The organism is Glaciihabitans tibetensis, from assembly GCF_003003265.1.
Classification (GTDB): domain Bacteria; phylum Actinomycetota; class Actinomycetes; order Actinomycetales; family Microbacteriaceae; genus Glaciihabitans; species Glaciihabitans tibetensis.
This window is the reverse complement of sequence record NZ_PVTL01000006.1, coordinates 1-55,143: the sequence shown is the minus strand read 5'-3', so window position 1 is coordinate 55,143 and position 55,143 is coordinate 1. Positions and strand designations below refer to the sequence as shown.

58 protein-coding genes and 4 tRNA genes are annotated in these 55,143 nt (G+C 66.4%); 27 read left to right on the top strand and 35 right to left on the bottom strand.

Going from position 1 to position 55,143, the window contains the following annotated elements:
- The first annotated feature begins 24 nt into the window (after positions 1–24).
- Both B0I08_RS11740 and B0I08_RS11735 read left to right on the top strand, forming a co-directional pair.
- The gene (locus tag B0I08_RS11740; RefSeq protein ID WP_106213070.1) at positions 25–762 is read left to right on the top strand and encodes an SDR family NAD(P)-dependent oxidoreductase; all 738 of its coding nucleotides are present in this window, start codon (positions 25–27) and stop codon (positions 760–762) included.
- Positions 763–868: 106 nt separating this feature from the next.
- A complete protein-coding gene (locus B0I08_RS11735; protein WP_106213068.1) occupies positions 869–1,618 on the top strand; it encodes an MBL fold metallo-hydrolase in 750 nt (249 codons plus the stop codon).
- A 69-nt stretch (positions 1,619–1,687) separates the two neighbouring features.
- Here B0I08_RS11735 and B0I08_RS11730 read toward each other — a convergent pair whose 3' ends face one another.
- From B0I08_RS11730 to B0I08_RS11715, 4 genes are all read right to left on the bottom strand, one after another.
- Entirely contained in the window at positions 1,688–2,230 is a 543-nt protein-coding gene (locus B0I08_RS11730; RefSeq protein WP_106213066.1) for a YbhB/YbcL family Raf kinase inhibitor-like protein, read from the bottom strand.
- A gap of 135 nt (positions 2,231–2,365) precedes the next feature.
- Positions 2,366–3,562 carry a glycosyltransferase gene (locus B0I08_RS11725; RefSeq protein ID WP_106213064.1) on the bottom strand — a complete coding sequence of 399 codons (1,197 nt, stop codon included), beginning with the start codon at positions 3,560–3,562 and terminating at the stop codon, positions 2,366–2,368.
- Between the two features lie 152 nt (positions 3,563–3,714).
- Positions 3,715–4,176 (bottom strand): SRPBCC domain-containing protein, encoded by a 462-nt coding sequence (locus tag B0I08_RS11720; protein ID WP_106213062.1) that lies wholly within the window; start codon positions 4,174–4,176, stop codon positions 3,715–3,717.
- Between the two features lie 80 nt (positions 4,177–4,256).
- Positions 4,257–4,347: transfer RNA gene (locus tag B0I08_RS11715), tRNA-Ser, on the bottom strand.
- A gap of 79 nt (positions 4,348–4,426) precedes the next feature.
- Between B0I08_RS11715 and B0I08_RS11710 the strand changes: the two genes are divergently transcribed.
- From B0I08_RS11710 to B0I08_RS11700, 3 genes are all read left to right on the top strand, one after another.
- On the top strand, positions 4,427–5,302 hold the full coding sequence (locus B0I08_RS11710) for an SGNH/GDSL hydrolase family protein (RefSeq protein WP_106213060.1): 876 nt from the start codon (positions 4,427–4,429) through the stop codon (positions 5,300–5,302).
- A 75-nt stretch (positions 5,303–5,377) separates the two neighbouring features.
- On the top strand, positions 5,378–6,742 hold the full coding sequence (radA, locus tag B0I08_RS11705) for a DNA repair protein RadA (RefSeq protein ID WP_106213058.1): 1,365 nt from the start codon (positions 5,378–5,380) through the stop codon (positions 6,740–6,742).
- 161 nt (positions 6,743–6,903) lie between these two features.
- The gene (locus tag B0I08_RS11700) at positions 6,904–8,382 is read left to right on the top strand and encodes an MFS transporter (RefSeq protein ID WP_106213056.1); all 1,479 of its coding nucleotides are present in this window, start codon (positions 6,904–6,906) and stop codon (positions 8,380–8,382) included.
- A gap of 339 nt (positions 8,383–8,721) precedes the next feature.
- On the opposite strand, the gene B0I08_RS11695 is transcribed toward B0I08_RS11700, so the two are convergent.
- From B0I08_RS11695 to B0I08_RS11680, 4 genes are all read right to left on the bottom strand, one after another.
- Positions 8,722–9,129: an SseB family protein gene (locus B0I08_RS11695; protein WP_106213054.1), complete on the bottom strand. Its 408-nt coding sequence runs from the start codon at positions 9,127–9,129 to the stop codon at positions 8,722–8,724.
- 184 nt (positions 9,130–9,313) lie between these two features.
- Entirely contained in the window at positions 9,314–9,973 is a 660-nt protein-coding gene (locus B0I08_RS11690; protein WP_106213052.1) for a hypothetical protein, read from the bottom strand.
- A 13-nt stretch (positions 9,974–9,986) separates the two neighbouring features.
- Positions 9,987–10,514, bottom strand: a complete 528-nt coding sequence (locus tag B0I08_RS11685; protein WP_106213050.1) for an amino-acid N-acetyltransferase — start codon at positions 10,512–10,514, stop codon at positions 9,987–9,989.
- 500 nt (positions 10,515–11,014) lie between these two features.
- Positions 11,015–13,501, bottom strand: a complete 2,487-nt coding sequence (locus B0I08_RS11680; protein ID WP_106213048.1) for an ATP-dependent Clp protease ATP-binding subunit — start codon at positions 13,499–13,501, stop codon at positions 11,015–11,017.
- 380 nt (positions 13,502–13,881) lie between these two features.
- Here B0I08_RS11680 and B0I08_RS11675 point away from each other — a divergent pair, with 380 nt between their 5' ends.
- Positions 13,882–14,211, top strand: coding sequence for a hypothetical protein (locus tag B0I08_RS11675; protein WP_146134398.1), 330 nt, complete (start codon positions 13,882–13,884; stop codon positions 14,209–14,211).
- Positions 14,212–14,249: 38 nt separating this feature from the next.
- Positions 14,250–15,302: a pirin family protein gene (locus tag B0I08_RS11670; protein ID WP_106213044.1), complete on the top strand. Its 1,053-nt coding sequence runs from the start codon at positions 14,250–14,252 to the stop codon at positions 15,300–15,302.
- 427 nt (positions 15,303–15,729) lie between these two features.
- Here the strand turns inward: B0I08_RS11670 and B0I08_RS17815 are convergent, their stop codons facing one another.
- The 15 genes from B0I08_RS17815 to tilS all read right to left on the bottom strand — a co-directional run bounded on the left by B0I08_RS17815 (position 15,730) and on the right by tilS (position 28,575).
- Positions 15,730–16,032, bottom strand: coding sequence for a hypothetical protein (locus tag B0I08_RS17815; RefSeq protein WP_181243410.1), 303 nt, complete (start codon positions 16,030–16,032; stop codon positions 15,730–15,732).
- Positions 16,033–16,146: 114 nt separating this feature from the next.
- A complete protein-coding gene (locus B0I08_RS17810) occupies positions 16,147–16,287 on the bottom strand; it encodes a hypothetical protein (RefSeq protein ID WP_181243396.1) in 141 nt (46 codons plus the stop codon).
- Positions 16,288–16,314: 27 nt separating this feature from the next.
- On the bottom strand, positions 16,315–17,817 hold the full coding sequence (lysS, locus tag B0I08_RS11660; protein WP_106213042.1) for a lysine--tRNA ligase: 1,503 nt from the start codon (positions 17,815–17,817) through the stop codon (positions 16,315–16,317).
- A 57-nt stretch (positions 17,818–17,874) separates the two neighbouring features.
- Positions 17,875–18,726 (bottom strand): pantoate--beta-alanine ligase, encoded by an 852-nt coding sequence (gene panC, locus B0I08_RS11655; protein WP_106213507.1) that lies wholly within the window; start codon positions 18,724–18,726, stop codon positions 17,875–17,877.
- A gap of 5 nt (positions 18,727–18,731) precedes the next feature.
- A complete protein-coding gene (locus B0I08_RS11650) occupies positions 18,732–19,481 on the bottom strand; it encodes a Rossmann-like and DUF2520 domain-containing protein (protein ID WP_106213040.1) in 750 nt (249 codons plus the stop codon).
- Entirely contained in the window at positions 19,481–21,313 is a 1,833-nt protein-coding gene (locus B0I08_RS11645; RefSeq protein ID WP_106213038.1) for a PH domain-containing protein, read from the bottom strand. The genes B0I08_RS11650 and B0I08_RS11645 overlap by 1 nt, the downstream gene beginning before the upstream one ends.
- Entirely contained in the window at positions 21,310–21,795 is a 486-nt protein-coding gene (locus B0I08_RS11640) for a PH domain-containing protein (protein WP_106213036.1), read from the bottom strand. The genes B0I08_RS11645 and B0I08_RS11640 overlap by 4 nt, the downstream gene beginning before the upstream one ends.
- A gap of 36 nt (positions 21,796–21,831) precedes the next feature.
- Complete coding sequence (locus B0I08_RS11635; protein ID WP_106213034.1) at positions 21,832–22,311, bottom strand: DUF3180 domain-containing protein; 480 nt, start codon at positions 22,309–22,311, stop codon at positions 21,832–21,834.
- The gene (gene folK, locus B0I08_RS11630; protein ID WP_245884770.1) at positions 22,308–22,919 is read right to left on the bottom strand and encodes a 2-amino-4-hydroxy-6-hydroxymethyldihydropteridine diphosphokinase; all 612 of its coding nucleotides are present in this window, start codon (positions 22,917–22,919) and stop codon (positions 22,308–22,310) included. The genes B0I08_RS11635 and folK overlap by 4 nt, the downstream gene beginning before the upstream one ends.
- Positions 22,916–23,323 carry a dihydroneopterin aldolase gene (gene folB, locus B0I08_RS11625; protein ID WP_106213032.1) on the bottom strand — a complete coding sequence of 136 codons (408 nt, stop codon included), beginning with the start codon at positions 23,321–23,323 and terminating at the stop codon, positions 22,916–22,918. Before folB ends, folK begins: the two co-directional genes overlap by 4 nt.
- The gene (folP, locus tag B0I08_RS11620; RefSeq protein WP_106213031.1) at positions 23,320–24,126 is read right to left on the bottom strand and encodes a dihydropteroate synthase; all 807 of its coding nucleotides are present in this window, start codon (positions 24,124–24,126) and stop codon (positions 23,320–23,322) included. Before folP ends, folB begins: the two co-directional genes overlap by 4 nt.
- Positions 24,123–24,704, bottom strand: coding sequence for a GTP cyclohydrolase I FolE (gene folE, locus B0I08_RS11615; RefSeq protein ID WP_106213029.1), 582 nt, complete (start codon positions 24,702–24,704; stop codon positions 24,123–24,125). The genes folP and folE overlap by 4 nt, the downstream gene beginning before the upstream one ends.
- Positions 24,705–24,711: 7 nt before the next feature.
- Complete coding sequence (ftsH, locus tag B0I08_RS11610) at positions 24,712–26,715, bottom strand: ATP-dependent zinc metalloprotease FtsH (protein WP_106213027.1); 2,004 nt, start codon at positions 26,713–26,715, stop codon at positions 24,712–24,714.
- Between the two features lie 188 nt (positions 26,716–26,903).
- A complete protein-coding gene (gene hpt, locus B0I08_RS11605) occupies positions 26,904–27,455 on the bottom strand; it encodes a hypoxanthine phosphoribosyltransferase (RefSeq protein ID WP_106213025.1) in 552 nt (183 codons plus the stop codon).
- 13 nt (positions 27,456–27,468) lie between these two features.
- Positions 27,469–28,575 carry a tRNA lysidine(34) synthetase TilS gene (gene tilS / locus B0I08_RS11600; protein WP_106213023.1) on the bottom strand — a complete coding sequence of 369 codons (1,107 nt, stop codon included), beginning with the start codon at positions 28,573–28,575 and terminating at the stop codon, positions 27,469–27,471.
- A 46-nt stretch (positions 28,576–28,621) separates the two neighbouring features.
- Here tilS and B0I08_RS11595 point away from each other — a divergent pair, with 46 nt between their 5' ends.
- A complete protein-coding gene (locus B0I08_RS11595) occupies positions 28,622–29,116 on the top strand; it encodes an inorganic diphosphatase (protein ID WP_106213021.1) in 495 nt (164 codons plus the stop codon).
- A gap of 86 nt (positions 29,117–29,202) precedes the next feature.
- Positions 29,203–29,337: a hypothetical protein gene (locus B0I08_RS18170; RefSeq protein WP_281260212.1), complete on the top strand. Its 135-nt coding sequence runs from the start codon at positions 29,203–29,205 to the stop codon at positions 29,335–29,337.
- Between the two features lie 209 nt (positions 29,338–29,546).
- Here the strand turns inward: B0I08_RS18170 and B0I08_RS11590 are convergent, their stop codons facing one another.
- Positions 29,547–30,893, bottom strand: coding sequence for a peptidoglycan DD-metalloendopeptidase family protein (locus tag B0I08_RS11590; protein ID WP_146134397.1), 1,347 nt, complete (start codon positions 30,891–30,893; stop codon positions 29,547–29,549).
- Positions 30,894–31,165: 272 nt separating this feature from the next.
- On the opposite strand from B0I08_RS11590, the gene B0I08_RS11585 reads away from it, so the two are divergent.
- From B0I08_RS11585 to B0I08_RS11575, 3 genes are all read left to right on the top strand, one after another.
- A tRNA-Glu gene (locus tag B0I08_RS11585) sits at positions 31,166–31,238 on the top strand.
- Between the two features lie 25 nt (positions 31,239–31,263).
- Positions 31,264–31,337 (top strand) — tRNA-Asp (locus B0I08_RS11580).
- A 95-nt stretch (positions 31,338–31,432) separates the two neighbouring features.
- A tRNA-Phe gene (locus B0I08_RS11575) sits at positions 31,433–31,505 on the top strand.
- Positions 31,506–31,593: 88 nt separating this feature from the next.
- Here B0I08_RS11575 and B0I08_RS11570 read toward each other — a convergent pair.
- On the bottom strand, positions 31,594–32,226 hold the full coding sequence (locus tag B0I08_RS11570; protein WP_106213016.1) for a TetR/AcrR family transcriptional regulator: 633 nt from the start codon (positions 32,224–32,226) through the stop codon (positions 31,594–31,596).
- A gap of 83 nt (positions 32,227–32,309) precedes the next feature.
- On the opposite strand from B0I08_RS11570, the gene B0I08_RS11565 reads away from it, so the two are divergent.
- The 3 genes from B0I08_RS11565 (at position 32,310) to B0I08_RS11555 (ending at position 34,261) form a co-directional block, all read left to right on the top strand.
- Complete coding sequence (locus B0I08_RS11565) at positions 32,310–32,720, top strand: nuclear transport factor 2 family protein (RefSeq protein WP_106213014.1); 411 nt, start codon at positions 32,310–32,312, stop codon at positions 32,718–32,720.
- Positions 32,721–32,793: 73 nt separating this feature from the next.
- Complete coding sequence (locus B0I08_RS11560; protein ID WP_106213012.1) at positions 32,794–33,726, top strand: NADP-dependent oxidoreductase; 933 nt, start codon at positions 32,794–32,796, stop codon at positions 33,724–33,726.
- Positions 33,727–33,892: 166 nt separating this feature from the next.
- Positions 33,893–34,261 (top strand): DoxX family protein, encoded by a 369-nt coding sequence (locus B0I08_RS11555; RefSeq protein WP_106213010.1) that lies wholly within the window; start codon positions 33,893–33,895, stop codon positions 34,259–34,261.
- Positions 34,262–34,348: 87 nt separating this feature from the next.
- On the opposite strand, the gene B0I08_RS11550 is transcribed toward B0I08_RS11555, so the two are convergent.
- A complete protein-coding gene (locus B0I08_RS11550; RefSeq protein WP_106213008.1) occupies positions 34,349–34,960 on the bottom strand; it encodes a TetR/AcrR family transcriptional regulator in 612 nt (203 codons plus the stop codon).
- Between the two features lie 54 nt (positions 34,961–35,014).
- Between B0I08_RS11550 and B0I08_RS11545 the strand changes: the two genes are divergently transcribed.
- From B0I08_RS11545 to B0I08_RS11530, 4 genes are all read left to right on the top strand, one after another.
- The gene (locus B0I08_RS11545) at positions 35,015–35,812 is read left to right on the top strand and encodes an SDR family NAD(P)-dependent oxidoreductase (RefSeq protein ID WP_106213006.1); all 798 of its coding nucleotides are present in this window, start codon (positions 35,015–35,017) and stop codon (positions 35,810–35,812) included.
- Entirely contained in the window at positions 35,812–36,759 is a 948-nt protein-coding gene (locus tag B0I08_RS11540) for an SDR family NAD(P)-dependent oxidoreductase (RefSeq protein WP_106213004.1), read from the top strand. The genes B0I08_RS11545 and B0I08_RS11540 overlap by 1 nt, the downstream gene beginning before the upstream one ends.
- Before the next feature lie 106 nt (positions 36,760–36,865).
- Positions 36,866–37,570, top strand: a complete 705-nt coding sequence (locus B0I08_RS11535) for an Ig-like domain-containing protein (protein WP_106213001.1) — start codon at positions 36,866–36,868, stop codon at positions 37,568–37,570.
- A 67-nt stretch (positions 37,571–37,637) separates the two neighbouring features.
- Positions 37,638–39,029: a protein kinase domain-containing protein gene (locus B0I08_RS11530; protein ID WP_245884769.1), complete on the top strand. Its 1,392-nt coding sequence runs from the start codon at positions 37,638–37,640 to the stop codon at positions 39,027–39,029.
- 114 nt (positions 39,030–39,143) lie between these two features.
- On the opposite strand, the gene B0I08_RS11525 is transcribed toward B0I08_RS11530, so the two are convergent.
- The 3 genes from B0I08_RS11525 to B0I08_RS11515 form a co-directional block, all read right to left on the bottom strand.
- Entirely contained in the window at positions 39,144–39,404 is a 261-nt protein-coding gene (locus B0I08_RS11525) for a GlsB/YeaQ/YmgE family stress response membrane protein (RefSeq protein WP_106212999.1), read from the bottom strand.
- Between the two features lie 240 nt (positions 39,405–39,644).
- Positions 39,645–40,538 carry a KPN_02809 family neutral zinc metallopeptidase gene (gene ypfJ / locus B0I08_RS11520; RefSeq protein WP_106212997.1) on the bottom strand — a complete coding sequence of 298 codons (894 nt, stop codon included), beginning with the start codon at positions 40,536–40,538 and terminating at the stop codon, positions 39,645–39,647.
- Positions 40,535–41,110 (bottom strand): MarR family winged helix-turn-helix transcriptional regulator, encoded by a 576-nt coding sequence (locus B0I08_RS11515; protein ID WP_281260211.1) that lies wholly within the window; start codon positions 41,108–41,110, stop codon positions 40,535–40,537. The genes ypfJ and B0I08_RS11515 overlap by 4 nt, the downstream gene beginning before the upstream one ends.
- 66 nt (positions 41,111–41,176) lie before the next feature.
- Between B0I08_RS11515 and B0I08_RS11510 the strand changes: the two genes are divergently transcribed.
- From B0I08_RS11510 to B0I08_RS11500, 3 genes are read left to right on the top strand one after another with little or no spacing between them, the layout of a single operon-like run.
- On the top strand, positions 41,177–42,001 hold the full coding sequence (locus tag B0I08_RS11510) for a tryptophan-rich sensory protein (protein ID WP_106212993.1): 825 nt from the start codon (positions 41,177–41,179) through the stop codon (positions 41,999–42,001).
- Positions 42,002–42,047: 46 nt separating this feature from the next.
- Positions 42,048–42,437, top strand: a complete 390-nt coding sequence (trxA, locus tag B0I08_RS11505) for a thioredoxin (RefSeq protein WP_106212991.1) — start codon at positions 42,048–42,050, stop codon at positions 42,435–42,437.
- Positions 42,438–42,477: 40 nt separating this feature from the next.
- Positions 42,478–43,425, top strand: a complete 948-nt coding sequence (locus tag B0I08_RS11500) for a siderophore-interacting protein (RefSeq protein ID WP_245884768.1) — start codon at positions 42,478–42,480, stop codon at positions 43,423–43,425.
- 56 nt (positions 43,426–43,481) lie between these two features.
- On the opposite strand, the gene B0I08_RS11495 is transcribed toward B0I08_RS11500, so the two are convergent.
- The gene (locus B0I08_RS11495; RefSeq protein WP_106212987.1) at positions 43,482–43,913 is read right to left on the bottom strand and encodes an Ohr family peroxiredoxin; all 432 of its coding nucleotides are present in this window, start codon (positions 43,911–43,913) and stop codon (positions 43,482–43,484) included.
- 180 nt (positions 43,914–44,093) lie between these two features.
- Positions 44,094–45,899: a DNA helicase RecQ gene (gene recQ / locus B0I08_RS11490; RefSeq protein WP_106212985.1), complete on the bottom strand. Its 1,806-nt coding sequence runs from the start codon at positions 45,897–45,899 to the stop codon at positions 44,094–44,096.
- A 155-nt stretch (positions 45,900–46,054) separates the two neighbouring features.
- Between recQ and B0I08_RS11485 the strand changes: the two genes are divergently transcribed.
- The 3 genes from B0I08_RS11485 to B0I08_RS11475 all read left to right on the top strand — a co-directional run bounded on the left by B0I08_RS11485 (position 46,055) and on the right by B0I08_RS11475 (position 48,579).
- Positions 46,055–46,837 (top strand): hypothetical protein, encoded by a 783-nt coding sequence (locus B0I08_RS11485; RefSeq protein ID WP_146134396.1) that lies wholly within the window; start codon positions 46,055–46,057, stop codon positions 46,835–46,837.
- A 75-nt stretch (positions 46,838–46,912) separates the two neighbouring features.
- Complete coding sequence (locus tag B0I08_RS11480; RefSeq protein WP_106212981.1) at positions 46,913–47,632, top strand: hypothetical protein; 720 nt, start codon at positions 46,913–46,915, stop codon at positions 47,630–47,632.
- 47 nt (positions 47,633–47,679) lie between these two features.
- Positions 47,680–48,579 carry an EamA family transporter gene (locus B0I08_RS11475; RefSeq protein ID WP_106212979.1) on the top strand — a complete coding sequence of 300 codons (900 nt, stop codon included), beginning with the start codon at positions 47,680–47,682 and terminating at the stop codon, positions 48,577–48,579.
- A 23-nt stretch (positions 48,580–48,602) separates the two neighbouring features.
- On the opposite strand, the gene epsC is transcribed toward B0I08_RS11475, so the two are convergent.
- The 4 genes from epsC to B0I08_RS11455 form a co-directional block, all read right to left on the bottom strand.
- Complete coding sequence (gene epsC / locus B0I08_RS11470) at positions 48,603–49,181, bottom strand: serine O-acetyltransferase EpsC (RefSeq protein WP_106212977.1); 579 nt, start codon at positions 49,179–49,181, stop codon at positions 48,603–48,605.
- 39 nt (positions 49,182–49,220) lie between these two features.
- Complete coding sequence (gene cysK, locus B0I08_RS11465) at positions 49,221–50,156, bottom strand: cysteine synthase A (protein ID WP_106212975.1); 936 nt, start codon at positions 50,154–50,156, stop codon at positions 49,221–49,223.
- A gap of 145 nt (positions 50,157–50,301) precedes the next feature.
- Positions 50,302–50,727 (bottom strand): GNAT family acetyltransferase, encoded by a 426-nt coding sequence (locus B0I08_RS11460; RefSeq protein WP_106212973.1) that lies wholly within the window; start codon positions 50,725–50,727, stop codon positions 50,302–50,304.
- Between the two features lie 132 nt (positions 50,728–50,859).
- The gene (locus tag B0I08_RS11455; protein WP_106212971.1) at positions 50,860–53,079 is read right to left on the bottom strand and encodes a DEAD/DEAH box helicase; all 2,220 of its coding nucleotides are present in this window, start codon (positions 53,077–53,079) and stop codon (positions 50,860–50,862) included.
- 247 nt (positions 53,080–53,326) lie between these two features.
- Between B0I08_RS11455 and B0I08_RS11450 the strand changes: the two genes are divergently transcribed.
- The gene (locus B0I08_RS11450) at positions 53,327–54,367 is read left to right on the top strand and encodes an alpha/beta hydrolase (protein ID WP_106212969.1); all 1,041 of its coding nucleotides are present in this window, start codon (positions 53,327–53,329) and stop codon (positions 54,365–54,367) included.
- Entirely contained in the window at positions 54,367–54,831 is a 465-nt protein-coding gene (locus tag B0I08_RS11445; RefSeq protein WP_106212968.1) for a GNAT family N-acetyltransferase, read from the top strand. The genes B0I08_RS11450 and B0I08_RS11445 overlap by 1 nt, the downstream gene beginning before the upstream one ends.
- Positions 54,832–55,143: the final 312 nt, after the last annotated feature.

Below are 55,143 nucleotides of genomic sequence, written 5' to 3'. Positions count from 1 at the left end.
CGAATCCGCGGGAAGACTCGAACCATGACAACAACTGCTGCAACAACGACTGCCGTAACAACAACTGCCGTCACAACGACACTGATCACCGGCGCCAACAAAGGCCTCGGATATGAAACCGCCCGCCGCCTCATCGCGGCCGGGCACACCGTCTGGATGGGATCCCGCGACCAGGAGCGGGGACAGCGCGCCGCTGACGAGCTCGGCGGTCGCTACGTTGCACTGGACGTTACCAACGACGCATCGGTCGCGAGCGCGGCAGAGACCATTGCCGCTGAGGGTGGGCTTGACGTGCTCATCAACAACGCCGGGATCACCGGTCCGCACAGCGCCCCCGCCGACCTGACCGGCGACGATGCGCTGCAGGTCTTCAACACCAACGTCATAGGTGTGGTGCGAACGACCAACGCATTCCTTCCCGCACTGCGCCAGTCGACGGCGCCCACAATCGTCAACGTGACCAGCGGACTCGGATCGTTCGCCACCGTGCTGGATCCCGAACGCCTCGAGTCGCAGATCGTTGCACCCCTGTACACGTCGTCGAAGTCCGCCGTCACGATGCTCACCGTGCAGTACGCCAAAGCGTTCCCGGAAATCCGCATCAACGCCGCAGACCCGGGCTACACGGCGACGGACCTCAACGGCAAGAACGGCACCCAGACGGTGACCGAGGGAACCGACGCGATTGTTGAGCTCGCCACCCGCCAAGGACAGGGCGCGACCGGAACATTCATCGATCGCGCGGGAGTCGTCCTGTTCTAATCGCCACGTCTTAGTGGAACCGCTGGGCGACGCGATCGCTGCGCTGCTCGTTGGGCGCCCGACGCAGGGGTGACAATGGCGAGAGTGGCTGGGTACCGTAGCCACCATGAGACTTGGGCCCTCCCTCCACCGCATCGGCAGCGACATCATCGCCGTCTACCTCATCGACACCGCCGACGGAGTGACCGTCATCGACGCCGGTCTTGCGGGCCACTGGCCTGAGCTGGTGGCCGAGCTCGAATCCATGGGCCGCACCCTGAGCGATGTGAAGGGTGTGGTCCTCACGCACGGCGACTCCGACCATGTCGGTTTTGCGGAACGCCTGAGGCGCGATCACGGGGTGCCTGTCTACGTGCATCCGGCGGACGCAGCGCGCGCGAAAGGCGGCGATAAGCCCTCGATCGCGCGTCAGCAGATGAAGCTGGGCGCCGCGCTATCGTTCGTGGTGTACTCGTTGCGCAAGAACGGCCTGCGCACAACCCACCTCACCGAAGTTCACGAAGCTTACGAGGGTGACACACTCGCCCTACCCGGTTCACCCCAGATCATCGGGCTACCCGGGCACTCCGCTGGCAGCATCGCGATCTATGTGCCGCTGGTCGACGCCGTATTCGTCGGCGACGGTCTCACGACGCGCCACGTGCTCACCGGCCAGGTCGGTCCTCAACCCGCCCCCTTTACGGATGATCCGGATCAGGCCATCGCGTCGCTGCGCGTGCTCCTGCCCACGGGCGCACAGTGGGTACTGCCCGGCCACGGCGCTCCCTGGAGCGGCGGCGTCGCGGCGGCAGTGGCTGCGGTAGAGGCCGCTGCAACGGCGGCAGCAGCACGAGCCGCGCGAGCAGCGCGACGCTGAGACCTCCCGGCATCCGCCTGGCCCGCCCGTGAATTTATGATTGCGGGCCAGGCGATAGTGGCCGTCACGTTATTCGGCGGGGATCTCTCCGGTCGCGACGAGGGTGGCGCGGCCGAGGATGTGGGACGCGACGTTGAATCCGAGGTTCGCGGGCGTGGCCTCGGCGGGTACGCCGATGTCCTCGACGTCCAGGGCGTGGACGGTCACGAAGTAGCGATGCGCGCCGTGACCCGCGGGCGGCGCTGCTCCGATGAAGCGCGCGGCGCTCGCGTCGCCGGCGAGCTGGAACGCGCCTTCGGGGAGGCCCGAGCCGGTGTCATCGCCCGCACCCTCGGCGAGTTCGGTGACGGTGGCCGGGATGTTGGCGACGGCCCAGTGCCAGAAACCTGACATCGTCGGAGCGTCGGGGTCGTACATGGTGACCGCGTAGCTTTTGGTGCCCTCAGGCGCACCAGTCCAGGACAGCTGAGGCGAAACATCCTGTCCGCCGGGAATGCCGAAGGCTCCAGAGAACTGCGCTGCGGAGAACGGCTGACCGTCGGCGATCGTGCTGCTGGTGACGGCGAAGCTGGGCACCTCAGGAAGGCGCGCGAACGGGTTGTTGGCAGTCATAGGAATTCCTTTCACATGCAAGGCCGTTCGGCCTCACAGATCGATCACACTAGCAACACCCCCCTGCTCGTCACCTTCGAACGCCTCTGGGACACCGCCGGCGCGCTGGCCAACCTCGACCAGTAGCAGTCCTCGTTAGGCTGCGGCCTCGTTGATCCCGATCAAGCCGCTCACGACCCCGGCGTACTCGGAAATCATGCGCTGCCGCCCGAAGCGATCGCGAGCAGCGAGACTGAGGTCGCGAAGCTCCTGTCGCCGGTCGAGCGCGCTGCCCCAGGCCGCAGCGATGTCGGCCGGGTCGTGTGAGGTGACGAATCCAATGCCATGCACCGTCCGGGCAGAGTCGCCGACATCGGTGGTGACGGGCGTCGCACCTGACGCAGCGCCTTCGAGCAGGCAGAGAGGCGAGGCCTCGCCAAATGCGCTCGTCAGCGCGACGACGTCCGCGACCTGGTAGATCGCCGGCATGTCATCGCGGATGCCGAGCGCGTGCAGGTTCATCGAACTGGTGACGCCCGACTCGTTGAGAAGGGCACGGAATGCGTCGTTCTCCAGCGTCATTCCCGCGCCGCACATCACGAAGTGCGTCTCGGGGCGGTGCTGCGACATCACAACTGCCGAACGCAGGAAAAGCCCGGGATCCTTCATCGCGTCGAACCGGGCAGCGAAGACCACGACGGGCGCCGCTGCGGGTATCCCCAGCCGCTGGCGTGTCGATGCCTGCTCGCTCTTCGTCCCGGGCCGGAAACGGTCGGTGTCGATGCCATTACTGATGACGTATCGCGCGGTCCCCGGCGAAAGATAGGGGTCGTAGGCGTCGCTGGTGGACTGGGCGCACGAAATCTCCGCGGTCAGCAGCCCCTTCATCGACGCCTCGGTGAGCCAGGACAACGCTGGCCCCGAGTGGGTCGGGTCGGAGCGATGCAGGCTCACTGCAACTGGAATGTTGGGCATCAACCCGCGCTCGTGCAGAGCCAGCAGCAGCCCGAGCGGCTGTTCCTTCAACGACAGAATCACGTCCGCCTGCCGAACGGCTTCCGCGGCGATGCGCAACTGCCGTTCGGTGAACGCGGAAGGATCAGGCGCGTGCGCCCCGGCAACCCGCCCCAGCGTCGCCACGTCGATGCCCGCCTCGGTCAAACGCACATAACGCGGGTCTTTGTGCAGGTACTGAATGGACGAATCGCGGCGCGCAGCCGACGCGATCGACAACACGGTGTGCTGCTGATCACCCCCGCTGTGCAATCCGGCCACAACATCGGTATGGAGGATGCGGGCCCCACCAGCAAAAAAACCTTCGTAAAGCGACAGGACTCGGATGGGTCGGTTCATCGCACGGCCTTTCGAACGGGAAGCATGGACATGCCCGCGGCGAGGCCGTGAACGCCTCAGAGCGCGTCCGCCGCTCGGCGACGTTGCCGTTCGGACAATGCTGAAGGCTGTTCAGGCGGATGTCGATTAACCAGCGATGTGCATCAGATGAACTACTGGGCAACACCCTCAAGAAGCATCGCGAGCTCGTCGAGTTCGACGTCCCAGCCCTCTCGGTTCTGCTCGAGACGGTCGCGACGGTAGCGCGTGCCGCCAGGGATAGTGTCGAAGCCGGACTCGACCACCGTGACATCGGTCCCGGCATCCGCATCGACGATCGTAAAACGCACGTGGGTTGAGTACTCGTCGAGCTGTTCGGCGGGGATTCCCGACCAACGGAAGCCGAACGAGTCGCCGGGCACCACCTCGGTGATTTCGATCGGGAAGCTACCGTAGTCGTCCCAGTCGATGCTGCCGGTCGCCCCGGCCTCGAGCGCGGCGAAGCCGACACCGTCTCCGAACCACTTGACCATGACGTCGGGGTCGGTCAGCGCCTCCCAGACGCGCGCGCGGGAGGCCTCGATGTGCACGGTGCGGGTCACGGTGTGGCCCTGGATTCTTGCGCGATCTGACACGGTGTTTCCTTCACGTTCGAGTGGTCGGGGAGCCGGCGAAATAACAAAAGCTCCTCCCGGAGGAAGAGCTCTTGTTGATATGGCGGAACCGGTGGGATTTGAACCCACGGTGGGCTCAACACCCACACAACTTTTCGAGAGTTGCACCTTCGGCCGCTCGGACACGGTTCCGTAGGCGAGTTTAGTACACGCGGGGAGCCGATTTTGTCAGTTCCAGCCGTTCTGAGGTTCGGTAGGTAGAGTTTGCGGGGTGAAGTGGATCTATTCCGGGCTCGCCGCCGCTACCCTCGCATTGGGTGGCGCGAGCTACGCCCGCTACCTGCATCGTCGCCGGGAGGTCTGGAACGAGCGCCTCGCCAACGCAATCCCCGTCAACTCCAAGTGGTGGAAGGACTACCACCTGCGCGATGGCGACATCCTGTACGCCGCAATCGGCGACTCGACCGCGCAGGGCATTGGCGCGAGCAAGCCGGGCCGCAGCTACGTGGGCGAGCTTGCCAAACACATGCGGAAGGTGACGGGCAAAACGGTGAAGGTCGCGAACTTCGCCGTGAGCGGCTCGACCGTGCGCGGCGCGCTGCTTCAGCAACTCCCCAAGCTCCGCAAGATCCAGCCCGACATCGTGACCGTGTCGATCGGCGCGAACAACATGGCGGACTTCAACGCTGAGGTGTTCGAGAACGACCTGCAGCGCCTGTTCGACGGACTCCCCGAGCACGCGATCATCGCCGACCTACCCTCTTTCTACTTCCTGCCCGCCGAGAAAAACGTCATCATCGCCAACGAGATCGTGCACCGCCTCGCCTCGCGATTCCACTTCCCCGTCGTGCCGCTGTATGCGCGCACCAAGCGTCAGGGGCTGTGGGGCGTCAGCACGCAGTTCGCCGGCGACCTGTTCCACCCAAACGACCGAGGGTACGCCGTCTGGGCTGCCGCTTTTATTCCGACGCTGGATGTCGCGTTGCAGAGTCTCGCCAGGGAAGTTATGGCGCACGATGCCGAGCCCGTCGCCGGCAGTGGCGCGGTCGCCGAAGGTAACGCCGTCGCCGAAGGTAGCGCCATCGCCGAAGGCAGTGCCGAGGGTAGCGCGGACGGCCGCACCGACGACAACCCGCCTGCGCACTAGGAGCGGTTCCTGGGCCTGTCCACCGGACATGCTGAGTCGTCGTCCGGTGTCGGCGGTCGCACCTAGGCTGACGGTATGGCCCGTTCTACGTCCAACTTCCGCTGCACCGAGTGCGGGTGGACCTCTCTCAAGTGGGTGGGCCGCTGCGGCGAGTGCCAATCATGGGGCACCGTGCTGGATGACGCCGAGAACGCGACTCCCACACGTACCGTCGCCGCCGTCAAGATCAGCGATGCTCGCGCGGCGAAACCGATCACCGCGATCGGCGTAGACGAGGTCACCCACTGGCCGAGCGGCATCTCCGAGTTCGACCGGGTACTCGGGGGCGGAATCGTTCCGGGCGCCGCGATCCTGCTCAGCGGCGAACCCGGCGTCGGCAAGTCGACGCTGCTGCTGGAGGTCGCTTCCCGTGCCGCGGCAACCGGCATGCGCGTGCTCTACGTGAGCGCCGAGGAGTCCGTCAACCAGGTGCGCATGCGCGCGCAGCGCACCGGCGCCCTGCACAGCTCGCTCTACCTCGCGGCAGAGGTCGACCTCGGGGTCATTCTCGGCCAGATCAACCAGGTGCAGCCGCAGCTGGTCATCATCGACTCGGTTCAGACCGTGGCATCCTCCTCGATCGACGGTCTGGCTGGCGGTCCCGCACAGGTGCGGGAGGTGGCATCCACCCTCATCCGCGTCGCGAAAGACAAAAACCTGCCCATCGTGCTGGTGGGGCATGTGACAAAAGACGGCTCGATCGCTGGCCCCCGACTGCTTGAACATCTGGTGGATGTCGTGTGCCAGTTCGAAGGCGACCGGCAAACGTCACTGCGCTTCGTACGGGCGCTGAAAAACCGGTTCGGTCCGACGGACGAGGTCGGCTGCTTCGAGATGACCGGCGACGGCATCGCCGAGGTCACCGACCCGAGCGGGCTGTTCCTGTCCCACGCCCGGCTGCCCGTCAGCGGCACCTGCGTCACGATCGCGCTCGATGGACGGCGCGCGCTGCCGGTGGAGGTGCAGGCGCTGGTGGTGAAGTCCACCGCGCCGCAGCCCCGGCGGGTCGTGAACGGCGTGGACGGGTCGCGGGTGGCGATGCTGCTCGCCGTGCTCGAAAAACGCGCGGGTTATGGCTCGCTGGCCAGTTCGGATATCTATGTCTCCACCGTGGGCGGCATCCGGTTGACCGAGCCGGGCGCCGACCTCGCGATCGCGATCGCCATCGCGAGCTCGGTGAACGAGCGGGCCATGCCGGTCACGTTCGCCGCCGTCGGCGAAATCAGCCTCGCGGGAGAGATCCGCAAGGCCTCTTCGGCGAAGCAACGCCTCGCCGAAGCGAGACGGCTCGGCTTCACCACGGTGGTCGACGCCGAGGCGCTGCATATCCGCGAAGCTATGCGCATCGCATTTACCGCCGCCGTCGCCGAGGTTGACCGCGTGAAGGTGCCGGAGTTCTAGGGAGTGAGCTTTGCGGGCGGGCCCTGTGCGGGCGTCGACTTCTTGGGCGCGAAGTTCTCGGGCGCGTCCTTCGCGGGTGTCGACTTCGCGGGCGGGCACGTCTCGGCCGTGGCCGTCTTTGGGCATCGACCGAGACCGCGATCGAGTCCTAGGCTGGCGCAATGAGCGAAATCGGATCCGCCGCCATCGCGCGTGTCCAAACCCGCACGGTCTGGACGCTCGTCGCGGGTCAGATCCTCGGTGGCCTGGGCATCGGCGCGACCGTGTCGTTCGGCGCCCTGCTCGCCGCCCACGTCAGTGGCAACGACGCCTTGTCCGGCACCGCCGCCACCCTCACCACTCTCGGGGCTGCGGCCGCCGCGATTCCGCTCGCCCGCCTTGCGCAGGCGCGGGGTCGGCGCATCGCCCTCAGCGTCGGCATCGTGATCTCCGCCCTCGGCGCGGGGGTCATCGTCCTCGCCGCGGGGCTCACGGCCTTCGCGCTGCTGCTGCTCGGATTCGCCCTCCTCGGCGTGGGCACCGCGGTCAACCTGCAGTCTCGGTTCGCCGCCACCGACCTGGCGGTCCCGAACACCCGCGGACGCCAGCTGTCACTCGTGGTGTGGTCGACCACCATCGGCGCCGTGATCGGTCCAAACCTGTCGGGGCCCGGCGAATACATGGCGAAGCTCCTCGGCATGCCGCACCTCACCGGATCCTTCTCGTTCGCCATCGCCGCCCAGTTGCTCGCCGCCGCGGTGTTTCTGGTCGCGCTCCGGCCGGATCCGTATCTGTTGAGCCAGAAGGTGGCGGCGGGGCTGGCTTCAGGGGCAGCGCCGGCATCAGAGGCGGCGAAGTCGGATGCCACGGCGCCCGCTTCCACGCCCGGTACAACGGCCGCGACAGAAGTCGAGACCGCCACACCCGGTACGACGGCCGCGACAGCAGTCCAGCCCGCCACTCCCGGCGCTACGGCGAAGCGCGTCCAGACCGCGACGGAAGTCGAGACCGCGGTGGCGAGGGATTCCGCGGTGGTGGCGGCCGCGGCATCCACCCGCCGTCTCACGATTTTTGCCATCGGGGCGATTGCGTCCGCGCAGGCCGTGATGGTCGCGGTGATGGCGATGACGCCCGTGCACCTCGTTCACCACGGGGCATCGGGCGGCGAGGTTGGGTTCACGATCAGCCTGCATATCGCCGGGATGTTTGCGCTATCGCCGGTGTTTGGGTGGCTGAGTGACCAGCTCGGGAGGTTCCCGACGATCCTGATCGGGCAGGCGCTGCTGGCCATTGGCCTGAGCACCGTTGCCCTGGGTGCGGGCAGCGCCAGCGCTGTCACGGTCGGCCTCACGTTCATCGGGCTCGGCTGGAGCGCAACCACCGTGTCAGGATCGGCGCTCATCGCGGGCCTCGCGACCGATGCCTCCCGCACGCGACTGCAGGGTCGCAGCGACCTCGTCATGAACATCGCGGGAGCGGCCGGCGGAGCGCTGGCGGGCCCGGTGCTCGCGCTGGTCGGCTACGCCGGGCTCGCGTTGGCGGCGGGGGTCATCGTTGTGGCGGTGGCGGCCGCGACCGTCGTTGTGTCGGCACGAACTCCTAGGACAGCGAACGAATTGAGCTCGACCACTCGAAGCAAAAAGTCCGCGACTGCTCGGTGACGGTTCTGGACGGCTCCGCGACCGCACGGGTGACCGCTTTGCGACCGCTCCGGGACCACTCCGGTGACGCAGCTGCGTGTTTGCGAGGCCGCAGCTAGACCGCTGGCACCAATCTCCGTCGAGGGGACAGTTGGCTACGCGTCAGGACCCGAGCCCTCATCGAGCGGGCTGTCGCGTCGCTTTTTCTCCCGAGAACGCTCGATTGCTGACCGGTGGGCACGCCGATTTCGAAGATCGCGTCGACAACTGGCCACTCGGCGCGCCAAACAGAGGGACGCGAGTTCGGCGGCCGAGCGAACGTAGCCCAGCGTCCCTACCGAGACCGGCTAATCGGCGCAGCTACTCCGCGCGCGGCAGCTCGAGGGCGGCGATGACGTCTTCCGGGGCAGCCTGCATGGCGTGCGGCCCGGCGACGTCGAACCACACGGCCTCGAGCACCCCCACGTTCTGCTGCAGGAACTCCAGCAGGGTGGCCGCGTCATACTTCAGCACCCGGTGGTCGCTCTCCTCGGGCACCATCGTGACGTAGGTCGCGGCGGACGAGAACAGCAGCAGCATGTACTTGTCGGCGTCGCCGCGGCGGAACACGCGCACCTGCACCGGGCCCTCGACGTCGAGCAGCGGCACGATGACCCCGTCGTTGCGCAGCGCCAGGGCGACCGCGACGGTGTCCTGGGCTTCGAGCGCGGACGCGAGACTGTCGGATCGGAATGCTGCGTCGTCGGCGGCGATTTCGGTGCCCTCCACGGTGTTGGTACCTTTCGTCGTTCTGAGCTGGTTCCCTACGAACTTAGTTCAGAACGAGCGGCGGTCGGCGCAAATCCGTTCTCAGCGGAATCAGGCTGGACGCGCGGGGCGCAGGAGGAGCTGGTTCAGAACGCGCTTACGTCAGAACGCGCTCAGCTCAGAACGCGCTCAGTTCAGAAAACGGTCAGTTGAGAACGAACTGCTTGGTGTCCTCGGAGGTGACACCGTTGATGATGGCCGACAGGTGGTAGCTCGCGCCCTCGCCGGTAACCGGGGTGCGTTCCGCGTCGCACGCTGCGGCATCCGACCGGGTACGGTCCCAGGGGAACGGGGTGCTGTCGACCGGAACGCCGGGTTGCAGCTCCTGCTGCAGCGCGACGGGATCCGACTGGCAGTCCTTGGACGACCAGATCAGCTCCTCGCCGCTGGTGATGCGGTACTCCTGAACGTCGGAACCGACATTCATCAGGCACGCGGTGTCGCCGGAATTCGTCACGCTGAGGGAGATCATCGGGCTGACGCCGGGCGCGTACGTCGTCGCGTCGGTCTTCGCCTCGACCGTGATGTTCTCGGCGGCGCAGACACCGTCGGCCGCTGCCGGGGGTGCGGCCGCAGCATCATCCGTCCCCTCCGCCCCATCAGAACCGTCGGCCTGGTCATCGGTCGAGACGGCCGCATCGTCGCCCGTGGGATTGGGATCGGTATCGGATGCACCGGCGCCGGGTCGCACGATGATCAGCACGATCACGAGGATGACCACGAGCGCGCCGAGTCCTACGATCAGGCGCCGACGCCAGTAGACCGTGCTGGGCTGAGGGCCAACCGGATTCTTGAACGTCGACATGGGATCAGAGTAACTAGAGGACCTTCAGCATCCGCGTATTGCCCAGCGTGTTTGGCTTAACCCGGCTCAAATCAAGGAACTCGGCGATGCCCTCGTCGCCAGACCGCAGCAGTTCGGCGTACACGTGCGGCGGAACGATGTCCTCGCCAATGGCCGTAAACCCGTGCCGCTCGAAGAACGCCGTCTCGAAGGTGAGACAGAACAGGCGACTCAGGCCGAGGTTGCGGGCGGCGATTTCGATGTGGTCGAGGATCGCGTGGCCGACCCCGTGATGCAGCCACTCCTCGGCGACGGCGAGCGTGCGCACCTCGCCCAGGTCTTCCCACATCACGTGCAGCGCGCCGCAGCCGATGAGCACGCCGTCGGCATCCTCCACGACCAGGAACTCCTGCACGGATTCGTAGAACACCACGAGATCCTTGCCGAGCAGAATCCGCTTCTGCACGAGGGGCTCCACCAGCGACTGGATCGCGTGCACGTCGCTCGTGCGCGCCCGCCGCACCAGATGGTCGCGTCGGGTGGTCGGGGCGGTGTCGGTCACTGAATTTTCCGTTCGAGGTGGATGACGCGCGCTTCGCGCCACCCGTTCCACGATACTCGCGGCACACGGGCCTCACGAATCGCGCGGTCCAGCTTCCACTTCCACCGTCCCGGCCCCACTACCCGTCCCGGACGGAGAAGAGGCCTCGCGGATGGAGTTATAACCATGTCCGGGAAGCGCGATCTCCGTCCGGGACAAGTCGGTGGATGCCCAGGACGCGTCGACGCGGTAGAACCGTGCTCGGCGCGGGAGAAACCTTCGCTGCGGCAGCTCGATGCGGGAGAAACTTGCTCGGCGCGGTAGTAACAACTGCAGCATCGAGTGTGTTTCTACCGCGCCCAACTCGCAGAACGCGAGTTTCTACCGCGCCCAGCATCGGCGCTGCCTCCACAACGCAAAGAGGGGCACCCGAGTTGCCTCGGGTGCCCCTTTTTGGGTCGTGCGGTGACGCGGGTGGTGCGGTAGTGCTTAGAACTCAGCCTGCTTAGACCTCTGCCTGCTTAGACCTCAGCGGCCTCGATGGCGTCGTCCTTCGTCAGAACCAGGCCTGCCTGGCGCGTTGTGGTGAGAACGAACTCGTTGTCGAGGAAGTCCACGTGGACGTGGTCTCCCGCGTTCAGCTCGCCGTGCAGGATCTTTTCCGACAGGCGGTCCTCGACCTCGTGCTGCACAGCGCGGCGCAACGGGCGAGCACCAAGAGACGGGTCGAACCCGATCTTGATGAGGCGCTCCTTCGCGGAAAGCGTGAGCTCGATGGTGAGGTCGCGGTCCATCAGGCGATCCTTGAGGCGCGAGATGAAGAGGTCGACGATTTGCAGCAGCTCCTCGGGGCTGAGCTGCGGGAACACGATCGTCTCGTCAACACGGTTCAGGAACTCGGGCTTGAAGTGCTTCTTCAGCTCCTCAACAACCTTGCCGCGCATGCGGTCATACCCGGTGGCGGTGTCGGATGCGGAGGTGAACCCGATCGGGGTTCCACTGATGTCGCGGGTACCGAGGTTGGTCGTCATGATGATGACCGTGTTCTTGAAGTCGACGACACGACCCTGGCCATCCGTCAGACGTCCCTCTTCCAGAATCTGGAGGAGCGAGTTGAAGATGTCGGGGTGAGCCTTCTCGATCTCATCGAAGAGCACCACGGAGAACGGCTTGCGGCGCACCTTCTCGGTGAGCTGGCCACCCTCTTCGAAGCCGACGAATCCGGGAGGAGCACCGAACAGTCGCGAGACCGTGTGCTTCTCGCCGTACTCGCTCATGTCGAGGGAGATCAGCGCGTCTTCGTCGTCGAACAGGAACTCGGCGAGCGCCTTGGCCAGCTCGGTCTTACCCACACCGGTCGGACCGGCGAAGATGAACGAACCCGACGGACGCTTCGGGTCCTTGAGGCCTGCGCGGGTGCGGCGGATGGTCTTGGCCAGAACCGAGATGGCCTCTTCCTGACCGATGACGCGCTGGTGAAGGGCGCGCTCCATGAAGATGAGTCGCGAGGACTCTTCCTCGGTGAGCTTGAACACCGGGATACCCGTGGCAGCGGCGAGGACTTCGGCGATAATGCCTTCGTCGACGGTGCCGCTGGCGCCGACATCCCCACTCTTCCACTGCTTCTCAAGACGCAGACGCTCTCCAAGGAGCTTCTTCTCTTCATCGCGAAGAGACGCGGCCTTTTCGAAGTCCTGGTCCTCGATGGCGGCTTCCTTCTGGCCACGGACGCCAGAGATCTTGTCATCGAATTCGCGCAGCTCGGGCGGGGCCGACAGGATCGACAGGCGGAGGCGTGCGCCGGCCTCGTCGATCAGGTCGATCGCCTTGTCGGGCAGGAACCGGTCGGCCACGTAGCGGTCGGCGAGGTTCGCAGCAGCCACGATGGCGCCGTCGGTGATGGACACCTTGTGGAACGCCTCGTACTTGTCGCGGAGTCCCTTGAGGATGTTGATGGTGTGCGGCAGCGACGGCTCGTGCACCTGCACGGACTGGAAGCGGCGCTCGAGAGCGGCGTCCTTCTCGAAGTGCTTGCGGTACTCGTCGAGCGTGGTCGCACCGATGGTCTGGAGCTCACCACGAGCGAGCAGGGGCTTGAGGATGGATGCCGCGTCGATGGCACCCTCCGCGGCTCCGGCACCGACCAGCGTGTGGATCTCGTCGATGAAGACGATGATGTCACCGCGGGTGCGGATCTCCTTGGTGACCTTCTTCAGGCGCTCCTCGAAGTCACCGCGGTAACGGCTACCCGCGATGAGAGACCCGAGGTCGAGGGAGTAAAGCTGCTTGTCCTTGAGTGTCTCCGGGACATCCCCCTTCACAATCGCCTGGGCGAGGCCCTCGACGACGGCGGTCTTACCCACACCGGGCTCACCGATCAGGACGGGGTTGTTCTTGGAGCGGCGGGAGAGGATCTGCATAACGCGCTCCATCTCCTTCTCTCGCCCGATCACGGGGTCGAGCTTGCCGTCGCGCGCGGCCTGTGTCAGGTTGCGCCCGAACTGGTCGAGGATCTGCGAGCCCTTGTCGGGCGCTGCGTCGTTTCCGCCCACAGCCACTGCCTCCTTGCCCTGGTAGCCAGAGAGAAGCTGGATGACCTGCTGGCGCACCTTGTTCAAGTCGGCACCCAGCTTGACGAGCACCTGCGCCGCCACGCCCTCACCCTCGCGGATGAGGCCGAGCAGGATGTGCTCAGTGCCGATGTAGTTGTGTCCAAGCTGCAGGGCCTCGCGGAGGCTCAGCTCAAGGACCTTCTTCGCGCGGGGCGTGAAGGGAATGTGGCCGGTCGGCTGCTGCTGACCCTGGCCGATGATGTCCTGTACCTGCTCGCGCACGGAATCGAGCGAGATGTTCAGCGACTCAAGTGCCTTCGCTGCAACGCCCTCACCCTCGTGGATCAGGCCGAGCAAGATGTGCTCGGTACCGATGTAGTTGTGGTTGAGCATCTTGGCCTCTTCTTGGGCCAGGACAACGACGCGACGAGCGCGGTCTGTAAATCTCTCAAACATCTCTATCTCCTCCGGGGCCGGGCAGGGGGTCGGCTCCGTTACAAAGAGACTAACCAGCACGCCCACTGCATTGTGCCCTTGTTCGCCGTGGGCGTGAGAGCTTGCGCTGGCGAAATCGTCCGTTGAGATGCGAGCGTCCGCGCGGTAAAGTGCGTATTCAAGCCCCAGACCCCGGCTGCGAACACCAGAAGCAGACTGACGGAGGGGTCCACATGCGCAGGCATGACCGTTTACGTGCACACATTCCGGTCCGGTGTCCTTCGCCTCCCGCGGGCACCTCCCCTTCCGGTTCCGGACCGGGAAGCCCGGCCACCACCTCGCGACGACGCGAGCCCGATGCGCCCGACCGGTTGCCCGCCGACCTGTTACCCGCCGACCGGTTGCCGCCTGTCCGGTCGCCCGCCGACGGATCGCCCGCGACGACGCCGGGCCCCACGATCTCGATCGAAGACGCGCTCTCGGCCGGGCTGGCGAGGATCGGCGAAGCGGCAGGGCTCGAGCCGCTGGCCTGGCGTGCGCTCGACCTGGGCGGTGATCCCCTCATCGAGGGGGCTCCGCCGCGGGACTGCGCCGATCGCATAGCCGCCTGCGAGGGGTGGGCCCGACTTCTGCAACTCGAGGAGTACACCTTCGACGTGGGCGACGGGGTGCGCACCTGGTTCCGGTGCGAGGGCGATTGGCAGATCGAGGTCACCACCTCGCGCGAGTGACCCCTCCACCATCCTCCGACGCGGATTAGCATTCCTGCATGAGCAACCTCGAAACCAAACCGCCCGAGTACGTGGCCGGGGAGGCCGATGCCTGCGGTTTCGAAATTTTGCAGGCGCGGGATGTCCCGTTGGGAGGTCCCCGCGCGATGGAAGTACGGCGCACTCTCCCCCAGCGAGCGCGCAGCCTCATCGGCGCGTGGTGTTTCGTCGATCACTACGGACCGGACGCCGTCGCACGCACCCGCGGAATGAACGTGCCGCCGCATCCGCACACGGGCCTGCAAACGGTGAGCTGGCTATTCGCCGGCGAAATCGAGCACCGCGACAGTACCGGCGCCCACGCAATGGTGCGCCCTGGCGAGCTGAATCTGATGACGGCGGGCAGCGGCATTCAACACTCCGAGGTGTCCTCCACGGAGACCACGATTCTGCACGGAGCGCAGCTGTGGGTCGCCCTGCCCGACGCGCACCGGCACACGACGCCGTTCTTCGAGCATTACGCGCCCACGCCGATTGCGCACGAGGGCGCGACAGTGCACGTCTTTCTCGGGTCACTGCTCGGCGAGACATCCACCGCCACCATGTTCACCCCGCTCGTCGGCGCCCAGGTCGACATTCCCGCGGGACTCACCGTGCGGATTCCGGTCGACTCAACGTTCGAGCACGGGATCCTGCTCGACGCGGGTGAGCTGCGCGTCGAGGACCAGGCCGTGCCGGTGGCCACGCTCGCCTACCTCGCCGCCGGCCGGCGCGAGCTCGTGCTCACCGCCGGAGCGGAGGCCGTGCGGGCGGTGCTGATCGGTGGCGTGCCGCTCGGCGAGCGCATCGTGATGTGGTGGAACTTCATCGGCCGCACCCACGACGAGATCGCCGCCTACCGCGCGCAGTGGCAGGCCGAGGTCATCGGGGAGAATGCCGCGGGCGCTGGGGTTGCCGGCGCTGGGGTCGCGGGCTTTGGGTCGGACGATGTGCGGGATGCCTCGTCCGCCGCCACCGCGCTGCCCGACAGATTCGGGCGCGTGGACGGCTACGACGGAAAAGCTCTGCCCGCCCCCGTGCTGCCGAACGTGCGGTTGCGTCCGCGCGACTAGGTTCTGGGCGACTAGCTCCTGGGCGACTAGTTACTGCGCGTCGAGCGGCTAGCTACCGCTGGTTCCGCTGGTTCCGCTGGTCGAGCGAGCTACTTCGACTCGTTCCGCGCGTCGAGCGAGTCGCTACCGGTGGACAGCGCGCCGAGCGGGCAGTTGGCGCTCGTCCACGAAGTCGAGCGGCCAGTTCTGGGCGTTCGGACGGGGTTCGATGGCCCACGCCTGTCCGGTCGGCACAGGTAGACCGACGGCGACTGTCCTGTGGGCGTCGATCTCTGACGACAACTGCCCGTTCGATGGTTCCTGCGAGGTGAGACCGACGAGCTACCGGGTCAAGTGAGGAGAACGGCCAGCCTTTGGCTCGGATGAACGCGAGTCCTCCGGTGCGCGGGTGAAGCTGCGCCGAGATGGGCGGCACTGGCGAGCGGGCCTACCCCGATGCGCGGGTGAAACTATACCGAGATGGGCGGTGCTGGCCGAGCGGGCCTACTCCGGAACGCGGGCGGCACTGGCTGAGCGGGGGGGGTGCTGGCGCCGGTGTCGTCGCGGGGTCCGAAACTGCGGCGGGAGGCATCCCCATGCGGGCACGCTCTTCGGCCTCGACCTCGGCGTACACGCGGCGCTCCGTGCGGTCGGCCCGGAAAATGCCGCGCATGGTGAACCAGAAGATCAGTCCCACGAGGATCGTCGGGGTGATGGAGAAGGCCGCATTGGCCCAGAATTCTTCTGGCACCCGCTCAGCCTAACCCGAAGCCTCAGCGGTTGCCTGTCAGGGTGACGATTGCCACCACCACAATCAGCCCGATCAGCGCCGCGCTGACGATGAGCCGGGACCACTTGCGGTTCATCAGCCCTTGGCGATGATTCCGACGATGCCGGAGATCAACAGGTAGAGGGCGACGCCGCCCACGATGACCCAGATGGCAATGCGGCCCTGGGAGATTTTGGGCTTCTTGTCGTCATCCCCGGGCAGCTTCAGATCACTCATATCCGTACCCTACTTCACCACCGCGACTCACTTGACGAGTGGGAAGAGGATTGTCTCGCGGATGCCCAACCCGGTGATGGCCATGAGGAGGCGATCGATGCCCATTCCCATGCCCCCGGTGGGCGGCATGCCGAACTCGAGCGCGCGCAGGAACTCCTCGTCGAGACGCATGGCCTCGACATCGCCGCGGCTGGCCTGCAGGGCCTGCTCGACGAAGCGTTCGCGCTGGATGACGGGATCGACGAGTTCGGAGTAGCCGGTGGCCAGCTCGAATCCCCGAATGTAGAGGTCCCACTTCTCGACCACGCCCGGCTTCGTGCGGTGCGCACGCACGAGCGGCGATGTGTCGACTGGAAAGTTCATCACGAAGGTCGGCGCAATGAGGGTGCTCTTTACGTAGTGCTCCCACAGCTCCTCGACGAGCTTGCCGTGCGTGGGCAGATGAACTTCGACACCGACGGATGCCGCGAGCCCAAGCAACTCGTCGACCGAGGTGTCCGGGGTGACAGAAACGCCCGCCGCCTCCGAGAGCGAGTCGTACATGTCAATGCGCGCCCACTCGCCGCCGAGGTCGTACTCGGAGCCGTCGGCCCAGGTGACGGTCATCGAACCGCTGACGGCAACGGCCGCGTTCTGGATGAGCTCCTGGGTGAGGTCGGCGATCTGGTTGTAGTCGCCGTAGGCCTGGTACGCCTCGAGCATCGCGAACTCGGGCGAGTGGGTGGAGTCGGCGCCCTCGTTGCGGAAGTTGCGGTTGATCTCGAACACGCGATCGATGCCGCCGACGACGGCACGCTTGAGGAACAGCTCCGGCGCGATGCGCAGGTAGAGCTCGGTGTCAAAGGCGTTCGAGGTGGTGACGAACGGGCGGGCGGCCGCTCCCCCGTGCATCGTCTGCAGCATCGGCGTTTCGACCTCGAGGTAGTCGTGGCCGGTGAAGGTGTTCCGCAGCGATGCGTTGACGGCGGCGCGGGCGCGCACCACTTCGCGGGCGGCGGGGCGCACGATCAGGTCGAGGTAGCGGCTGCGTACGCGGGCCTCATCGCTCAGCTCGTTGTGCAGGTTCGGCAGCGGCAGGATCGCCTTCGACGCGATCTGCCACTCGGTGACCATCACCGACAGCTCACCGCGGCGGCTGGAGATGACTTCGCCCGCGACAAAGACGTGGTCGCCGAGGTCGACGAATTCCTTCCACGCGGCGAGCGACTCTTCGCCCACGGCCGCCAGGCTCACCATGGCCTGGATACGCGAGCCGTCGCCGGACTGCAGCGTGGCGAAGCAGAGCTTGCCGGTGTTACGCATAAACACCAGGCGTCCCGCGAGGCCCACGGTCACGCCGGTGACGGAGTCGGTCTCGATGTCGCCGAACCGGGCACGCACGGCCGGAATCGTGTCGGTGATCGCAACGCCGACCGGGTAGGCGCCCACGCCCGACTCGATCAGCCGCTCGCGCTTGGCAAGCCGCACAGCCTTCTGTTCCGAAATCTCCGACTCGGTCGGTTCGGGCTCGAGCTCAGTCAATGGGGACACTCCAGTGTTGTAGCGAATGTGGTGAGGATGGGGGCAGGCGGATGTCGCGTGGCGGCCTCAGCCGGCCAGCACGATCCTCTCGTTGTCGATGAGGCGCACGGATCCGACGCGAGCCGCGATGAGCACGACAGCGGGGCCTCGGTACCCATCATCCACCGGAAGAAAAGTGTCCGGGTTGGCAACCTTCAGGTAATCGAGGGCGACGAGGGATTCGCCCATCAGCGTTCCCTGGGCGGCGGCGATCACGGCGTCGATGCCGCGGTCGGCGGAGGATGCGGCGGCTTCGAGCGCCTGGGACAGGGCGCGGGCGGCGTGGGTCTCGCGGGCATCGAGGAACCGGTTGCGGCTGGACAGGGCGAGGCCGCTCTCGTCGCGCACGATCTCGACGACCTCGACGGCGACCGGAAAGTTGAGCTCGTGAATCATCCGGCGCACGAGATAGACCTGCTGGGCGTCCTTCTGGCCGAACACCACCGTCGAGGGGCGCACAATGTTCAGCAGCTTGCTGACTACGGTGAGGGCGCCGTCAAAGTGGCCGGGACGCGAACGCCCTTCGTAGAGCTCTCCGACGCGTCCCGCACTGACGCGAATCTGGTTCGCGCCGGACGGATACATTTCCTCGACCGAGGGAGCGAAAACGAAGGGCACCCCCATCGCGTGCAGGGTATCGACGTCCTCGTCGAAGCTGCGCGGGTAAGCGGCGAGATCCTCGTTCGGACCGAACTGCAGCGGGTTCACGAAGATGGAGACAACGACGGTTCCGCCGATCTCGAGCGCCCGGCGTACCAGCGCGAAGTGACCCTCGTGCAGGGCGCCCATCGTGGGCACCAGGATGACCCCCGGTTGTTCCTTCAGGGCGGAGCGTGCTCCGATCACCGTCTCCAGAATCACGGGGCGTGCAATCATCATGTCGTTCACGGTGTTTCCTCCGGGGCGTCGGCCCCGAAGCTGTTCTGCGCGAGTGAGGCGACATCGATCGTACCCGCAGTCGCAGCAGACAAAGCGTTCTCTACCGCCGAACGCACCAGCGGACCGAGCACCTGGCCGGGCGAATCGACACCGATCGACGCGAGGATCGCGGTCGCCTGGCCCACGATCGCAGCGGAGAAACTGGCGGCGGTGGTGATCGCCTCCGCGTAGGCGCGCCGGTCCTTTTCTTCGACCAGGACCGGCTCTGCCCCCATCTCGATGACGAGGGCCTGCCCGATGGGCTGCACCGCGCCGGGGGCGGTGACGGCGCAAAAGCTCTCCTGCAGGCGCACGAGATCGAGACTGGTGCCGGTGAACGACATCGCGGGGTGCACGGCCAGGGGGATGGCGCCGAGGGCGCGTGCGGGAGCGAGTACGTCTGTGCCGAAGGGAGCGGCGGTGTGGAGCACGAGCTGTCCGGGTTGCCAGAGCCCCGCCTGGGCGAGGCCCGCCACCAGGGCGGTCAGTTCGGTTTCCGGAACGGCGAGGATCACGAGTTCGCTGCGCTCGATGATCTCGGGAATCTCGAGTATCGGTACTCCGGGAAGCAGGGCTTCCGCGCGGTCGCGGCTCGTGCTGGAGACGGCGGAGATGCCGACGATGGCGTGGCCGGCGCCCGCCAGTGCGGCACCGAGGACGGGGCCGACGTGGCCTGCACCGATGATGCCGACTCCGAGCCGTCCGGATCGTTGCATCAGGTGGGGTCCTCTCCGCTGCGCCAGCGGTGGCTGGTGTCCGAGGACGCTGCGGTGACGATCGTACGCGAACTTGTCAGGAAAAATTCGAGCGCGCGGGTGCGTTCCACGGCCCCCAGCTTGGCCGTGATCGGTCCGGCGACCGTGTGGAGCAGCAGGGAAGCGAGCCCGAGCCGGCGCTCCAGCGGACCCTGCGTGAGGGCGATGCTCTGCACCCGCGGCTCCGGCACAACGATGAGCTCACGCCACACCGCGCCCTTGCGGAGCAGCACGATGCTCGGGCCGAACGCGTAGCCGTTGCGGCGCCAGGAGAACCAGCGCAGCGGAGCCGCGGCACGGGGTGAGTTCACAAAGCCGTCGTCGCCGCCGCGCGAGGTGAGGCCGTTCCGCAGCAGGAGCAGGGCGTCAATGGCGGGCGCCGAGACATCCGCCACACCCGCATCCAACAACCCAGCGGCTTCGAGCGCACCGGTATCGAGCGCACCGGTTTCGAGCGAGCTGTCATCGAGCGCACCGGTTTCGAGCGCATCGGTTTCGAGCGAGCCGCCATCGAGCGCGACCTTCTCGAGCGCGACCTTCTCGTCGGCCTGATCGAGCGCGCCCTCGCGGATCACGCCGGGAAGCATCAGCGCGAGCACCCGCATCACATCGTCGAGACTTCCGACAGGGAGGATCGTGGTGTTCTGCTGACCGCTCGCGCCCTGCGTCGACGACTTCGACGCGCGGTTGACCTTCATCTCCCACCAGCCGAACGGCCTCCAGAGCAGCGGCTGGCTGATCTGGATCGAGTGGATGCGGCCAGGGGGCAGCGTCTCGTTGCTCGTGGTGAACAGGCCGAAACCGACCCGCACGCCATCGGGCGTTCCCGCGATCGAGTAGCGCAGGGACTTGGTGAAGCGGGCGATGAGCACGCTGCCCATACCGATGATGAGCGGCAGCAGTCCCAGCAGGAGGAGGGGCTGGCCCGAGGTTCCCGCGGCGATCAACGACGCGATGATGAGCAGCACCAGAAAGACCGCAGTGTCATTCAGCACGATCGACCCGAGCAGGCGGCCCGTGTGCATCTTGACGACGGACTCCGGCGGGGCGAGGTTCGGGTCGAGCTCGGGTGAGAGCAGCTCGGACACACGCTGGTCGATGAAGCTGCCGGTGCCGTTCGCGGACGCGTTGGCGCCAGCGGAGGCCTGGTCGGCGGCGCGTTTGGTGCCCGATGCCAGTCGCAGGATGTCGCGGCGCAGCTCATCTGCCTGCGCCGAGCCAAGGTAGGCCAGCTGCACGTTGGCGTCCTGGCCGGCCACATTGACCTCGAGTTTGGCCGCGCCGAAGAGCCGCGCGACAAAGGGCCGCACGATGTTGATCCCCTGAATGCGGTCGAGGCGTCCGCGGCGGTTGGTGCGGAACAGGATGCCGCTGCGCACCTCCACCACCTCGTTGGTGATGCGGAAGGTGTGCATCCGCCAGGACAGGTAGAAGCCGGCGATGAAGATCAGCAGGGCGACCGCGATGGCGCCGAGCGCATACCCGACGTAACCCTCGCGCAGGATCCAGTCGATCGGGTCGTCGGCGTAGCCGTCGCCGCCGACGAACATTTCCACAAACCGCTCGCGCAGCGTGTTGATGATGATGCCGAGGATCGCGATCAGGGCGATGCCGCCGCGCAGCAACGGGGTAGCCGGGTGGAGCCGATGCCACTGGCCGTCGGTGAGCCCGGAGTGTTGGGCCGGCGCCGGGGCGTCGATCGGCGGCTGGGCGACCGGCGGCTGGTCCGGCGTCGGCGGCTGGTCCGGGGTCGGCGGCTGGTCCGGGGTCGGGGGGATGTCGCTGTCGCTCACAACCCCGCCCGACGACTCTCCGCCAGCTCCACCAGACGATCGCGCAATTGCTCGGCGTCGGTGTCGGCCAGCCCGGGGATCACAACGCCGGTCGCTGCAGCCGCGGTGACGAAACGGAGTTCGCTGAGGCCCAGCGCTCGCGCGAGCGGCCCGCGATTGATGTCTACCAGCTGCATCCGGCCGTAGGGCACCGCGACGAAGCGCTGGAACATCAGCCCGCGCCGGAACAGCAGGTCGTCCTCGCGGAGCGTATAGCCGATCGAGCGCACCCGACGCGGAACAAAGGCGATGGTGGCCAGCGAGATCAGCGCGGTCGCGGCGGGGATCGCCCAGAGCCACATGATGTCGGTCAGCCAGGCGGGAATGCTCGTGGCGGCGACGAGGATGACCCCCGTGATGATCGCTCCGACGACGTCAACGACGATATATTTCGGGGAAACCCGATGCCACTCTGTGTCCGGCAGTTCGAGACGGTCGGTCACTTGGGTCCTCAGCTTCTAGTCTCCGCGTCGCGGCAATCAGTGCGGGCGCACCACCACGGTGCCGTTGTCCAGGTGGTCGTCTTCGTCCGGCGGAATGCTGCACAAGTGTTCAGCAATAAGGCCTGCGACCAGCAGAACAATCGCACCAACAACGGTGGCGACCGCCATCAAAACCGAGCCTACCGCGAGCACCGACCGGGTGAGGAGAAAAATGAGGATGCCAGCGCCGACGCCCACGGCGAGCGAACCCGCAAGGCTCGAGGCCTTGGCAAGCACGGCAACCCGGGTCGCGTAAAACGGGTCAATCCGCGAGCGCGCACGGTCGCGCACTGCCCTCCGGATCGGGATCGCCAGGGCAAGGTCCAGGATGCCGATAACGGCGAGCGCAAGCGCCAGGGTGGTCGGCGGAACCGCAGCGGGACGCCCGGCGGCCAGCAGCGCGATCTCCAGCAGCCACACCGCGGCGCCGCCGACGGCAGCAAACAGCACAAGCGGCAGCGGACGAGTTCGTTTCACAGCAGGGCCTCCGCTGAATAGGGTTGCACATCGTTGCTGGTCGCGGCGGGCAACGCGCTCACCGCACCGCGCCCGGGCAACACCGCGTGCGGGTCGAGCTCGAGCCACGGCACCAGCACAAATCCGCGCTCGGCGGCCCGCGGGTGCGGCAGGGTGAGCGTCGCGTCGTCGCTCACAACGTCGCCGAAGGTCACGATGTCGATGTCGAGGGTGCGATCGCCCCAGCGTTCGACCCGCACGCGCCCGAGGGCGTTCTCGATGGCGTTCACGGCCTCAAGCAGTTGCTCCGGGGCGAGCGTGGTGCTGACGCGCAGGATCGCGTTGAGGTAGGCGGGGGCTGCGTGGTCGATGCCGTCGAGTTTGAGGGCGGGCGTTTCGACCAGGGCGGATGCTCCGGTGAGAGTCACCCGGTCGATGCCAGCGACCCGCGCCGTGGCATCCCGAATCGTCCGCTCGCGATCTCCCAGGTTGCTGCCCAGCGACAGGATCGCGACCACGCCGTCCGCGGCCGGAGGCTCCGTCGTTGGAGCTGGAGTTGCAGCTGGCGCTGGCGCCGTCGCCGGAGCCGGCGGGACGGTCGCCGGGTTGATCCGTTCCTTGCGGATCACGGTCGCCTCCGCGTGATGCTGACCGCGACATCGACGAACGGAACCGTGATGGGTGCGCCCGGCTTGTGAATGGTGACCTGCACCAGCTGCACCGCGCGATGCTCCAGGGCTACTGCCGCGACGCGCTCCGCGACCGTCTCGATCAGGTCGACCGGGTCACGTTCCACGGCCGCGACCACCTGCTCGGCGAGGACCCCGTAGTGCACGGTCTCTGCGAGCTCGTCGCCGGCGGCTGCCGCGGTGAAGTCGAGGTGCACCGTGACGTCGATGAAGAAGTCCTGGCCGTCACGCCGCTCGTGGTCGAAGACCCCGTGGAACGCGGACGCGCGCAGCCCGGTAAGCGTGATCGTGTCGAGGGGAACCTGGCCGCCCGTGCTCGGGCCGTTCGAGCTCTGGTCGTTCATGCTCTGGCCTCGTCCCAGCGGTCCCACACCGCAAGCGCGCGCCGGGTGGCAGCGACGTTGTGCACCCGAACTCCCCACGCTCCGGCCTGCGCCGACAGAGCACTGATCGTGGCGGTCGCGTCGTCGCGCTCGGCCGGGGCGGTGCCGCCCGCGGCGAAGTCGGCCAAAAATCCCTTGCGCGAGGCTCCGACGAGCACCGGAAAGCCGAGGCCGACCAGCTCGGGCAGCCCGGCGAGCAGCTGCCAGTTGTGGTCCGCTGTCTTGGAGAACCCGAGGCCCGGGTCGACGATGAGTCTCGCGGGCTCGATTCCCGCGGCGATCGCGCCGGCGATACGCTCGCCCAGCTCAGCGCGCACCTCGCTGACCACCTCGGTGTACAGCGGCGCGGCCTGCATGGTGGCACTGTGCTCACGCCAGTGCATCGCGATGTACCTGACCCCGCTGCCCGCCACCACCGCGTACATGTCCGGATCGGCGAGGCCACCGGAAACGTCGTTGATGAACTCGGCTCCTGCCTCGGCGCAGGCACCCGCCGTGGACGCGTTCATTGTGTCGATGCTGAGACGGATGCCGCTGCCCGCCAGCTCCCGCACGATCGGCAACACCCGCGCCAGTTCCTGTTCCGCAGGCACGCGTTCTGCACCGGGCCGGGTGGACTCCCCGCCGATGTCAATGACGTCCGCGCCCTGCCTGACCAGCTCGAGAGCATGGGCGGTCGCGGCGGCCGGGTCGACCCAGCGGCCGCCGTCGCTGAAGGAGTCGGGGGTGACGTTGAGAATCCCGAGGATCACCGGTCGGCTCATGGCCGCGACCCGATCAGCGCGATGGTCTCGGCGCGCAGAACCGGGTCGGCCAGCGTGCCCCGCGACGCGAGGGTGAGCGTCGTCGAGTTAGCCTGGCGGGTGCCGCGGGTCGACACGCAGCTGTGGGTCGCGTCGACCACGACGAGCACACCGAGCGGGTCGAGACCGGCGACGAGAGCGTCGGCGATCTCCTCGGTCAACCGCTCCTGCACCTGAGGGCGCGACGCAACCGTTTCCACAACCCTCGGCAATTTGCCGAGACCGACGATCCGGGTGCGCGGAGCGTAGGCGATGTGCACTACCCCGGTGAAGGGCAGCAGGTGGTGTTCGCACATCGAGCGGAATTCGATGCCTCGCAGCACCACGAGTTCGCTGAGCTCGTCGGCATCCGCCCTCAGATCCGCGGTTTCGGCGAGGTGCACGGTCGGGTCGACCCCGACGCCGCTGAAGAACTCGGTGTAGGCCTGGGCGACGCGTTGCGGCGTGGTGGCGAGGCCGGGGCGGGACGCGTCGTCACCGATCGCCGCGAGAATCTCGGCGACTGCCGCTTCGATGCGCCCGGTGTCGATGGGAGCCATCGGCGACTCAGGCTGTGGCGATGCCGGGCGACTTCCGCGGACGCGGAGCCCGCTCCGGCTTGGCGGGGGGCTCGGAGCCGACGCCACCGTCGACCGAACCGGCATCGATCGGCGCCTTCGCGGGAACGAGTACCGCTGGCAGATCGGAGACCGGGCGCTTGACGCTGGACAGCCACTGCGGACGCTCGGCGAGCTTCTGCACGTCCTTGAAGATCTCGGCGAGCTGCTCGTGGTCGAGCGTCTCCTTCTCCAGGAGCTCGGTGGCGAGACGGTCGAGCACGTCGCGGTTGTTGTTCAGTACCTCCCACGCCTCATCGTGAGCCTGCTCGATGAGTACACGCACCTCGGCATCCACCGTCTCGGCAATGTTCTCGGAGTAGTCGCGGCCCGACCCCATGTCGCGCCCCATAAACGGTTCGCCACTCGAGGTGCCCAGCTTGACGGATCCGACCACGGCGCTCATGCCGTACTCGGTGACCATGCGGCGTGCGGTGGATGTCGCCTTCTCGATGTCATTGGAGGCGCCGGTAGTGGGGTCGTGGAAGACGATCTCCTCGGCAACCCGGCCGCCCATCGCGTAGGCGAGCTGGTCGAGCAGCTCGTTGCGGGTGACGGAGTACTTGTCCTCGAGCGGCAGCACCATCGTGTAGCCGAGGGCGCGGCCGCGGGGAAGGATCGTGACCTTGGTGACCGGGTCGGTGTGGCGCATGGCAGCGGCGGCGAGGGCGTGTCCACCCTCGTGGTAGGCCGTGATGAGCTTTTCCTTGTCGGCCATGATGCGGGAGCGACGCTGTGGGCCGGCCATGACGCGGTCGACGGCCTCATCGAGGGCCCGGTTGTCGATCAGCTGGGCGTTGGACCGCGCGGTCAGCAGCGCGGCCTCGTTGAGCACGTTGGCCAGGTCGGCTCCGGTGAATCCCGGAGTTTTGCGGGCGAGGATCTCGAGGTTGACACCGGCGGCGAGGGGCTTGCCCTTGCCGTGCACCTCGAGGATGCGCTGGCGTCCCTTGAGGTCGGGAGCGTCCACGCCGATCTGGCGGTCAAAGCGACCGGGGCGCAGCAGCGCGGGGTCGAGCACGTCCGGACGGTTCGTCGCCGCGATCAGGATCACGTTCGTCTTGGGGTCGAAGCCGTCCATCTCCACCAGCAGCTGGTTGAGGGTCTGCTCGCGCTCGTCGTTTCCGCCGCCGATGCCGGCACCGCGGTGGCGGCCGACGGCGTCGATCTCGTCAACGAAGATGATCGCGGGCGAATTCTCCTTGGCCTGGGTGAAGAGGTCACGCACCCGGCTGGCACCCACACCCACGAACATCTCGACGAAGTCGGAACCGGAGATCGAGTAGAACGGAACTCCCGCTTCCCCGGCGACGGCGCGGGCAAGCAGGGTCTTACCGGTTCCGGGAGGGCCGTAGAGGAGGACGCCCTTGGGGATACGGGCTCCGACCGCCTGGAACCGCGCGGGGTCCTTCAGGAAGTCCTTGATCTCTTCGAGCTCTTCGATGGCTTCGTCAGCACCTGCCACATCCGCGAAGGTCACCTTCGCAGCATCCTTACTCACCAGACGGGCCTTGGACTTGCCGAACTGCATGACCTTGTTTCCGCCACCCTGCATGCGCATAAACAGGAAGTAGAAGATCACACCGATGATCAGGAAGGGAAGGAGGATGCCGATGAGCGAAGACAGCAGGCTGGTCTGCGGTACCTCGTCGTCGAAGTCGGCGTTGGAGGCGCTGATGGCCTCGACAACTTCGGTGCCACGTGGCGCGACGTAGTAGAACTGCACCTTGGTGCCGTTGTCACCGTCCGCCTCGTCGAGGGTGAGGTCGACGCGCTGTTCGCCGTCAACGATCTTGGCCGACGACACCGTGCTGCCGTCGAGGAGGTCAAGGCCCTCCTGGGTGGTGACCTCGCGGAAACCGCTGCCGGTCAGGAGGCTGGAGCCGATCCAGACCAGGACGACTGCCAGCACAATGTAGACAATCGGTCCGCGAAATATGCGCTTCATATCCATGATGATCCGGGCATGGCGCCCTTCACCTTCCTCGAGTTGCGTGACTGTCAGGGTACAGCGCTAGCGCTGGATGGCCGCTGGATGTTTGCCGTGGGCGTAACCGGGATTATTTACCCCTCGCGGGGGCGACTACAAGGTGGTGAATCCGCAGCTGTGGCGTGTACGCAGGTGCGGGGCGTACGCAGGCGCTACGCGTAGATGTGCGGCGCGAGCACGCCGATGCCACGGAGGTTGCGGTACTTCTCGGCGTAGTCCAGTCCGTACCCCACAACGAAGGCGTTGGGGATCTCGAATCCGATGTACTTGACGTCAACCTGAACCTTGGCGGCCTCGGGCTTACGCAGGAGCGCGCAGATCTCGACGGACTCGGCTCCGCGGGCCTGAAGGTTCTTCTTCAGCCACGACAGGGTGAGGCCAGAATCGATGATGTCCTCGACGATCAGCACCTTGCGACCGTGCAGGTCGGAGTCGAGGTCCTTGAGAATGCGAACGACGCCGCTGGACTGGGTGCCCGCACCATAGGAGGAGACGGCCATCCAGTCCATGTCGATGTGCAGCTTGAGCTCGCGGGCGAGGTCGGCCATCACCATCACCGCTCCGCGGAGCACACCGACCAGAAGTACCCGCTCACCGGCATAATCCGCCTCGATGGCGCGGCAGAGTTCGGCAATTTTGGCGTGAATCTGCTCTTCGGTGAAGAGCACCTCGGTCAGATCAGCAGAGACGTCGCTGAGTTCCATGGGGTGTGGGGTCCTATCGGTTAGCGGTGAAAACTAGCAGGCCGCCCTGCCTCTCAACCCTAATGCCCGGCAGGTCGAGCGGTCCCTGCCCGTGCCAGTGGGTGACCAGGCGAGCCACCTCGAGGGTGTGCGCCCGGCTCAGCGACAGGTGAAATTCGCTCTGCACGGCCAACCGGATCAGGCGCTGTCGAAGGGCTGCGGGATTGCTCGCGAGTGCTCGCACCGGCAGCGAAATGCCGCCGTCGGCGATATCCGCGAGTTCCTCGGCCACTTCCTCGGCGAAGTGATCGAGGGCGTCGTCGTCCTCCCGCAACTGCTCTGCGGTGCGGGCGAGCGCCTCGGCGATCCCGGGCCCCAGCTCGGCCTCGAGCATCGGCAACACAACCGTGCGCACCCGCACCCGCGAAAACGCCGGGTCGGAGTTCTGCGGATCGGTCCACGCCTCAAGGCCCGATTCGGCGCAGAAGCCCACGGTGCTCGCGCGACGGATCCGGAGCAGGGGACGCAGGTAGAGGCCGTTTCGTGCCTCCATCCCCCGAACGCTGCCCGCGCCGCTGCCACGGGCGAGGCCCAGCAGTACGGTCTCGGCCTGGTCATCGAGGGTGTGGCCGAGCAGTACCGCCGTCGCGCCGGTGCGCTCCGCCGCGCTCGCGAGGGCGTCGTAGCGCGCGGTTCTGGCGGCCGCCTCCGGACCTCCGCCGTCAGCGCTGGTGGCTACGGTCACCTGCCGGACCAGTACCGGGTCGAGCCCCAGGGCCCGCGCGTGGGCAGCGGCCTGCTCCGCGACATCCGCCGATCCTGCCTGAAGATTGTGGTCAACGATCACGGCCCCGGCACGCAACCCCGCACGCGGCGCCTCGAACGCGGTCGCTGCGGCAAGCGCAAGCGAATCCGGGCCGCCGCTCAGCGCGACGAGCACGAGGGGCGCGTCCGGCTCGCTGGCCGCGCGTGCGTCGACTGCTCCGCCGCCGCCGGCGCCGCTGCCGCTCTTGCCCTCGCCGCCGTCTCTGCCGTCTCTGGCGTCTCTGGCGTCTCTGGGCAGGGTCAGGAGTGCTTCACGGACGGCGCGACGAACGTCCGCAATCGCTGGCGTGAGGCGGGGGCGGCGGTCGGAGTCCATCCAGTAACGTTATTGCAGCAAACCGAGAACCCAAGGAGCACGCTTTATGGCCGCTTACGACGCCGTTATCGAGATCCCCAAGGGGAGCCGCAATAAGTACGAAGTCGACCACGTGACCGGCCGGGTTTATCTCGACCGCGTGCTCTTCACTACTTTTGTGTACCCCACCGACTACGGGTTCTTCGAGAACACCCTCGGACTCGACGGCGATCCCGTTGACGTCCTCGTGCTTCTCGACTACCCACTGTTCCCCGGCGTGGGCGTGTCCGTGCGCCCGGTCGCGGTGTTCAACATGACGGATGACGGCGGCTCAGACGCCAAGGTCATCGCCGTGCCCGCCAAAGACCCGCGCTGGTCGCATATCCAGGACATCAACGACATCCCGGAGTTCACCCGCAAGGAGATCGAGCACTTCTTCGAGCACTACAAGGACCTCGAGCCCGGCAAGTGGGTCAAGACCGAGGGCTGGGGCGACGCAGCGGAGGCCGAGGCGATTATCGAAGCCGGCATCGTGAAGCTGGCCGCCGAGGGCGCGCACTAGGTTCCCCTCGCACTACGGAACGGCCTCGCTTCGGCGGGGCCGTTCTTGCGTTAAGTGCTCGCGGATGGGGGAACTGATGCTCGCGGATGGAGAAGAGACCTCCCGGACGGAGTCCTAGCTTCATCCGGGAGCAGCTCTCTCCATCCGGGACGCTGACGCCGCTGCTGCCGCTGCTGCTGCTGCTGCTGCTGCTGCGAGTGAACTCCGCGGCGAAACGCTGACACCTGATATCCACTACCACGCAACTAATTACTGAAGCTCGCTGCGGTAGAAACCCAGTCCGCAGTCGATCGCTGCGGCAGAAACATACTCGATGCGGTAGATATATCTACCGCGGCGAGTGAGTTTCTACCGCGGCGACGTCATGGCTGCCGGACAACTACCGCGGTGAGCAGCCAACTACCGCGGCGACCCCGCGCGCTAGGCGCGATCAGCCGAGGGTGATGCCGACGTTGCGCATGTACGGCACAGCGTTGGTGGCCACGCCGTTGACGCGCACCTCGAAGTGAAGGTGGCACCCGGTGGATGCGCCCGTCGATCCGACGTACGCGATGACATCGCCGGCAGCGACCTGCTGGCCGACCGCGACGCGGATTCCGCCGTTCACGATGTGCGCATAGCCCGTGGAGATGCCGTCACCGTTGTTGATCAGCACCCAGTTGCCGTAAGTGCCGTACACACCGGCGTACTGCACGGTTCCCGAATGGGCGGCGTAGATCGGGATGCCACATCCGCCAGCCAGGTCGGTGCCCGAGTGAAGGCGGCTGCCACCAGAAACCGGGTGGATACGGTAGCCGTAGCCGGAGCTGATCGATCCGTTCGCCGGCTTCGCCCAGCCATTGCCATTGACGGCGCCGGGCACGGTACTGCCGCCCACAGCGCCGCCGCCGCCACCACCGCCGCCGGAACTGGCTGCGGCAGCCGCGGCAGCCGCCGCTTCCGCTCGAGCCGCGGCGACGCGGGCAGCTTCTTCTGCGGCCGCGATTCTCGCACGCTCGACAACGCCAGCCTGGTACTGCGCTTCGGTGGTCGCGACCGCCGAGGTGAGGGAGGCCAATTGCGCTTCGAGCTCATCCTTGTGCACCGCGGAAACCGCGACCGTATCGGCTGCGGCAACCGAGGCTACCTGCGCGACTTCGAACGCCGCGGCGGCGTCGGCTTTGAGCCCTTCCAGAACCCCGGCCGCGACATCCGCCTGATCCGTCAAAGATTGCGCGGCATTTTTGTCCTGGACGGCCTTCTCGTAGATCTCGTTTGCCTGCTCGGAGACCTTGCCGGCCTGCCCCATCGTGGCGAGCATGTCCTCAACGTCTTCGCCATTGAGCAGAAGGTTGAGGGTGAGGTCGTTGCTGCCCGTGCGAGCGAGCTGGGCGGCAAGCTGGCCCGCGCGGGTTTGGGATTCGACGGCGACGGCCGCGGCGGCATCCGCCTTAGCGCGCAGTTCCCCCGCGGTGACGGTGGCTTCGAAGTACTCCTGCTCCGCCTCCTGGTAAGCGGTTCCCTTGGCTTCGGCGTCGGCCTGGGCTGCCGCCAGCTCGGATTCGAGCTGGGCGAGCAACGCCTGGATCTCGGTGACCTGCGCCTGCGACGCGGCCTGATCGGCTCGCGCGGCCTCGACGTCGGACCAGGAGGGGTAGTCGATGGCCCAGGCGGGCGACACTTCGGTCGTCACGACAGCACCCGTCGCGAGCACGCCGACAACGGAAAGCAGTGCAATCACCCGTCGGGCGCGCGACCACCTGGGGGCGCGCGGTGAAGCGGATGACTGCAAGCTCATAAACCAAATCCCCGAACTAGATGTGCTCGGCGCAACGATAGGCACGCCAGTCACACTGGTAACTCTGTCCACAGTAACAAGGGACCCTAGGAAACCCCACTGCGCGAGTATTGCTCGCCAACCATAGGCCGGAGAACTTCCCGGAGAGGTCCGCGCCACGCCCGGGATTCGCATCAGTTCATTGAATATTCGCGGATCTGGCTTCTCGATTTGTGTCTCCGAATAAGGACACGTATGCTTACGGACGGTTGCTACGGAGTTCTGAACTTCATGGCCCCATCGTTTAGTGGCCTAGGACGGCGCCCTTTCACGGCGTTAACACGGGTTCGAATCCCGTTGGGGTCACAAACACATCAGAACTAAATAGCTTGGCCCTGTAGCGCAGTTGGTTAGCGCGCCGCCCTGTCACGGCGGAGGTCGCCGGTTCAAGTCCGGTCAGGGTCGCAAAACAGTAAAGCCTCTTCGAAAGGAGGGGCTTTCTGTCTATCAGGAACAGAGTGGCGCAAGTCATGAGTTGCTGATGAGGACCCGTCCTCAACGGCCCTGTAGCTCAGTTGGTAGAGCGTTCGACTGAAAATCGAAAGGTCACCGGATCGACGCCGGTCGGGGCCACTGTCCCACTCCCTAGCTTCTACATGGGGGTGGGACTTTTTCTTTGCCCTCGTGAGCAACTCACTTGAGGGCTTCTGGCGTATGGGATTTACACTTCGGCGGGCGCTGAATTCATCGCAAGGGTGCTCCGGAAGGCGGCGCGTGTCGCAGTTACGAGGTCGCTCGGGGCAGTGGCCAGGATGCGCCCGCTGGAGTAGCAGGCCAATGCAAGCTGCGCGGCCATGGTAGCGATGGCGGGGGCAACGTCGTGCTTGAGGAGCACCTTCGCGAGTTCGTCCGAAAGGTACTGATTCTTCAGAGCGTCGCGAGCGCGAAGTTCTTCGTGTGCATCGAGGAGCCGCGCGCGCCGCTCGTAGGCAGCGAGGTCAGAAGTCGCCTGCGTGCACAATCGGACCACGAGAGGCTCGAGAGAGCTCAAAGCGCCTGCGAGGGAGCCCGCCGACTGTGTGGGAGTCCACACCACGGCTGTTGCGTCAGTGATTGTGTCGAACATGGCCTGTTCTTTAGCGAAGACGACCTCAGTCTTGTCTCCGAAATGCCGAAAGAACGTGGTGCGTCCCACCTCGGCACGCTCTGCGATGTCCGTGACGGAGACGTTATCGAAGCCTCGCTCCGCGAATAGGGCGTCCGCAGCGTCGATGATCCGGCTGCGCGCTGCGCGCTGTTTCCGTTCGACCAAAGACAGCGAGGATTTTTTCACCTCAGAGGGGCGCTCGGACATAACTCCACTATACAGCGCGACCGACCATCGTTCCAAAGCGTACTTGGTATGCTACGGTACTGAGTACCAAACAAGGAGGAACCATGCTTTCCGTCGTCGATCGTCAGCAGATCACTGAAACTCTCGCCCGTCATGCGTTCGTGGTCGATGAGAATGAGTTGGACCAGCTCGGGGAGGTGTTCACCCCGGAGGCCACGTATGACATGACCCGCTCGGGGATGGGCGCCTTCCAGGGCATCGAAGCCATGAGGGCCGCCGCGGCGCAGATGCTCGCTGCCGGGCACGCGCCCCTGTCGCATTTTGTGACCAACATCACCATCACAGAGACCGGAGAGTCGACGGCGTCCGTACGATCCAAGGGACTGATGATCATGCACGATGGCGCCCTGCACGCTGTGGTGTACGACGACACAGTTTCCCTGCATGAGGGTCGCTGGCTAATCGCGAGCCGGATCATTTCGCCCATCCCAGCCGCTGCCGCCGACCTGCACTGATGAAGCAGGCGACAGCATCCTGGACCATCCGCGCCTTTGCGCGTCGCGGGCTGAGCGCTACGGGGAGAACACGATGAAGCGCCTGCAATACCACCGCTACGGCGGACCGGACGTTCTTGCCCTTAGAGACGTAGATACCCCAAAACCGGGCCGAGGTCAGGTGCTGGTGCGAGTGCGTGCAGCCGCCGCGAACGCAATGGATTGGAAGATCCGCAACGGCGAGATGCGGGCCATGACCGGAAGAAACTTCCCTCGCGGTGTCGGCCACGACTTTGCCGGGGTCATCGAAAGGGTCGGTAACGGTGTGACCCGTCTCCGGGTTGGTGATCAAGTGTTAGGGGCGGCCCGCCTGCAACACGCAGGAGCGTTCGCAGAGTTCGTGATCGCAGAAGAAAAGTCCGTCGCTCACAAGCCCGACGCCCTTACCTTCGCCCAGGCCGCCACCCTGCCCATCGTCGGGCTCACCGCATACCAGGCTGTAACCAAGGCCGGCAAACTACAGGCGGGGCAAGACATATTCATCAATGGTTGTCTGGGTGGCGTCGGCCGAGTAGCCGTGCAGGTCGCAACCGGGGCAGGCGCATCCGTGACCGGCAGCTGCCGGTCGGGGTCAGAAGCAGACGCTCACCAGCTTGGCGTCGATACCGTCGTCGCCTTCGATCTCGACCCCGCACCCCTGACCGGTCGGTTCGATGTCGTCTTCGACACGGCCGGAACTCTGCCTTTCGCCACCGCAAGACGGATGCTCAAGCCCGGCGGGCGAATCATCGACATCGTCCCTTCTGTAGCAAAGTTCGCGCGCAGCATCTTGCCCGGCTCCTACACCGCCTTCATGGGCCGGCCTGACAGCAACGACCTTCAACACATTGCCGATGCCGCTGGACGAGGGGAGATCTCTACCCGCATCTCCCGCACCGTCACCCTTGCCAACGCCATTCCGGCTCTCATCGATCTTGAAAACGCCCCCACTTCCAGTGGCGGGAAACTCGTCATCATCACCGACTAATTCGTTGCGAATTGCGCCACCAAATCTGATGACCCTCGCGCATCGGCCGGCGCGCTCGGTCGAAACTCGCCGCGGACTATTTCTGGCAATCGCCTCGCACCCCGCTACCACTCGTCGAACAAACAACCGGATCCAAACGGACCCGCCTCACCTGGAGAAATTTCCCATGGATATTGCATTTTGGATCGTTGCGAGCGTCACCGCACTTGCCTTTTTCGGCGCCGGCACGGTGAAACTGATCCGCCCGATACCTGCGCTCAAAGAAGCTGGAATGGGGTGGGTCGAGGACTACTCCAGCAGCACGGTCAAGCTGATCGCACTCGCAGAAGTAGTGGGCGCGATCGGGCTCATCCTCCCCGTGTCGACCGGAATCGCGCCGATTCTCAGTCCGATCGCCGGGGTCGCCCTGGCAATCATCATGGCCGGAGCCGTCGCCGTCCACCTCCGCCGAAAAGAATCACCTATACCCGCGATCGTCCTGACGGCACTACCGCTCGCCGCTGCAATTCTCGGTTTCAGCGTCCACGCGCGATAGTCGCACGACAATACCTAACCGTTTTCTGCAACGGATCCGTCGACGGGAGCACCCCAGCCGTCTCGCGATCGGTGGAGTTCCAGGGCGCTACGCCGTGGTCGCAACTCCATGAAGCGGCGCGAGGGCTGAATCCAACGCGGCCTCAAGTGGCCATGCGGACCGCTCAGGCTGGCTGAGTACGAGGCCGCCCTGGATCGCGGCAAGGATGACGGTTGCGATCCTCTCCGAGTCGGCCGACCCGTCGACTGTCCCGGTGCGCTGCATTCGCCGCACGCCGTCGGCCAGTAGTCCCCGCCAGGCGCGCATGCCCTCCGCGATGCTGCTCGCAAGATCGGGGTCGGTCATGGAAGCCTGCGTCGCGAGCGATCCGATCGGGCAGGCCCAGCGACCGCGGCCGATGTAATAGTCCACGAGCATGGCGCGCCACCGCTCCCAGGACTCCCACGACCCGAGGTCGTGGATCTCGGGCTCCTGCGCTTCCAGCAGCTGGCGTCCCTCCCAGTCGGCGACCTCACGCACCAGCTCCGCCTTGCCGCCGGGAAAGTAGTGGAACAGCTGGCTCTTGCTCGTCAGCGTTGCGGCTCGCACGGTGTCGAGCGTGGTGCCGCCGATTCCCGAGGCGAGGATCTGCTCGCCCGTGGCCTCGATGATCCGCTGGCGGGTCAGGCGACCCCGCTCAGTGATCTTCGCCGTTTCCATAAATTCACTCTAACTCATTGGACCACGAGGTCCAGTTCATGTTAGGAATGGACTATGAAGTCCAATGAAGAAGTCCTCCATTCCCTTCCCATCGATTCCCGCCTTGCCGGCCGCACCGCCATCGTTACGGGCGCCAGCAGTGGCATCGGCGAGGCCATCGCTCGAGTGCTTGCAGCATCCGGAGCCACCGTCGTTGTCAGCGGCCGTGATGAAGGCCGCGCCCAGGCGGTCGCAGACGCAATTGTCGCCGCAGGAGGCGCTGCTCACGTCGTGGTCGCCGATCTGGCCGGCACGTACAACGATCTCCGCACATTCGCTCGCACGGCAACGCAGGTGCTCGGTGGCCACGTCGACATTCTCGTCAACAACGCCGGCATCTATCCTGCGCCGCCGACGGCTGGCCTGTCCGACGCCGACCTCGACGCGGTGCTGGCCACCAATGTGCGTGCACCCCACGTGCTCGTCGCCGAACTTGCCCCCGCCATGGCCGAGCGCGGCACCGGAGCGATCATCAATGTCGGATCGTGGATGTCTCGTGTCGGTGTTCCGTTCGGTGCCATGTACACCGGGTCGAAGGCAGCCATCGAGCAGATGACCCGCACCTGGGCGGCAGAGTTCGGGCCGAGCGGCGTCAACGTGAACACCGTCGCACCCGGTGCAACGAGCACTCCGGGCAACGCCGACAGCGCGGATGTGATCGCCGTGATGACCGCCGCCACCGCCGCAGGGCGTCCCGTTCGCCCCGTCGACATCGCCTTCGCGGTTCGCTATCTCGCGTCGGATGAGGCGTCATTTGTGCACGGCACGGTGCTCGACGTCGACGGCGGGATCGCCAACACCCGGCTCGGCTGATGGCGGCCCGCACCTTCGGGGCGGACTCGACCGCACTCGACGTGGTCGACCGCCTCGACCTCACCGGCAAGTCCGCGATCGTGACCGGCGCAAGCTCCGGCATCGGGGTCGAGACGGCGCGAGCGCTCGCATCCGCCGGCGCGAGCGTCACCCTCGCGGTCAGGGACACCGCCGCCGGGGAACGAACAGCCGCAGACCTTCGCGCCTCAACCGGCAATCTCGACATCCGTGTCGCCGAAGTAGACCTCGCAGATCTCGTGTCCGTTCGTGCTTTCGCCGAGCACTGGTCCGGTCCGCTCCACTTCCTGATCAACAACGCGGGAATCATGCACGCGCCGGAAACCCGCTCCGTCGCGGGATGGGAGATGCACATGGCCGTCAACCATCTCGGACACTTCGCGCTCGCCACCCAGCTCCTCCCCGCCCTCACCGAAGCGCACACCGCCCGGATCGTGTCGGTCAGCTCGAGCGGTCACGCCTCCAGCGGCATCCGTTTTGACGACATGTTCTTTCAGCGAGGCACCTATGACGCCGGACTCGCCTATGGACAGTCGAAGACGGCGAATGTGCTCTTCGCCGTGGAGGCAGCCAAACGGTGGGCGACCTACGGCATAACGGCTGCAGCCGTTATGCCGGGCGGCATTTGGACCAACCTGCAGCGGTACTGGGATCCCGCGGTCCTTGCGGACATGAAGCGTCGCTATCCGACGAAGACCACGGCACAAGGGGCTGCGACTTCGGTGTATGTTGCGACAAGGGCCCACCTGGAACCCGGCGGCCCCGCGTATTTCGAGGACTGCCATCCCGCCCGCGTTGTGGGGCAGATCACGGACGGGATCCACGGTGTCCTGCCGCATGCCCTGGACCCGGCCACGGCCCAGCACCTGTGGGACGTCTCCGCCGAACTCGTCTCTGCCGAACTCGCGAGGGCACACTACACGCTGTAACTAATAACACAAAGATGCACCTAAAGCCCTTGCCCTTGCATTTTCGCTGTTCCTATAGTTCTCTACCCCTACAGCTGGCCCCGGGCCATCAGGAAAAGAGAATGTCATGCGCCGCTCTCCTCTCGCCACCATCGGCATCCTTGGTTCCCTTTCGCTGGCGCTTCTCGTGCCCACGGCAGCAATGGCCGCCCCCACCCAAGCCCCCGTGCCACCGCCGAGCGGCAACACCGCCCCGGTGGCGATCGACCAGTCCCTCCCGGTGGCGCAAAACACGTCCGTCGACTTCGTCCTCGCCGCCACCGACCCCGACGGCGACGCCCTCACCTTCACCACCAACACACCAGGCCGCGGAACCCTGTCCGGCGTCGCGCCCAACCTCACCTACACACCGGCGGCAGGCTACTCCGGCCCCGACGTGTTCGTGTTCCGCACCAGTGACGGCGTCAATGCCTCGGTCGTGGCAACCGTGTACGTCAGCGTGTACGTGCCGCCGAATCATCCCCCCGTCGCATACAGCCAGTCGATCTCGACCCGCACCGATCGCTCGGTGCCCGTCACGGTGAGGGCGATCGACGCCGACGCCGACGCGCTCAGGTTCAGCCTGCTGACCTGGTCGTATTGTCACTGCAGTGCCCAGCACGGCACGGTGACGGGCAGCGACGGAAACTACGTGTACACCCCGCGCCCGGGGTACACGGGCCCCGACTGGTTCGAGTTTCGAGCAATGGACACCGGAGGGGCGGCGAGCGTGGCACGCGTCGACATCACGGTGACCTCCAGCGCTCGTGTGGTGCGTAGTTGGTGGCGGTGAAACCTTCCAGCCCGGCCGGGACGCGAATATAGTTGAGGCACGTCAACGCTCGACAAAAGGACACCTCGTGAGTGAATCCTCGCCGGTCGAGGTCACGTACTCGCGACTCAACGACCGCTATCAAATTGTCTCCCTCATCGGCCGCGGCGGCATGGCCTCGGTCTATAAGGCACGCGACGAATTTTTGGGGCGGGATGTCGCTGTCAAATTGTTCGACGCACCATCAGCGATCTCGCCCGAACTATCTCGCCAGGAACACGAGCTGCACGTTCTCGCGCGACTCAATCACCACGGCCTGGTCTCCCTGATCGACGCGGGCGTTGTGCGCCGGTCCGACCCGGCGCTGTCGCGGATGTACCTCGTGATGGAGCTGGTGCGGGGCTCAACCCTGCAGGACCTGATCACCCGCGGAACACTCTCTGCCCGACAGATCGCCCAACTGGGCACCGACCTCGCGGAAGCCCTCGAGTACATCCACCTCAACGGCATCATTCACCGGGACGTCAAACCCGCCAACATCCTTATGGTCGAATACAGCGTCGACGGTGCGCGGCCGCGCGCCAAACTCGCTGACTTCGGCATCGCCCTCCTGAACGACGCTGCCCGCATCACCATGGAGGGCGCGACCACGGGCACCGCCGGGTACCTGAGCCCGGAGCAGGCGCTGTCGGAAGAGGTGGAGCCATCCTCCGACATCTATTCGCTCGGGCTGGTTCTCCTCGAGTGCTTCACGGGGGAATTGGCCTACCCCGGCTCCCTCATCCAGTCGGCGGTCGCCCGACTCCAACGCCCGCCCAAAATCCCCAACTCACTCGATCCCGACTGGCGCCAACTGCTGACGTCGATGACCAGCAGGTTCGCTGCAGACAGGCCTCCCATCACGGAAGTGATCGACGCGCTGCGGGAACTTTCGCGGCCCGACGCCGGACGCCACCGAGCCGTCGACCCGGCGCTCATCCCGGTCACCGAAGTGCAGCGCATGAACGCGGTGGAGCGTTACGAGATTCTCGACACCCCGCCGGACGGGGCGTTCGATCGCATTACCGGCCTCGCCGCCCGGCTGTTCAACGTGCCCATCGCCATTGTCAGCATCGTTGATACCGATCGGATCTGGTTCAAGTCGCACCACGGGCTCGACGTCACCGAGATCGGCCGCGACGCCGGACTCTGTGCCTCGGCGATCCTGTATGACGAGCCGTGGGTGGTCGAGGACGCCACCCGCGACGTGCGGGCGATGGCGAACCCCCTGGTTGCGGCCGAGGCGGGAATCCAGTTCTACGCCGGGGTGCCCCTGCACACGAGCGACGGCTACAACCTCGGCACACTGTGTGTGCTCGACTTTGCGCCCCGCAGTATCAGTCCGGAAGAGACCAAGAACCTGGAGGATCTCGCGGCGCTCGTCATGAGCGAGCTCGAGCTGCGCCTCGCGACCAAGCGAGCGGTTCGCTCTGCTGGGTAAAGCCATTCGCACTGCGGGGTGATCTGTTACCTCTGCGGGGCGGTCCGCGCGCCCTGCGGGTGATACGGAAACGGCGGCACCCCATGGGTGCCGTCGTTGCCGTAGGTGCCGTGGTTAGCGGCGACGCTTGGTGATTGCGCCGTAAACCAGCAGCACGATGATCGAGCCGGCGATAGCGACGAGCCAGGTCTCGATGGAGAAGAACTCTTCGAGGCCAACGCCGAAGATGGCGTTCCCGATGAAGCCACCGAGCAGTGCTCCGACGACACCGAGTACGAGGGTGATGACCCAGCCGCCGCCCTGCTTTCCGGGAAGGATCAGCTTGGCAATGGCGCCGGCGATGAGGCCGAGGAGAAGGAATCCGAAGAAGCCCATGGTGTTACCCCCTGTGTCGCGAACGGGTGTGTTCGCGGTGATTTAAGTGGTGCCCGAACGGATGTCCGGGGCATTCTGCCGGGCTGATTCGACCCGGCGAGCATCAATTTTTCCACACCTGTGTATCAAAAAGCCAATTTGTGCAGCAAGTCGTGTCCCCCACACGGGGGTCGGCGCCCCCGGGAAATCGGCTCGGCGCCCCCTGCCGAGGGGTCCCTCACCGAGGGGGTCAGCGCGCGCCTAAAGCTGGTTGGCGCTCGCGGCGAAGGTGTCGCACGCCGCTGCCCCGTCGCTGTACCCGGCGGTGAACCAGCGCTGGCGTTGCTCGCTTGATCCGTGCGTCCAGCTCTCGGGTGAGACCTGGCCGGAGGTCTGCTGCTGGATGCGGTCATCCCCGATCGCAGATGCCGCGTTCAGCGCGTCACTCAGCTGTGCCTCGGTGATCGGCTCCAGCAGGGTATCGCCGTTGACGTCGCGGGTGGATGTCGCGGAGCCGACCCACGCGCCGGCGTAGCAGTCCGCCTGCAGTTCGAGCCGCACCGCATCGGACGTGGGCCCGGTGTCACTGCGATCGGCGGCTTCGAACGCTCCACTGAGATTCTGCAGATGATGACCCCACTCGTGCGCGACGACGTACAGCTGCGCGAGTGGACCACCGCTGGCGTCAAATTGCGTGCGGAGGGCGTCGTAGAAGGCGGTATCGAGGTAGATGCGCTGGTCTGCCGGGCAGTAGAAGGGCCCGACCGCGCTCGTGGCCGCTCCGCAGCCGGTATCGACCGAGCCGGTGAAGAGCCGGGCGTCCGGCGACGAGTACGAGATGCCGAGCAGTTCGGGTGCCGCGTCCGACCAGTAGTCGTCGAGCGAGTCGTAGGCACCCTGCACCCGGCAGGACACATCGGCGTTGGCATCCGCGCCCGTCTCGCAGTTCTCGAGCGGCTCGCCCTCCTGGCTTGTGCCACTGCCGCCGGTGTCGACCCCGCCGCCTACCAGGCCGGTGAGGTCGAAACCGAGCAGTTGCGACAGCAGCACTATGGCGACCAGGACGAGGCCACCACCGCCCACCGCGAGTCCTGTTCTGCGTCCGGAGCGACGCACTCCCCGGCCGGAAAGCTTGGCATTGTCGTCAAATGTCATGACCCCACGATAGGGGGCAACGCGAGCGAATCGGCGTCTTTTGTCCAGCGATCGCGGGAGGCCGCATGGATGATCTCGAGGAGGGAATACCGCACCAGTTCGGGATCGCCGACGGCAGGGAAGACCTCCGCCTCCAGCGCCCGGGTGGCCTCCAGTGCGGCGTCCCCCTCCGCCGTGCGGGCGATCCGCTGTCGTCGACGGTCGATCGGGTCGGCGGCACGAACAACGTAGCCCGACTTCTCGAGCCGGTCGACCGTGCGCGACATCGTCTGCGTCTCTACCCGTGCGCGGCGAGCCAGCTCGGTCTGTCCCAGCGCTCCCGAGTCGAGCAGGTGCAGGACGATGAGCCCGGCGTGGGTCAGGCCGCGCTCCTCCAGCGCCTGCGCCCAGGCGTGCTCCACCAACCGTGCGGCGGTGGAGAGCAGGCGCCCGATCGGCCAGCTCGCGATCGGGTCAACGGCACTCGGTTCGCCGGCACCCTGGTCGCCGGCACCCTGGTCGCCGGCACCTTGCTCGCCGGCACCTTGGTCGCGCTCGAACGGGCCTGCCGAGCTCTGCATGGGGTCTGTCATCGTCCTCAACCTGGTGTTACGGTGAATTAGTAAGCTAGCTGATAGTAAAGCTTGAAAGGAACAGTCATGGCAACCTCACGCGACACCGTCCGACAAATCGTTGTGCTCCTGAGCGCAATTCTTGCCGTGGTCGGCTCATTTATCGGCTCGGGCGCCGCGGGCGGCACCCCCATCCAGAATGCGTCGGGCGGCGCACTTAGCGCTGACGCGACACCGATCGCGCCCGCGGGCCCGGCCTTCAGCATCTGGTCGGTCATCTATCTGGGGCTCATCGCGTATGCGGTCTGGCAGCTGCTGCCGAGAAACAAATCGGATTCCCGCCAGCGCCAGCTGGGGTACCCGATCGCCGCGTCGCTGGTCCTGAACGCCGCGTGGATCCTCAGCGTGCAATTCGACCTGCTCCCGCTGAGCGTGCCCGTGATCGTCCTCTTGCTCGCCGTCCTCGTATGGACGTTCCGCATCTGCCTGACGACGTCGCCGCGAACCGTGCTGGAGGCGATCGTGGCGGATGGCACGGTCGGCCTCTACCTCGGCTGGGTCTGTGTCGCCACCGCGGCGAACATCACGGCGTGGTTGACCGCCGCCGGATTTGAGGGGTTCGGCATCAGCCAGGACGTCTGGGCGGTGGGAGTCATCCTGTTCGCCGGCGCCATTGGGGTGCTGCTCGCCGTTCGCGGCGCCGGGCGCATCGCCCCCGCGCTCTCGTTGTGCTGGGGGCTCGGCTGGCTCGCCTACGGTCGCGTCACCGGTGACCTCGTCTCGATGCCGGCTGCGGTCGCCGCGATCGTCGCTATCGTCGCGATCGCGTTGGCCACCATCATCCTGCGGCTAAAAGATGAACGCAGTGCTTCGCCCCTGCATCAGCCCGCCGCGGCAACGAATTCCGCCTAGAGCAAACGCTCTGGCACCGCCCAGTTTCGCATCCTAGGCTTGCGGGATGGCTACTCTTACCCTGACAACTGACTCTTTCGAAAAAACCGTTCTCGAGCCCGGGATTGTCCTGGTGGACTTCTGGGCTGACTGGTGCGGACCGTGCAAGCAGTTCGCACCCGTCTATGAAACGGCCAGCGAGGCGAACTCCGACATCACGTTTGGCAAGATCGACACCGAGGCCGAGCAGCAGCTTGCGGCCGCAGCGGGCATCACCTCCATCCCGACGCTTATGGCGTTCCGCGATGGCGTGCTGGTGTTCTCGCAGCCCGGCGCCCTCCCCGCTCCCGCGCTCAACCAGGTGATCGACGCCGTGCGCGGACTCGACATGGAGCAGGTGCAGCGGGATGTCGCGGCGCAGCGCGCGGCGGCGGCCACGACCGCGCCTGCCGAGTAGCGCCCTGCGTGAACGACTCTCTTCGTCGGTGGCGCCTTCAGTGAGTGGCGCCCTGAGTAATCCCCCGGCGGGTGACGTGGCCGATCCCACGGTGCGCTCTCCGCGTCGAACCCCGTCGGCGCAACACGTCTTCGTCGTTGACCGTTCCGAGAGCCTGAGCCCGCACCTGGTGCGCGTCCACTTGGGCGGATCGGGTTTCGAGACCTTCGTGCAGGGTGCGCACCCCGACCGCCTCGCGGCGACGGACAAGTACGTGAAGCTGTACTTCGCGCGTGCAGACCTGAGACTGGTGCCGCCGTACGATCTCGACGAGCTGCGCGCGGCCTTGCCACCCGACGACCTTCCCGTCCTGCGGACCTATACGGTACGCAGCGTGGACCACTCGGCCCGCACCATCGCCATCGACTTTGTTGTGCACGGGGACGAGGGTGTAGCAGGACCCTGGGCTGCGTCCACCCAGCCGGGTGACCTGATCGCGATGTCCTCCCCCGGCGGCATGTACTCCCCCGATCCCGACCCCGCGGTCGAGCACCTCCTGCTGGGCGACGACTCGGCGATTCCGGCCATCGCGGCTGCGCTTGAGGCGATGCCCACTGAGGCCCGCGGACTGGCCATCATCGAGGTGACGAGTTCCGCAGACGAGATACCGCTCACGCACCCCGCCGACGTCACGCTGCGCTGGGTGCACCGCGTGCCCAGCGGTCGGCACGTGGCGGTGCGGCCGGCCGACGTAGCGGCGCCGCACGCCGAGATACCCGGCACCGTGCTCGTTGCGGCCGTGCGTGATCTGCCCGCCCCGACGTCGCCCGTACAGGTCTTCGCGCACGGCGAGCGAGGCGCGATGAATGCGCTGCGTGCGGTTCTACAGGATGAGTGGGGAATCGCCCGTAAAGCGATGTCGCTGTCGGCCTACTGGGCGCTGGGCCGCGCGGAGGATCGCTTCCAGGCGGAGAAGCGCGAGCCGGTCGGGCAGATTTTCGCCGACTGAGTTGCGAGCTGGCGCGGAGTGCCGGCGCCAGCTCGCAGTTGCGCAAGCGCGCGGGACTAGTCCTCGTCGGTGATGAGGTTCAGCTTGACGGGAATGTTGCCGCGCGTGGCGCGCGAGTACGGGCACACGTTGTGCGCGGCCTCGAGCAGCTCCTGGCCCACAACCGGGTCAATGCCGGGGATCTGGGCGTTGATCGTGACCTCGAAGTCGAAGCCAGCCGACATACCACCGACCACGTTCACCTCGAGCGTGACGGCCGAGTCGGTCATGTCGACCTTCTTGGAGCGGGCGATCGCCTTCATCGCGTTGTGGAAGCACGCCGCCCAACCGCTGGCGAAAAGCTGCTCCGGGTTGGTTCCCGGACCGCCGTTGCCACCCATTTCCTTCGGGATCGACAGGTCGAGGTTGACCCGATCGTCGGTGGTGACGACCTTGCCCTCGCGTCCACCCCAGGACGTGGCTGCAGCGGTGTAGATGGCGTTGCTCATGGTTCTCTTCTCTCCGTGGAACGGCCGCGTGGCACAACTGCCCGCGTGTCATCCACCCTAGTTGCTTCGTATTTGAAACAACTGCGCGACAGCTGTGGAAATTCCCGGCGGGGCCACGACGGCGGCCAGTCAGCCGGCCTCGGCGCGGCGCGTCAGCCGGCGTCAGCCGGCGGCAGCGCGTCAGCCGGCGGCAGCTACGACTTCGAGGATCTGCTCCCCGTACGCGTCGAGCTTCTTCTCGCCGACACCGCTGATGCCGCCGAGTTCGGCCACGCTCTCGGGGCGGGACAGCGCGATGCCTCGCAGCGTGGCATCCCCGAACACAATGTAGGCAGGAACACCCTGGTCCCGCGCCGTCGCCGCCCGCCATTCGCGGAGTTTCTCGAACAGGCCGGTGGCCTCGGCGGGCAGGTCTGAGGCAATGGCGGACTTCTTGGGTCCGCGCACGGCCCGCTCGGCCTCGCGACGCAGCAGCACCCGACGGCTGCCACCGAGCACCGCCGCACTCTCGTCGGTGATCACCAGAGTGCCGTAGCCGTCGCCGTGCACCGCGAGCAGTCCCTGCGCGAGAAGTTGGCGCACGACTCCCCGCCACTCCTGTTCGCTGAGATCCGCCCCGATGCCGAAGGTCGAGATGCTGTCGTGGCCCTGCTCCGTCATTCGGGGCGTGCGCTTGCCCAGCAGGATGTCGATCAGGTGACCCGCGCCAAAGCGCTGGTTGCGTTCGCGTTGCAGTCGCACCACGGTCGAGAGCAGCTTCTGGGCGGGGACGGTGCCGTCCCATCCCTCGGGCGGACTGAGGCAGGTGTCGCAATTGCCGCAGGCGGTGGATGTCTCGCCGAAGTACGCCAACAGCTGCACGCGACGACACTGCAGCGTTTCACACAACGCCAGCATCGCGTCGAGGTGTTGGCCGAGACGCTGGCGGTGGGCCCGGTCACCCTCGCTCTGGTCGATCATGCGCCGCTGCTGCACGACATCCTGCAGCCCGTACGCGAGCCATGCGGTCGAGGGCAACCCATCACGACCGGCCCGGCCGGTCTCCTGGTAGTACCCCTCGACACTCTTGGGCAGATCGAGGTGTGCAACGAATCTCACGTCGGGCTTATCGATGCCCATACCAAATGCGATGGTCGCGACCATCACGATTCCGTCCTCGCGGAGAAAACGGGACTGGTTGCGGGAGCGCACGGCGGCATCGAGCCCCGCGTGATACGGCAGCGCGGGAATGCCCTGCTCAACCAGAAACTGGGCCGTCTTCTCCACCGACGCGCGGGACAGGCAGTAGACGATGCCGGCGTCACCCGGGTGTTCTGTGCGGAGCAGCTGGAGCAACTGCTGGAGCGGCTGGTTCTTCGTCTCGATGCGGTACTGGATGTTCGGCCGGTCGAAGCTGGAGACGAAGTGGCGTGCCTCACCGAGCTCGAGCCTGCGGCTGATCTCCTGATGCGTCAGCTCGGTCGCCGTCGCGGTCAGTGCGATGCGCGGCACCGACGGCCAGCGCTCGTGCAGCACCGACAGTTGCAGGTAGTCAGGCCGGAAGTCGTGGCCCCACTGCGACACACAGTGTGCCTCGTCGATCGCGAAGAGCGCGATCGTGCCCCGGTTGAGCAACTCGGAGGTCGACTCGATCTTCAGCCGCTCCGGAGCGAGGTACAGCAGGTCGAGCTCGCCGGCGACGTACGCTGCCTCGACCCGACGGCGCTCGGTGACGTCTTGGGTGGAGTTGAGGAACGCCGCACGCACGCCCACTGCCGACAAGGCATCCACCTGGTCCTGCATCAAGGCAATCAGCGGTGAGATGACCACCCCGGTGCCCTCCCGCACCAAAGCCGGAATCTGGTAACAGAGCGACTTGCCGCCGCCGGTGGGCATCAGCACCAGGGCATCGCCACCCGCGATCACGTGGTCAATGATTTCGGCCTGTTGGTTGCGGAAAGCGTCGTAGCCGAACGTTTTCTCGAGTACGGAAAGCGCCGGGGTCATAACAGTCGAGTTTACGGACAGCGCGGCGCCCGCGCCGGTCTTCTCCGATTATGTGGAGAGATCAGAGCAGCACCGCGGCCGCCATCAGTGACCGTGATGGACCCGAGATTCTGGCGCATATCGAAATCGACGCCCACGGCTTCATAATGTGGATTATGTTCACTTTCTCGCGCGGCTGCGCGGCTCTCGCCACCGTCCTCCTCCTCAGCCTCACCGGGTGTGCGCCCGCCGACACCGCCAGCGCCGGAGATCTCACCACGACTCCCCGCGCCACGACCAGCGCAACTCCGACGAAGTCAGCCACGACGACACCAACGGCGCCAGCAACCCCCGCAGTCCCGGCAGTTTCGGCGCCACCCGCAGATTCAGTTCCGCCGATCGAGTCCCTAATCGTTTCCGCGGACGGGCTCGGGCCCATCACCCTGGGGTCGTCGTGGGAACCAGAGAACGCCGATACCGCGATCGCGAGGTGGAACCCGACCTACTGCCTTGACCGGGGCCTGGCCGAGGACAAAGGCGCGCCAGAGGGCGGGTGGGAGGCGAACTACCAGGACGTAGCGACACCGGCAGGGAGCAGTTTGCGCAAGCCGTTTGTCCTTTCGGGAACGGCACCGGACTCCATCACCTCCGTCCTGGTCTACTCCGCCGACATCACCACCCCCGAGGGCATCCACGTAGGCAGCTCTCGCGAGGAGGTTTTGGCCGCGTATCCGACATTCGACCAGGTCACGCCCGGCACCATGGCGGACGTCTATGTGATCAACGGCACGCACGGGCGTCTGGTGATCGAGGTCGCCGCCGCGATCACCGACGCGGGTCCCGGCGACTGGGCGCCCGGGGTAGAAAACACCGTGCTGTGGATGCGGGTGGCACCGCTGAACGACCAGCCCGTTGGCTCACTGGCGGGGTCTGATTCCGGCGGAAACTGCTGGGTATAACGGAGGCGCGTACCGTGATGCGAACGAGATGTGTACCGCTGTTGCATCCCGCATCAGAGATTCATACTGGCTCGTATGTCCTCCATCGCGCGCGGACCCGTGGGGCTCGTCGCCATTGTCATTCTTTGCCTCTCGGGGTGTTCCCTGCTCGAGCGGATTGACACCTCACCGCTCGATCCGGGCGGCGTGCACTCCCCCGCTTCACCGACGGCTCCGGCTCCGATCCCTCCGGTGACGTCACTCACGGTCACGCCCGAGGGCCTCGGCCCTCTGGCGATAGGATCGCCCGTTCCGCCGCCCAGCGCCGCGCCGATCGTCAGCTGGGACGCCACTTACTGTGTGGGAGATGCGACGGGGGCGGTTGAGGGCGATCCGTTCTCCGGGGCGTGGCTACCCACCGGCCCGGATGCCATGTCGCCTGCGCTCGGCGAACGGCCACCGTTCTATCTGCTCACGGCCGACGGGCTGCGCGACGGACCCGTGCGCGAAATCAATGTGTGGAGTCCAGACATCCGCACCATCGAGGGCATCCGCGCGGGCGATTCCCGGGAGCAACTCACCGCTACCTACGCGAGGTTCGACGAGATTGCCGAGGGCGTACTTAGCGATGTCTTCGCGCTCGACGGAGTGAACGGGCGCCTGCTGTTCGAGGTGGCCAGAGAGTCGGAACATCCCGAACTGGCCGGGTACTGGGGATCGGCCGTGGACACCGTGGTGTGGATGCGCGTCGTTTCTGTTGATAGCCCCGCCTCCGCGATTGCGGCCAGCGACGCGGGAGGTCCGTGCGTGCTCTGAGCCCGGTGACCGGTACCGTTGGGCGAGGTATCCGGAAGAGGTAGTGCATGTTCCCCGTCGCGGTAGGAATCGTGAGCGCCCTGATCTTTGGCGCAGCGGACTTTCTCGGGGGTCTCGGGTCCAAACGCATCAGCCCGATCCGGGTGACGGCGGTCGCCGGAGCCGCCGGACTGGTCGTGCTGCTTCTCGCGTATCCGGTCATCGGTGGTGCGTGGTCACCCGAGACGATCGTGCTTGGGGCTTTGTCCGGGATGTCGGGAGCGCTAGCGATCTCACTGCTCTACGCATGCCTCGCCGTAGGACCGATGAGCATCCTCTCGCCGCTGACGGCGCTGGTCTCCGCCATTGTTCCGCTTACCGTCGGGTTGGCGCAGGGCGAGCAGCTTGGTTCGCTCGGGTATGTCGCAATCGGCTGTGCCCTCGTCGCGGTGGTTCTGGTCGGGTTTGTGCGTGAGAAAAACGCCGTGCGGCCAACGCTTCGCGGGATCCTGATGGCGATCGGCTCCGGGACGATGATCGGGCTGTTTCTGGTCATCATCGATCTGACGCCGGCCGACTCCGGGATCGTGCCGCTGATCGTCAACCGCGCCGTGAACTCCGCGCTGATGTTCGCGACGGTGGGCGTCCTGTTCCTCTGGGCGCGACGCCGTCGTGGCGGGCGGGCGGGCGGTGACCCCTATGTCGACGAGTATGTGTCGGACGGCCGCGGCTGGCGACCCGGGCTTCAGTTTGCGATCGCCTGCGGAATCGTTGATGCGGTCGCCAACGCGGGACTGTTGTGGGGGCTCCGCATCGGCGAACTGTCCGTGATGTCGGTGCTCACGGCGCTTTACCCGGCAGGGACGATCATCCTCGCCGCGGTGGTACTGAAGGAACGCATCGCGGTGGTGCAGTACGTCGGCCTGGTGCTCGCGGTGGCCGCGGGCGCCATGTTCGCCCTGGCATAACCCGGCTGAGGCCGCGGCCGGGCTCAGATGTTGTACATCGCCGGGTCAGCAAAAAATGCGGTGTCCGGCGCCGGCGACCCGGGCGACCGGGGGGTTGCCACAGCAGGAACCCCGACCAGGCGCGAGTACGCTGGCGCGTCGCGAACTACGACGGCGTTCGCGCCGACGACCGAGTGCGCACCGATCGAGACCGGCCCGATGATCTTGGCGCCGGCGCCCACCACAACACCATCACCCAACGTGGGGTGGCGCTTTTCGTGCAGCATCGTGCGGCCGCCGAGGGTGACCGAGTGATACAACATCACATCATCGCCGATAACCGCGGTCTCGCCGATCACCACGCCCATTCCGTGGTCGATGAAAAAGCGTCGCCCGATAGTCGCTGCCGGGTGGATCTCCACCCCGGTGAGAAAACGGATGAGTTGCGAAAGCACACGCGCGGGCAGGTATGCGCGGCGGGCCCACAGGCGATGGGTGAGCCTATAGCCCCAGATCGCGTGCAGCCCGGAATAGGCAAGCACTACTTCCGCGCGTGACCGCGCCGCCGGATCTCTCCTGCGCGCGTTCGCGATGTCTTCCCGGGCGCGGGAGAAAAACGCCATCGTCAGTTAGTCCGCCAGCTCTCTTCGTCCGCAGCTCTTCTACTCCGCCAGGTCTTCGTAGAGAACCGTGCTGAGGTACCGCTCGCCGAAGCTCGCAACGATCACCACGATCGTCTTGCCGGCGTTCTCGGGACGCGCGGCAAGCTCGAGCGCGGCGGTAACCGTGGCGCCCGACGAGATGCCCGCAAGGATTCCCTCTTCAGCTGCGAGACGACGAGCCATCTCCACCGACTGGGTGATGTTGACGTCGATGACCTCGTTGTAGACCTCACGGTCGAGAACCTCGGGCACGAAGTTGGCGCCGATGCCCTGGATCTTATGTGGGCCGGGAGCGCCGCCGTTGAGGATCGGGGACTCGGCGGGCTCGACGGCGACAACCTCGAGCGAGGGCTTCTGTTCCTTGAGGTACTTTCCTGCGCCCGTGATGGTGCCGCCGGTGCCGATGCCCGAGACGAAGATGTCGACGGCGCCGTCGGTGTCTTCCCAGATTTCGGGCCCGGTGGTCGCGCGGTGGATTGCCGGGTTCGCCTCGTTGGCGAACTGCTTCGCCAGGACTGCCCCCGGCGTGTTGGCCACGATCTCTGCGGCAGCCTCGACGGCGCCGCGCATTCCGGCGGCCCCCGGGGTCAACACCAGCTCCGCGCCGTAGGCGCGCAGCAGCACCTTGCGCTCGCGGCTCATGGTCTCGGGCATCGTGAGGATGACCTTGTAGCCGCGGGCCGCGCCCACCATGGCGAGTGCGATCCCGGTGTTGCCGCTGGTTCCCTCGACGATGGTGCCGCCGGGCTTCAGCTCGCCCGACTTCTCGGCGGCGTCCACAATCGCGACACCGAGACGGTCCTTGACGCTGGCGGACGGGTTGTAGAACTCCAGCTTCGCGAGCACCGTCGCGCCGAGGCCGTCGGCCACTGAGTTGAGTCGCACCAGCGGGGTGTGGCCAAAGATTTCCGTGATGTCGTTATAGATACGTGCCATGAGAGGAACACCTTCGTCGTCGTCGGGTCACAAAAGTTAAGTTGGGTCGTGCACAAGGATGCCGGGCCAGACCAGGCCCGGGATCACCCGTTCAGCCTCAGCCTAGAACGCTACGTGCCCTCATATATTCCTGCATGACGCCGGCTTACGGCAACAGGTCGGGAATCAACCGCTTACCCATGCTGACGGCCTGGTCCTCGACGTACCCAAGACTGCGGTAAAACGCCATCACGGGTTCATTGCCGGCCCGCACCTGAAGGTTCACTTTGGGGCACCCCCGCTCCAGGAGCAGCGTCTCGGCGTGGTCCATCAGCGCGCGGCCGCAGCCCGCACCCTGGTGTCCCGGCGCGACCGCCAGGTAGTACACCCAGCCACGGTGGCCGTCGAAACCGACCATCGCCGTGGCTACAACCGTGGCATCCACCTCACCAACCAGGAACAGTTCCGGTTGTTCGGATAATTTACGGTGGATGTCTCGGCGCGGGTCATTCCACGGACGCACCAGCCCGCAATCGTGCCAGAGCTGCACAACGGGTTCGGTATCGGCGGGGTCAAAGGCGCGGATCAGCATTCCCCCATCGTGCAGCCATCGGGCCAGCATCGCCAAACTGCGGACCCCGGGGTTAACGCCGAACGGCGCCAACCCCAGGGGGCGAGCGCCGTTCGGTGAAGCGGGTGTTGCCGTGCACAGCTGGTGCAGGTGTTACAGGGCGGCGAGGTCGCGGATCAGGTTGTCGCCGGGGGCCGCGTTGGACACCGTGGCCTTGATCTCGGCGCGCTGCAGGAGCTCGTCCATGCGACGGCGACGCGCCTTGCTGACGAGAGTCACGACCGTGCCCTGCTTGCCGGCGCGGCCCGTACGGCCCGAGCGGTGCAGGTAGGTCTTGTACTCGTCGGGTGCATCTGCCTGGATCACGAGGGTGATGTCATCTACGTGGATGCCGCGTGCCGCAACATCCGTCGCAACCATCACACTGACGCGGCCACTGGTGAGCAGCTGCAGGTTACGGGTACGGCGCGACTGGTTGAGGTCACCGTGGAGGCTGGTTGCGCCGATGCCGGCGTCTTCCAGCTGCTCGGCGAGCTGCTCGGCGAAGGCACGGGTGCGGGCGAAGACCAGGGTCTTGCCGTTGGTGCCGGAGGCGAGCTCCTCGATGATGCGGGTCTTGTCGCGCTGCTCGATGAGGAGCACACGGTGGTCGATCGTCGAGGAGGCCTGGTCTTCACCGGCAACCTCGTGCACCGCGGGGTTCTTGAGGAACTGCTTGACGAGGGTGGCGACACCCTTGTCGAGGGTCGCGGAGAACAGGAGGCGCTGGCTGTCGGCCTTGGTCTCGTTCAGGATGCGCTGGACGGGCTCGAGGAACCCGAGGTCGCACATGTGGTCGGCCTCGTCGAGGACGGTCACGACGACCTGGCTGAGGTCGAGCTTGCCCTGGGCGATGAGGTCTTCGATGCGGCCGGGGGTACCGACGATGATGTCGACGCCGCGCTGGAGCGCGCTGACCTGCTTGTACTGGGGAACTCCGCCGTAGATCTGGGTGGTGAAGAGTCCAACGCTGCGGGCGATCGGCTGCACGGTGCGGTCGATCTGCAGAGCGAGCTCGCGGGTGGGGGCGAGGATCAGCGCGCGGGGCTTGCGGCCGATCTGACGGTCCTTGCCACCGTTGTTCTCCATCAGGCGCTCAACGAGAGGCGCACCGAAGGCGATGGTCTTGCCGGAGCCGGTCTTGCCGCGGCCGAGCACATCCTTGCCGGCGAGAACGTCGGGGATGGTCGCAGCCTGGATCGGGAAGGGGCTCGGGGCGCCCATCTCGTTCAGCTGGCGGACGATGTTGGCGCCGAGGCCGAGGTCACCGAAGGTGACACCCTCAACGTCGACTGCCTGGATGGCGTCGGCCTCGAGGCGCTCGAGCACAACGTCGTCCTGCGGTGCGAAGGACTTGGTGCCGGCGTCGCGGTTCGGGTAGAAGTCGCTGGTGCGACGCTCGGGACGCTCGCTGAAGTCGCGGCGGGCCGGACGGTCACCGTACGAAGGACGCTCGGTGCGGGCGCCGCGGTCGTTGCGGTCGGAGTAGGAGGTGCGCTCGTTGCGGTCGCTCGTCGCGGGGCGGTCGCCGTACGACGGGCGCTCGGTGCGGGCCGGGCGGTCGTACGAGGGGCGCTCGGTGCGGGCATTGCGGTCGCTGCGGTCGCGGTCACGGTCGCCGTAGGCGGAGGTGCGCTCGTTGCGGTCGCTCGTCGCGGGACGGTCACCGTAGGAAGGACGCTCGGTGCGGGCGGGGCGGTCGCCGTAGGCGGGACGGTCGGAGGTGCTGCGGGCGGGGCGGTCGCCGTAGGCGGGACGGTCGGAGGTGCTGCGGGCGGGGCGGTCGCCGTACGAAGGACGGTCCGAGTTGCTGCGGGCCGGACGGTCACCGTACGAGGGACGCTCGCTGTTGCCACGGGCCGGACGGTCACCATAGGAGGGACGGTCCGAGTTGCCACGGGCCGGGCGGTCGCCGTACGAGGGACGGTCCGAGTTCGAGCGGGCCGGACGGTCGCCGTAGGAGGGGCGATCCGTGTTGCTGCGCTGCGGGCGGTCACCGTAGGAGGGACGCTCGCTGTTGCCACGGGCAGGACGGTCCGTGTTGCCGTAGGAGGGACGCTCACCGCGGGGAGCGTAAGCCGGCTTTTCGCGGGGCTCCCAGTTGGGGCGACGGTCGTTGGTTGCCGGACGGCCACCATCAGCGTCGCGGCCGCGGAACGGCTTGCGGTCGCCGGCCGGAGCCGCGCTGCGATCGGAGGAGGTCCAGCGCTGCTTGCCTGCACCGGCGCCGCCCTCGGTGGGACGGTTACCGCGGTAACCGGGAGTCTTGCCTGCACCCTTCGAGGCGGAGTATCCACCGTCGCGCTTGGGAGCAGATTTGTTGTATTCAGACATAGTTCTTTCCGGGTTATAAATCAGTGCATGAGAATGCGATGCAGCTACCAATGCGCTGCGCACTACTGAACCCGGGCAATCTTTGACCGGGACCGTCACATACAATCGTGTGATCATGCCAGCGGAGTAGCTGGCAATCCGGCCCCTAAGACTTACAAACCCACACGCGAGATCTCGCGCTGTCTTGAGCCGACTTGCCAACGTTACTCCATAGCGTGTTAAAACGCGAGACATACCCCAGGGAAACATGCGCCCGAGAATCCGCCGCGGCCTCCGCCCAGCGCTCGGTGCCAGCGGCCTCGTTACCGTGCTGGTCCTCGCTACCGCGCTGGTACTGAGCGGCTGCGCGCTCACCGGCAGCGAGTCGGAAACCGTATCGCCGACGGGCACGCTGTCCCCGATTCTGCTGGAGTACCCCACCATCGACGTGGTCGAGGACGTGCAGTACGGAACCGCCGACGGCGTGCCCCTCCTGCTGGACGTGTGCCTTCCGGAAGACGACTCCGACACAGCGTCGTCGACCAGTTCGCCGACCGCGTCACCCCCGCCCGTGGCATCCGCCCTCAAACCGCGCGCGGCGATCGTCTCGATCCACGGCGGAAGCTGGGCGCACGGCGACAAGTCGAACGTCAACTGGCGAAGCGTCTGCCAGTGGTTGGCGTCGGAGGGGTACGTGGCGGTGTCCCTGAACTACCGGCTCGCCCCGGCATCCACCTATCCGGCGCAAATCCGGGATGTGCGCGAGGCCGTGCGGTGGCTGCGCGAGGACGAGCAGGTCGAGCAGTACTCGATCGACCCGACGCTGATCGGCGCCTTCGGGGGCTCGGCCGGGGGAAACCTGGCAGCGCTGCTCGGCACCACGGGCACCGGTGCGCTCGACTCGGGCGCGCGGGTCGCCGCGGTCGCCGAACTGAGCGGGCCCTCCGACATCACAGAAGAGGGGCGAGAGCTCGGCGGGCTGGTTCCCGAGTTCGAGCAACTTGAGCTGGACTACCTCGGCTGCGAGACCTTGGTGAACTGCCCGACATCCCGCGCCGCATCGCCGCTCTATCAGGTGGATTCCAGCGATCCGCCGTTCTTCGTCGGGCACTCCATCGACGAGCGAATCCCCGTCGAACAATCCGAGGCGTTCGTGGAGGAGCTGCGCGACGCCGGAGTCGACACCACCTTCGTCACCGTCGAGGGCACCCGGCACTCGATCGCGATGCTGGACGAGGAGATGCGCGACCGCATCGCGGAGTTCTTCGCAAAAGAGTTGGCGACCGAGGCAGTAGGTATTGTTCCTTGATGCCCATCACCGTTGCGATCGAACCACCCCGCCAGGCCGCCGTGCTCGAGCTGCTCCGCCACAGCGACGAATACGCCTTCGCTCTCTACCCCGCGGACAGCTGCTACCTGCTCGACATCACCGAACTCGAAGCGCCCCACGTCTCCGTTTTTGTGGGGAGGCGGGATGCCACGGTCGCCGGCATCGCCGCACTCGTGCTTCACGGCAGCGGTACGGGCATCGCCGAGCTGAAGCGACTGTTCGTGGCGGACTCGGCCCGGGGCCACGGGGTGGCGGGCACGATCCTGCAGGCGCTCGAGGAGCACGCGGCCGCCGCCGGTATCGCGCAGCTTCGACTCGAGACCGGCGCCCTCCAGCCGGAGGCCATCGCGCTCTACGAGAAGCGCGGCTACCGGCACGTCCCGCGGTTCGGCCAGTACGTCAACGACGAGCTCAGCGTCTGTATGGAGAAAACGCTCGCCTAGCTCGTGCGGCTCAGTGCCTTGACGGTGGATGTCGGGCGGGCGGATGTCTCGGCGGGTGGATGTCGGTCGGGCGGGCGGTCGCGGTGCTGCTGACCGAGACGGTGCCCGCCGAAAGGCCAGTTGTCGACGTGCCCAGTTGCCCAGCGGGCAGCTATCGACTTCTGCCGATACCGACCGGACAGCAAACGAGCGCCTAGACGAGAAAAAGCGACGGAACCGGGCGTTGTCAAGCTGTGTGGAGTCAGTGGGGTTAGTTGGTGCCGGTTTTTTCGGGGAGATGGTTGATTCCGACGATGCCGGCGGGTGCGGGTG

Coding starts and splice junctions, on each gene's coding strand:
- B0I08_RS11515 (WP_281260211.1), bottom strand. CDS start 41,110: ATGACAGACCCCATGCAGAGCTCGGCAGGCCCGTTCGAGCGCGACCAA.
- epsC (WP_106212977.1), bottom strand. CDS start 49,181: ATGGCGTTTTTCTCCCGCGCCCGGGAAGACATCGCGAACGCGCGCAGG.
- B0I08_RS11595 (WP_106213021.1), top strand. CDS start 28,622: ATGGCCGCTTACGACGCCGTTATCGAGATCCCCAAGGGGAGCCGCAAT.
- trxA (WP_106212991.1), top strand. CDS start 42,048: ATGGCTACTCTTACCCTGACAACTGACTCTTTCGAAAAAACCGTTCTC.
- B0I08_RS11565 (WP_106213014.1), top strand. CDS start 32,310: ATGCTTTCCGTCGTCGATCGTCAGCAGATCACTGAAACTCTCGCCCGT.
- B0I08_RS11460 (WP_106212973.1), bottom strand. CDS start 50,727: ATGCTGATCCGCGCCTTTGACCCCGCCGATACCGAACCCGTTGTGCAG.
- hpt (WP_106213025.1), bottom strand. CDS start 27,455: ATGGAACTCAGCGACGTCTCTGCTGATCTGACCGAGGTGCTCTTCACC.
- B0I08_RS11535 (WP_106213001.1), top strand. CDS start 36,866: ATGCGCCGCTCTCCTCTCGCCACCATCGGCATCCTTGGTTCCCTTTCG.
- B0I08_RS11445 (WP_106212968.1), top strand. CDS start 54,367: ATGCCCATCACCGTTGCGATCGAACCACCCCGCCAGGCCGCCGTGCTC.
- B0I08_RS11725 (WP_106213064.1), bottom strand. CDS start 3,562: ATGAACCGACCCATCCGAGTCCTGTCGCTTTACGAAGGTTTTTTTGCT.
- B0I08_RS18170 (WP_281260212.1), top strand. CDS start 29,203: ATGGAGAAGAGACCTCCCGGACGGAGTCCTAGCTTCATCCGGGAGCAG.
- folE (WP_106213029.1), bottom strand. CDS start 24,704: ATGGCTCCCATCGACACCGGGCGCATCGAAGCGGCAGTCGCCGAGATT.
- panC (WP_106213507.1), bottom strand. CDS start 18,726: ATGATGATTGCACGCCCCGTGATTCTGGAGACGGTGATCGGAGCACGC.
- folP (WP_106213031.1), bottom strand. CDS start 24,126: ATGAGCCGACCGGTGATCCTCGGGATTCTCAACGTCACCCCCGACTCC.
- B0I08_RS11735 (WP_106213068.1), top strand. CDS start 869: ATGAGACTTGGGCCCTCCCTCCACCGCATCGGCAGCGACATCATCGCC.
- B0I08_RS11650 (WP_106213040.1), bottom strand. CDS start 19,481: ATGCAACGATCCGGACGGCTCGGAGTCGGCATCATCGGTGCAGGCCAC.
- B0I08_RS17810 (WP_181243396.1), bottom strand. CDS start 16,287: ATGAGTGATCTGAAGCTGCCCGGGGATGACGACAAGAAGCCCAAAATC.
- B0I08_RS11540 (WP_106213004.1), top strand. CDS start 35,812: ATGGCGGCCCGCACCTTCGGGGCGGACTCGACCGCACTCGACGTGGTC.
- cysK (WP_106212975.1), bottom strand. CDS start 50,156: ATGGCACGTATCTATAACGACATCACGGAAATCTTTGGCCACACCCCG.
- B0I08_RS11485 (WP_146134396.1), top strand. CDS start 46,055: ATGTTCACTTTCTCGCGCGGCTGCGCGGCTCTCGCCACCGTCCTCCTC.
- B0I08_RS11555 (WP_106213010.1), top strand. CDS start 33,893: ATGGATATTGCATTTTGGATCGTTGCGAGCGTCACCGCACTTGCCTTT.
- radA (WP_106213058.1), top strand. CDS start 5,378: ATGGCCCGTTCTACGTCCAACTTCCGCTGCACCGAGTGCGGGTGGACC.
- folB (WP_106213032.1), bottom strand. CDS start 23,323: ATGAACGACCAGAGCTCGAACGGCCCGAGCACGGGCGGCCAGGTTCCC.
- B0I08_RS11550 (WP_106213008.1), bottom strand. CDS start 34,960: ATGGAAACGGCGAAGATCACTGAGCGGGGTCGCCTGACCCGCCAGCGG.
- B0I08_RS11670 (WP_106213044.1), top strand. CDS start 14,250: ATGAGCAACCTCGAAACCAAACCGCCCGAGTACGTGGCCGGGGAGGCC.
- B0I08_RS11590 (WP_146134397.1), bottom strand. CDS start 30,893: ATGAGCTTGCAGTCATCCGCTTCACCGCGCGCCCCCAGGTGGTCGCGC.
- B0I08_RS11495 (WP_106212987.1), bottom strand. CDS start 43,913: ATGAGCAACGCCATCTACACCGCTGCAGCCACGTCCTGGGGTGGACGC.
- B0I08_RS11690 (WP_106213052.1), bottom strand. CDS start 9,973: ATGTCGACGTTCAAGAATCCGGTTGGCCCTCAGCCCAGCACGGTCTAC.
- B0I08_RS11450 (WP_106212969.1), top strand. CDS start 53,327: ATGCGCCCGAGAATCCGCCGCGGCCTCCGCCCAGCGCTCGGTGCCAGC.
- B0I08_RS11570 (WP_106213016.1), bottom strand. CDS start 32,226: ATGTCCGAGCGCCCCTCTGAGGTGAAAAAATCCTCGCTGTCTTTGGTC.
- B0I08_RS11455 (WP_106212971.1), bottom strand. CDS start 53,079: ATGTCTGAATACAACAAATCTGCTCCCAAGCGCGACGGTGGATACTCC.
- recQ (WP_106212985.1), bottom strand. CDS start 45,899: ATGACCCCGGCGCTTTCCGTACTCGAGAAAACGTTCGGCTACGACGCT.
- B0I08_RS11560 (WP_106213012.1), top strand. CDS start 32,794: ATGAAGCGCCTGCAATACCACCGCTACGGCGGACCGGACGTTCTTGCC.
- ypfJ (WP_106212997.1), bottom strand. CDS start 40,538: ATGACATTTGACGACAATGCCAAGCTTTCCGGCCGGGGAGTGCGTCGC.
- B0I08_RS11480 (WP_106212981.1), top strand. CDS start 46,913: ATGTCCTCCATCGCGCGCGGACCCGTGGGGCTCGTCGCCATTGTCATT.
- tilS (WP_106213023.1), bottom strand. CDS start 28,575: ATGGACTCCGACCGCCGCCCCCGCCTCACGCCAGCGATTGCGGACGTT.
- B0I08_RS11510 (WP_106212993.1), top strand. CDS start 41,177: ATGGCAACCTCACGCGACACCGTCCGACAAATCGTTGTGCTCCTGAGC.
- B0I08_RS11680 (WP_106213048.1), bottom strand. CDS start 13,501: ATGTTTGAGAGATTTACAGACCGCGCTCGTCGCGTCGTTGTCCTGGCC.
- B0I08_RS11475 (WP_106212979.1), top strand. CDS start 47,680: ATGTTCCCCGTCGCGGTAGGAATCGTGAGCGCCCTGATCTTTGGCGCA.
- B0I08_RS11700 (WP_106213056.1), top strand. CDS start 6,904: ATGAGCGAAATCGGATCCGCCGCCATCGCGCGTGTCCAAACCCGCACG.
- B0I08_RS11730 (WP_106213066.1), bottom strand. CDS start 2,230: ATGACTGCCAACAACCCGTTCGCGCGCCTTCCTGAGGTGCCCAGCTTC.
- B0I08_RS11545 (WP_106213006.1), top strand. CDS start 35,015: ATGAAGTCCAATGAAGAAGTCCTCCATTCCCTTCCCATCGATTCCCGC.
- ftsH (WP_106213027.1), bottom strand. CDS start 26,715: ATGGATATGAAGCGCATATTTCGCGGACCGATTGTCTACATTGTGCTG.
- B0I08_RS11740 (WP_106213070.1), top strand. CDS start 25: ATGACAACAACTGCTGCAACAACGACTGCCGTAACAACAACTGCCGTC.
- B0I08_RS11525 (WP_106212999.1), bottom strand. CDS start 39,404: ATGGGCTTCTTCGGATTCCTTCTCCTCGGCCTCATCGCCGGCGCCATT.